At 71.2% G+C, this 57671-nt stretch carries 44 protein-coding genes (1 of these 44 running past the window's edge); 20 read left to right on the forward strand and 24 right to left on the reverse strand.

Translation table 11 applies throughout. The features are described from left to right. The first annotated feature begins 110 nt into the window (after positions 1 to 110). Positions 111 to 530 (forward strand): IS200/IS605 family transposase, encoded by a 420-nt coding sequence (tnpA, locus tag IEY87_RS31625; protein ID WP_189142503.1) that lies wholly within the window; start codon positions 111 to 113, stop codon positions 528 to 530. A gap of 264 nt (positions 531 to 794) precedes the next feature. On the opposite strand, the gene IEY87_RS31630 is transcribed toward tnpA, so the two are convergent. Then, a complete protein-coding gene (locus tag IEY87_RS31630; RefSeq protein WP_189142504.1) occupies positions 795 to 1382 on the reverse strand; it encodes a TetR/AcrR family transcriptional regulator in 588 nt (195 codons plus the stop codon). A gap of 89 nt (positions 1383 to 1471) precedes the next feature. Between IEY87_RS31630 and IEY87_RS31635 the strand changes: the two genes are divergently transcribed. After that, positions 1472 to 2509, forward strand: a complete 1038-nt coding sequence (locus IEY87_RS31635) for an NAD(P)-dependent alcohol dehydrogenase (RefSeq protein ID WP_189142505.1) — start codon at positions 1472 to 1474, stop codon at positions 2507 to 2509. Positions 2510 to 2513: 4 nt separating this feature from the next. On the opposite strand, the gene IEY87_RS31640 is transcribed toward IEY87_RS31635, so the two are convergent. The 7 genes from IEY87_RS31640 to IEY87_RS31670 all read right to left on the reverse strand — a co-directional run bounded on the left by IEY87_RS31640 (position 2514) and on the right by IEY87_RS31670 (position 9888). Beyond that, a complete protein-coding gene (locus tag IEY87_RS31640; protein ID WP_225277877.1) occupies positions 2514 to 3380 on the reverse strand; it encodes an AraC family transcriptional regulator in 867 nt (288 codons plus the stop codon). 61 nt (positions 3381 to 3441) lie between these two features. Next, positions 3442 to 5517, reverse strand: a complete 2076-nt coding sequence (locus tag IEY87_RS31645; protein ID WP_189142507.1) for a xanthine dehydrogenase family protein molybdopterin-binding subunit — start codon at positions 5515 to 5517, stop codon at positions 3442 to 3444. A gap of 79 nt (positions 5518 to 5596) precedes the next feature. Then, on the reverse strand, positions 5597 to 6580 hold the full coding sequence (locus tag IEY87_RS31650; protein WP_189142508.1) for an FAD binding domain-containing protein: 984 nt from the start codon (positions 6578 to 6580) through the stop codon (positions 5597 to 5599). Beyond that, complete coding sequence (locus IEY87_RS31655; protein ID WP_189142509.1) at positions 6577 to 7116, reverse strand: (2Fe-2S)-binding protein; 540 nt, start codon at positions 7114 to 7116, stop codon at positions 6577 to 6579. Before IEY87_RS31655 ends, IEY87_RS31650 begins: the two co-directional genes overlap by 4 nt. A gap of 238 nt (positions 7117 to 7354) precedes the next feature. Continuing rightward, on the reverse strand, positions 7355 to 7651 hold the full coding sequence (locus IEY87_RS31660) for a DUF3817 domain-containing protein (protein ID WP_189142510.1): 297 nt from the start codon (positions 7649 to 7651) through the stop codon (positions 7355 to 7357). A gap of 106 nt (positions 7652 to 7757) precedes the next feature. Continuing rightward, complete coding sequence (locus IEY87_RS31665; RefSeq protein ID WP_189142511.1) at positions 7758 to 8750, reverse strand: polysaccharide deacetylase family protein; 993 nt, start codon at positions 8748 to 8750, stop codon at positions 7758 to 7760. A 229-nt stretch (positions 8751 to 8979) separates the two neighbouring features. Continuing rightward, entirely contained in the window at positions 8980 to 9888 is a 909-nt protein-coding gene (locus IEY87_RS31670; RefSeq protein ID WP_225277881.1) for an AraC family transcriptional regulator, read from the reverse strand. A 94-nt stretch (positions 9889 to 9982) separates the two neighbouring features. Between IEY87_RS31670 and IEY87_RS31675 the strand changes: the two genes are divergently transcribed. After that, a complete protein-coding gene (locus IEY87_RS31675) occupies positions 9983 to 10915 on the forward strand; it encodes an NAD(P)/FAD-dependent oxidoreductase (RefSeq protein ID WP_189142513.1) in 933 nt (310 codons plus the stop codon). Positions 10916 to 10957: 42 nt separating this feature from the next. On the opposite strand, the gene IEY87_RS31680 is transcribed toward IEY87_RS31675, so the two are convergent. After that, positions 10958 to 12121, reverse strand: a complete 1164-nt coding sequence (locus IEY87_RS31680; protein WP_189142514.1) for an esterase-like activity of phytase family protein — start codon at positions 12119 to 12121, stop codon at positions 10958 to 10960. Positions 12122 to 12507: 386 nt separating this feature from the next. Between IEY87_RS31680 and IEY87_RS31685 the strand changes: the two genes are divergently transcribed. Beyond that, a complete protein-coding gene (locus IEY87_RS31685; RefSeq protein ID WP_229699413.1) occupies positions 12508 to 14199 on the forward strand; it encodes an ABC transporter ATP-binding protein in 1692 nt (563 codons plus the stop codon). A gap of 64 nt (positions 14200 to 14263) precedes the next feature. Next, positions 14264 to 15514, forward strand: a complete 1251-nt coding sequence (locus tag IEY87_RS31690; RefSeq protein ID WP_189142516.1) for an acyltransferase family protein — start codon at positions 14264 to 14266, stop codon at positions 15512 to 15514. Here the strand turns inward: IEY87_RS31690 and IEY87_RS31695 are convergent, their stop codons facing one another. The 3 genes from IEY87_RS31695 to IEY87_RS31705 are packed head-to-tail and all read right to left on the reverse strand — an operon-like array spanning position 15515 to position 18068. Further along, on the reverse strand, positions 15515 to 15988 hold the full coding sequence (locus IEY87_RS31695) for a hypothetical protein (protein WP_189142517.1): 474 nt from the start codon (positions 15986 to 15988) through the stop codon (positions 15515 to 15517). It abuts the gene before it with no gap. Beyond that, positions 15985 to 17397 carry an ATP-binding protein gene (locus IEY87_RS31700; protein ID WP_189142518.1) on the reverse strand — a complete coding sequence of 471 codons (1413 nt, stop codon included), beginning with the start codon at positions 17395 to 17397 and terminating at the stop codon, positions 15985 to 15987. The genes IEY87_RS31695 and IEY87_RS31700 overlap by 4 nt, the downstream gene beginning before the upstream one ends. After that, on the reverse strand, positions 17394 to 18068 hold the full coding sequence (locus IEY87_RS31705; protein ID WP_189142519.1) for a response regulator: 675 nt from the start codon (positions 18066 to 18068) through the stop codon (positions 17394 to 17396). The genes IEY87_RS31700 and IEY87_RS31705 overlap by 4 nt, the downstream gene beginning before the upstream one ends. Before the next feature lie 110 nt (positions 18069 to 18178). Between IEY87_RS31705 and IEY87_RS31710 the strand changes: the two genes are divergently transcribed. Next, positions 18179 to 18976, forward strand: coding sequence for an SGNH/GDSL hydrolase family protein (locus IEY87_RS31710; protein ID WP_189142520.1), 798 nt, complete (start codon positions 18179 to 18181; stop codon positions 18974 to 18976). Between the two features lie 14 nt (positions 18977 to 18990). Here IEY87_RS31710 and IEY87_RS31715 read toward each other — a convergent pair whose 3' ends face one another. From IEY87_RS31715 to IEY87_RS31740, 6 genes are all read right to left on the reverse strand, one after another. Beyond that, positions 18991 to 20871: an APC family permease gene (locus tag IEY87_RS31715; RefSeq protein ID WP_225277876.1), complete on the reverse strand. Its 1881-nt coding sequence runs from the start codon at positions 20869 to 20871 to the stop codon at positions 18991 to 18993. Positions 20872 to 20941: 70 nt separating this feature from the next. Next, positions 20942 to 21784 (reverse strand): ABC transporter ATP-binding protein, encoded by an 843-nt coding sequence (locus IEY87_RS31720; RefSeq protein WP_189142521.1) that lies wholly within the window; start codon positions 21782 to 21784, stop codon positions 20942 to 20944. After that, complete coding sequence (locus IEY87_RS31725) at positions 21781 to 22827, reverse strand: FecCD family ABC transporter permease (RefSeq protein WP_189142706.1); 1047 nt, start codon at positions 22825 to 22827, stop codon at positions 21781 to 21783. The genes IEY87_RS31720 and IEY87_RS31725 overlap by 4 nt, the downstream gene beginning before the upstream one ends. Positions 22828 to 22868: 41 nt before the next feature. Continuing rightward, on the reverse strand, positions 22869 to 23936 hold the full coding sequence (locus IEY87_RS31730) for a FecCD family ABC transporter permease (RefSeq protein ID WP_263652950.1): 1068 nt from the start codon (positions 23934 to 23936) through the stop codon (positions 22869 to 22871). A gap of 2 nt (positions 23937 to 23938) precedes the next feature. Then, entirely contained in the window at positions 23939 to 24988 is a 1050-nt protein-coding gene (locus IEY87_RS31735; protein ID WP_189142522.1) for an iron-siderophore ABC transporter substrate-binding protein, read from the reverse strand. 191 nt (positions 24989 to 25179) lie between these two features. Further along, on the reverse strand, positions 25180 to 25950 hold the full coding sequence (locus IEY87_RS31740; protein ID WP_189142523.1) for an AraC family transcriptional regulator: 771 nt from the start codon (positions 25948 to 25950) through the stop codon (positions 25180 to 25182). A 131-nt stretch (positions 25951 to 26081) separates the two neighbouring features. Here IEY87_RS31740 and IEY87_RS31745 point away from each other — a divergent pair, with 131 nt between their 5' ends. After that, positions 26082 to 26714 (forward strand): MSMEG_1061 family FMN-dependent PPOX-type flavoprotein, encoded by a 633-nt coding sequence (locus IEY87_RS31745; protein ID WP_225277873.1) that lies wholly within the window; start codon positions 26082 to 26084, stop codon positions 26712 to 26714. Positions 26715 to 26734: 20 nt separating this feature from the next. Here IEY87_RS31745 and IEY87_RS31750 read toward each other — a convergent pair whose 3' ends face one another. Further along, a complete protein-coding gene (locus IEY87_RS31750; protein WP_225277872.1) occupies positions 26735 to 27490 on the reverse strand; it encodes a FadR/GntR family transcriptional regulator in 756 nt (251 codons plus the stop codon). A 184-nt stretch (positions 27491 to 27674) separates the two neighbouring features. Between IEY87_RS31750 and IEY87_RS31755 the strand changes: the two genes are divergently transcribed. The 4 genes from IEY87_RS31755 to manD all read left to right on the forward strand — a co-directional run bounded on the left by IEY87_RS31755 (position 27675) and on the right by manD (position 31989). Continuing rightward, the gene (locus IEY87_RS31755) at positions 27675 to 28910 is read left to right on the forward strand and encodes an ABC transporter substrate-binding protein (RefSeq protein WP_189142526.1); all 1236 of its coding nucleotides are present in this window, start codon (positions 27675 to 27677) and stop codon (positions 28908 to 28910) included. A 76-nt stretch (positions 28911 to 28986) separates the two neighbouring features. Next, positions 28987 to 29925 (forward strand): carbohydrate ABC transporter permease, encoded by a 939-nt coding sequence (locus tag IEY87_RS31760; protein WP_225277871.1) that lies wholly within the window; start codon positions 28987 to 28989, stop codon positions 29923 to 29925. Next, entirely contained in the window at positions 29922 to 30737 is an 816-nt protein-coding gene (locus IEY87_RS31765; RefSeq protein WP_189142527.1) for a carbohydrate ABC transporter permease, read from the forward strand. Before IEY87_RS31760 ends, IEY87_RS31765 begins: the two co-directional genes overlap by 4 nt. Positions 30738 to 30759: 22 nt before the next feature. Further along, positions 30760 to 31989 carry a D-mannonate dehydratase ManD gene (manD, locus tag IEY87_RS31770; protein ID WP_189142528.1) on the forward strand — a complete coding sequence of 410 codons (1230 nt, stop codon included), beginning with the start codon at positions 30760 to 30762 and terminating at the stop codon, positions 31987 to 31989. 48 nt (positions 31990 to 32037) lie between these two features. On the opposite strand, the gene IEY87_RS31775 is transcribed toward manD, so the two are convergent. Beyond that, entirely contained in the window at positions 32038 to 33117 is a 1080-nt protein-coding gene (locus IEY87_RS31775; RefSeq protein WP_189142529.1) for an alpha/beta hydrolase-fold protein, read from the reverse strand. Positions 33118 to 33222: 105 nt separating this feature from the next. Here IEY87_RS31775 and IEY87_RS31780 point away from each other — a divergent pair, with 105 nt between their 5' ends. The 7 genes from IEY87_RS31780 to IEY87_RS31810 all read left to right on the forward strand — a co-directional run bounded on the left by IEY87_RS31780 (position 33223) and on the right by IEY87_RS31810 (position 51885). Then, the gene (locus IEY87_RS31780; protein WP_189142530.1) at positions 33223 to 34278 is read left to right on the forward strand and encodes a FecCD family ABC transporter permease; all 1056 of its coding nucleotides are present in this window, start codon (positions 33223 to 33225) and stop codon (positions 34276 to 34278) included. Beyond that, positions 34275 to 35333: a FecCD family ABC transporter permease gene (locus IEY87_RS31785; protein WP_189142531.1), complete on the forward strand. Its 1059-nt coding sequence runs from the start codon at positions 34275 to 34277 to the stop codon at positions 35331 to 35333. The genes IEY87_RS31780 and IEY87_RS31785 overlap by 4 nt, the downstream gene beginning before the upstream one ends. Before the next feature lie 30 nt (positions 35334 to 35363). After that, positions 35364 to 36182, forward strand: a complete 819-nt coding sequence (locus tag IEY87_RS31790) for an ABC transporter ATP-binding protein (RefSeq protein ID WP_225277870.1) — start codon at positions 35364 to 35366, stop codon at positions 36180 to 36182. A gap of 114 nt (positions 36183 to 36296) precedes the next feature. Further along, entirely contained in the window at positions 36297 to 37337 is a 1041-nt protein-coding gene (locus IEY87_RS31795) for an iron-siderophore ABC transporter substrate-binding protein (protein ID WP_225277869.1), read from the forward strand. Between the two features lie 45 nt (positions 37338 to 37382). Continuing rightward, positions 37383 to 39170, forward strand: a complete 1788-nt coding sequence (locus IEY87_RS31800) for an ABC transporter ATP-binding protein (RefSeq protein WP_189142533.1) — start codon at positions 37383 to 37385, stop codon at positions 39168 to 39170. A 39-nt stretch (positions 39171 to 39209) separates the two neighbouring features. Next, on the forward strand, positions 39210 to 50168 hold the full coding sequence (locus IEY87_RS31805) for a non-ribosomal peptide synthetase (RefSeq protein ID WP_225277868.1): 10959 nt from the start codon (positions 39210 to 39212) through the stop codon (positions 50166 to 50168). 16 nt (positions 50169 to 50184) lie between these two features. After that, complete coding sequence (locus IEY87_RS31810) at positions 50185 to 51885, forward strand: ABC transporter ATP-binding protein (RefSeq protein WP_189142534.1); 1701 nt, start codon at positions 50185 to 50187, stop codon at positions 51883 to 51885. On the opposite strand, the gene IEY87_RS31815 is transcribed toward IEY87_RS31810, so the two are convergent. The 4 genes from IEY87_RS31815 to IEY87_RS31830 all read right to left on the reverse strand — a co-directional run bounded on the left by IEY87_RS31815 (position 51861) and on the right by IEY87_RS31830 (position 55750). Continuing rightward, the gene (locus IEY87_RS31815; protein WP_189142535.1) at positions 51861 to 53087 is read right to left on the reverse strand and encodes an MFS transporter; all 1227 of its coding nucleotides are present in this window, start codon (positions 53085 to 53087) and stop codon (positions 51861 to 51863) included. The genes IEY87_RS31810 and IEY87_RS31815 overlap by 25 nt on opposite strands. 111 nt (positions 53088 to 53198) lie before the next feature. Further along, positions 53199 to 54302, reverse strand: a complete 1104-nt coding sequence (locus IEY87_RS31820) for an aldo/keto reductase (RefSeq protein WP_189142536.1) — start codon at positions 54300 to 54302, stop codon at positions 53199 to 53201. 89 nt (positions 54303 to 54391) lie between these two features. Then, positions 54392 to 55012, reverse strand: a complete 621-nt coding sequence (locus IEY87_RS31825) for a TetR/AcrR family transcriptional regulator (RefSeq protein WP_189142537.1) — start codon at positions 55010 to 55012, stop codon at positions 54392 to 54394. A gap of 66 nt (positions 55013 to 55078) precedes the next feature. After that, entirely contained in the window at positions 55079 to 55750 is a 672-nt protein-coding gene (locus IEY87_RS31830; protein ID WP_189142538.1) for a TetR/AcrR family transcriptional regulator, read from the reverse strand. Positions 55751 to 55869: 119 nt separating this feature from the next. Here IEY87_RS31830 and IEY87_RS31835 point away from each other — a divergent pair, with 119 nt between their 5' ends. Both IEY87_RS31835 and IEY87_RS31840 read left to right on the forward strand, forming a co-directional pair. Then, on the forward strand, positions 55870 to 56619 hold the full coding sequence (locus tag IEY87_RS31835; RefSeq protein ID WP_189142539.1) for an SDR family NAD(P)-dependent oxidoreductase: 750 nt from the start codon (positions 55870 to 55872) through the stop codon (positions 56617 to 56619). A 175-nt stretch (positions 56620 to 56794) separates the two neighbouring features. After that, positions 56795 to 57671 carry the start of a serine/threonine protein kinase gene (locus IEY87_RS31840; RefSeq protein WP_189142540.1) on the forward strand. The gene runs 1127 nt beyond the window's last position, so only the first 877 of its 2004 coding nucleotides appear in the window; it begins with the start codon at positions 56795 to 56797; the stop codon falls past the right edge of the window.

A 57671-nucleotide genomic window follows, 5' to 3' on the forward strand; every position in this document is an offset into this window, starting at 1 on the left:
GTGGGCTTGACCGTCCAGAACGGCCGCCTGGGCCGGACTGAGGTCGAGTCGCGCCACGTGCGCGCGAGTCCGCTTCGCCTCTCCCACACACTGATCATATCATTTGGTTTATGTCACCGCGATGGGATCTGAACCCCGAGGTGAGAACGGGGCGACATGTCATCCACAACCTCCACGCACACTTGGTTTTCGTGACAAAGTACCGGGGTGGGGTGTTCACCGACGAGATGCTGATCCGCTGCGAGGAACTCATGCGCGAGGTATGCGCCGACTTCGAGGTCGAACTACGCGAGTTCAACGGCGAGCACGACCACGTCCACCTGCTGGTCCACTACCCGCCCAAGGTCGCCCTGTCCAAACTCGTCAACTCGCTGAAAGGGGTCTCGGCTCGGATGCTTCGCAAGGAATACAGCGCACACGTACGCAGATGCCTCTGGGGCGGACATTTCTGGTCTGGTTCCTACTTCGCCGGGTCGGTCGGCGGTGCGAATCGCGCAGTGCGGCGGTGCCCGCCGGATCGGCGTCATTGACCAGAGCCACCACGTCGGCCCCCGTGCGGCCGTGCGCCAGCCGGTACAGCCGCAACGGGCTCACCTCGTGCGTGAGGGCGAGCACGTCGGCGATCTGATCCCAGGCGAAGCCCTTTCCTCGCAGACGCTGACTCCACGAGCGAGCCTGTAGAAGCACTCGGTAACCTTCACCGGACATCCGTGCCACCTCCACTTGGACATCGCACCGAGTGTAATGTAAAGGTCACTTTCTGTGCAGATGGAAGTAGGGATGGTAAGAGCGGTTCAGGGGGTCATTACGGCGCGTCTGACGCTTTCGCGGAGGAAGGTGCGGCGTCGGTCGTGCAGGTCCTGGGGTTCGTCGGCGGTTGCGGTGTAGACGTTGCTGACGGGGGACCAGGTCATGGACATGGCGATGACCAGGGCCATCACGTCGAAGGGGTCGCCCGGGATCACCAGGCCGGCGGCCTGGGCGTCGGCGATGGCGTGGAGTTTGTGGTCGTTGAGGTGGTCGGCCCTGGCGACGAGGTGGCCGGTCGGGCGCCGCTCCAGGCGGGTCCAGGTGGCCAGCCTGATGAGGTCGGGGCGGCGGAGGTATTCGTCGTAGAGGCGTACGGCCCAGTCCGACAGGTCGGTGGCGTCGATCGGGACGACGTTGACGATCCGCTCCAGTGAGGCGAGGAAGATGGCGTCGAACAGCCCTTCCTTGTTGCCGAAGTAGGCGTAGAGCTGCGCCTTGTTGGTGCGGGCGGCGGCGACGATCCGGTCGATGCGGGCCCCGGCGATCCCGTGCTCGGCGAACTCCTGGGTGGCCGCGTCGAGGATGCGACCGCGGGTCGCGGCGCCGCGGAAGGTCGAGGGCTGAGCGTCCATGTCGGCCAGCGTACCCAAACAGAACAGTTGGTCTGTTTGAGTGCTACGGTGAAACAGACTAACCGTTCTGTCTATAACAAGGAGCCAGCATGAGGACCACAGTGGGATGGGGCGCGGACGGCCCGGCGGCGGTGCTGCGGCGGGTGCCTGTCGAACGGCGTGACCTGCGCCCCGACGACCTCGCCGTACGGGTGGACTACTGCGGCGTCTGCCACACCGATCTGCATGCCGTCCACGCCCACAGCGGCGGGACGACCCTGGTGCCGGGCCACGAGTTCACCGGGGTGGTGACCGAGGTCGGGCCCGAGGTCACCCGGTTCGCCGTCGGCGACCCGGTCGGGGTCGGCAACATCGTCGACTCCTGCGGCGAGTGCGCCATGTGCCGGGCCGACCAGGAGAACTTCTGCCACACGTTCCCGACCCTGACCTACGGCGGCACCGACCGCCACGACGGCTCGGCCACCCTGGGCGGCTACTCCCGCGAGTACATCGTCCGCGACGGCTTCGCCTACCCGCTGCCCGCCGGGCTCGACCCCGCCGCCGCGGCCCCCCTGCTCTGCGCCGGGATCACCGTCTGGGAGCCGCTGCGCGCCCTCGGCGTGGGCCCGGGCAGCCGGGTCGCCGTGGCGGGACTGGGCGGCCTGGGCCATCTCGCCGTCAGGTTCGCCGTGGCGCTCGGCGCCGACACCACGGTCATCAGCCGATCAGCGGACAAGGCCGACGACGCCCGCCGGCTCGGCGCCCATGACCTCATCGACTCCACGGACCCGGATCGGCTGGCCGCCGCCCGGGACCGGTTCGACGTCGTCATCGACACCATCTCCGCCCCGCACGACCTCGGCCCGTACCTGCGGCTCGTCGCCATGGACGGGACGCTCAGCCAGGTCGGATACCTCGGCGAGGTCACCATCGAGACGATGGATCTGCTCGCCGGGCGTAAGAGGCTCAGCTCCGCGGGCAGCGGCGGCCGCGCCGCGACCGCCGCCATGCTGGACTTCTGCGCCGAGCACGGCGTCACCGCCGACATCGAGCTGCTCCCCTCGGCGCGCGTGAACGAAGCCTTCGACCGCCTCCAGCGCAACGACGTCCGCTACCGCTTTGTCCTTGACCTGTCCGATCTGTCGTGAGCGGCTATTCCGCGCGCAGCCGGGCCGCGTCCTGGCCGGGCGGAGCCCCGAACAGGCGGCGGTATTCGCGGTTGAACTGCGACGGGCTGTCGTAGCCGACCAGATGGGCGACGCCGACGACGTCGCCCGCACGGGCCACCAGCAACGAGCGGGCTTCCTGGAGGCGGATGCGTTTCTGGTACTGCAGCGGGCTCAGCGTCGTGATGGCGCGGAAGTGCCGGTGGAACGCGGACGCGCTCATCCCGGCCAGCCGGGCGAGCTCGGCGATCCGGATGGGCTCGGCGTAATTGTCCCGGATCCACTGGATCGCCCGGCTGACCTGGGACAGGTTGCTGTCGGCCAGGCCGATCTGGCGGATCATGGCGCCGTGCGGGCCGGTGAGCAGCCGCCAGAGGATCTCGCGCTCGATCAGCGGGGCGAGCACCGCCGCGTCCCCGGGGTGGTCCAGCAGCCGCAGCATCCGGCCCGCGGCGTCCAGCAGGTCGGCGTCGACCCGGCCGCTCGCGATCGCGGGCGGCCCGTCCGGCGTGCCGGACCAGTGTCGGTCCGGGACCTCCAGCAGCAGCGGGGCGATGGCGGCCGGGCGCAGCACCAGCGCCATGGCCAGCGACGGGGCGCTCGGGCCGATGTCCAGGAAGTGCCCGGTGACGGGCAGGTTCGCGGTGACGACCAGGCAGTCCCCGGCCCGGTACTCGAAGACCTGGTCGTCGAGCAGGATGCGCTTCCCGCCCTGGAACATGACGACCAGCAGCGGCTCGGTCAGCGAATGCTCCGGGGTCACCGTGTCGATGCTGGACACCGTCAGCCCGGCGATCGGCGTCGTGTAGTCCGGCCGGGCATGGGCCGCGACGATGCCACGGCACTCGTTCACCAAATCCGGGATAGTGCGCACACCATACGAAACCATCGCCGAACCGCGCCGGGCAAGCTGATCACTCCACTACGCGATCGAGCCGGATCGGCAGCCTTCGCTGCCGCTTCCCGGTGGCGTGCCAGACCGCGTTCGCGATCGCGGCCGCGGTCCCGACGTTCCCGATCTCGCCGGCGCCCTTGATCCCGAACGGAATCCCGGGCTCATAATCCGGTACGAAGTCCGCCTCGATGTCGGGCACATCGGCGTGCGCGGCGATGTGGTAGCCGGCGAAGTCCGCGTTCACGTGCCGGCCCGAGACCTGGTCGCGCACACCCTCCTCGTGCAGCGCCATGGACAGCCCGCCGATCATCCCGCCGATGACCTGGCTGCGCGCCGTCAGCGGGTTGACCACCTGGCCCACCGCGAACATCCCGAGCAGCCGCCGCACCCGCACCTCGCCGGTCGCCGGATCGACGGTCACCTCGGTGAACACCGCGCTGTAGGCGTGCCGTTCCATGGACGGCAGATCGTTGAGCAACTGGGTGGTGTCGACGGTGACGGTCACGCGTCGCGACGGATCGCGCGGCTGGTCCCGCAGCTGCGCGGCGGCCTCGGTGATCGCCCAGGCCCAGGAGGTCGTACCCCTGGAGCCGCCCGCGCTCCAGGCGGGGCCGAGCTCGCTGTCGGAGATGCGCAGCCGTACCCGCTCGGTGTCGATCGCGAGCGCGTCGGCCGCGATCGCGGTCAGCGCGGTGCGCGCACCCGTGCCGAGGTCGGTGGCGGCGATGATCACGGTGAAGGTCCCGTCCACCTCGGCGGTGATCGACGCCACTGAGGGGAACGCCCCGACGCTGAAGGACGTGGCGGCCATCCCGGTGCCGACGAGGAGGTGTCCTTCCCGCCGGGTCCGCGGCCGGTGATCACGCGTTGCCCAGCCGAACCTCTCCGCGCCCGTACGCAGGCATGCGACCAGGTTGCGGCTGCTGAACGGCAGGCCGGACACCGGGCCGACGGCGGGCTCGTTGCGCAGCCGGAGTTCGAGCGGGTCAAGGCCCAGCCGCTCCGCCAGCTCGTCCATGGCGGACTCGAGGGCGAACGACCCGGGCGCGGCGCCGGGGCCGCGCATCGAGTACGGCGGCAGGATGTCGAGGGGGACCGCGGTGTTCCGGGTGCGGATCGCGGGGGCCGCGTAGAGCGTCTTGGTGGGCTCGGTGCAGCCCTCGATGTACTCCGCGAGCGGGGAGAGCTCGAACGCGGGCTCGTGCTGGATCGCCCGCAGGCGGCCGTCCGCGTCGGCGCCGAGCCGGATCGGCTGCTCGGTCGCCGGCCGCATCGCGGTCATCAGGAACACCTGGTCGCGGGTCAGCGTGACGCGCACGGGCCGCCGGAACAGCGTCGCGCCCATCGTGGCCAGCACCAGCTGCGGCCCGCACATGCCCTTGGAGCCGAAACCGCCGCCGACGTGCTCGGTGCGGACCCGTACCTGCTCGAAACCCAGCGAGAACAGCGTGGCCAGGACGGTGGCGATGAAGAACGGTCCCTGGTTGGAGTCGATGGCCTGCAACCGCTCACCCTCCCACCACGCGGTCGCCGAGTGCGGCTCCATGGCGCTGCAGTGCTCCTCGGGCGTGTGGTAGCGCTCGTCGACCACCACCGCGGACGCGGCCAGCTCCGCCTCCAGGTCGCCGATGTCCTCCGGCCCGTCGAAGAGCGGCGCCGCCGGCCGGGCGTTCGGATGATCGGCGGTGAAGCCGGTGTCGTGCGGCTCCTGGTCGTAGGTCACCGGCAGCGTGTCGGCCGCCGCCTTGGCCTGCTCCAGAGTCTCCGCCACGACGAGCGCGACGGCCCGGCCGGCGAACGGGATCACGTCGTCCTGCAGCAGCTGCAGGCCGCCGTCGGGGCCGAAGAAGTGCCCTGCCTCCGGGTTGAGCCGGGGCGCGTTGCGGTAGTCGATCACGCCGAGCACACCGGGCATGCCCTTGACGGCCGCGACATCGATGTCGCGGATGCGTCCTCGTGCCACCGTGGACACCACGACCGAGCCGAAGGCCAGGTCCCGCATCGGCTTGTCGGCGGCGTACCGGGCGCGGCCGGTGACCTTGGCCTGCCCCTCGATCCGGGGTCGCGCGACCCCGATGCTGTTGACCGCGTTCATGGGTTGGATCTCCTCTCCTGCGCTCCGCCGGATCACGCCTGGGCCGGATCATGCTTGGGACTGATCACGCCTGGCTCGATCATGCTGGGGCCCGATCGGCGAGTTCGGTCAGGACGGCCACGATCAGGTTGCGCGCCAGCGTCACCTTGTAGCCGTTGCCGGGCAGCGGCTCGGCCGCCGACAGCTCCGCGTCGGCGGCGGCCCGGAACCGGTCGGCGGTGAGCGGACCTTCCCGTAGGACGGCCTCGGCGCGCCGGGCGCGCCACGGCCGCGACGCGACCCCGCCGAGCGCGATCCGCGCCGATCCGGTGCGTACGTCCAGGTCGGCCGCGATGGACACGGTGGCGAAGGCGTACGACGCCCGCTCGCGAACCTTCCGGTACCGCGACCGCGGGGAGACCGCGGACCCGGGGAGGGCGATCGCGGTGATCAGCGCTCCGGGCGGCAGCGCCGTCTCCCGGTCCGGCGTGTCGCCGACCGGCGGGTAGAACTCCGCCAGCGGCAGCTCGCCGGGGCCGTCGAGCGTCTCGTAGTGCACGACCGCGTCGAACGCGGCCATCGCCACCGCCATGTCCGAGGCGTGGGTGGCCGCGCAGTGCCGCGACCAGCCGAGGACGGCGTGGTTGTGGTGCTCCCCGGCGATCGCGGCGCACCCGCTGCCGGGAACCCGCTTGTTGCACGCCTGCGACGGGTCGGCGAAGTAGCCGCACCGGGTCCGTTGCAGCAGGTTGCCGCCCACCGTGGCCATGTTGCGCAGCTGGCCCGACGCGCCCGCCAGGATCGCCTCACTCAACGCCGGATAGCGCCGGCGCACCTCCGGATGGGCCGCCGCGTCGCTGTTGGTCGTCGTCGCGCCGATGACCAGCCCGCCGTCCGCCGCCTCACGCACCCCGTCGAGCGGCAGGAACCGTACGTCCACCAGCCGTGCGGGCGCCTCCACCCCGGTCTTCATCAGGTCGACGAGGTTCGTGCCGCCGCCGAGATAACGGGCGCCGTCGCCCGCGGCCACCAGGGTGAGCGCGTCCCGTACCTCTGTCGCGCGCCGATAGGCGAACTCCTTCACCCCGCCACCTCCTCGCGCGCGGCCGACAGGACCGCGCGCACGATCGACGGGTACGCGCCGCAGCGGCACAGGTTGCCGCTCATCCGCTCGCGCACCTCCGCCGCGTCCAGCTCCGGCGCCGGGGCGTCGGGGGAGACGTCGGCGGTGACGGCGCTCGGCCAGCCCGCCGCGTGCTCGGCCAGCATCCCGACGGCCGAGCAGAGCTGCCCGGACGTGCAGTAACCGCACTGGAAGCCATCGAGCCGGACGAACTCCCGCTGGATCGGCCGCAGCTCACCGTCACCGGCGAGGCCCTCGATGGTGGTGATCTCCGCGCCCTCGGCGGCGACCGCCAGGGTCAGGCAGGACACCACCCGCCTGCCGTCGCACAGCACGGTGCAGGCCCCGCACTGCCCACGGTCGCACCCCTTCTTCGAGCCGGTGTGGCCGATCCCCTCCCGCAACGCGTCGAGCAGCGTCGTGCGGTTGTCGACCAGCAGCCGGTGCGTCACGTCGTTGACGCGGAGCACGATCTCGCCATGGGTGTCATCGGTCAATGTCTCGCCTTTCTCACCACGCGACGGACCCGCGTGTGTACGGCCGGACGGCAGGGGGGCTTTGACAAGCCATGTAAGCAGTCCGACAAAGGAGAGAGTGAGCCCAAAACTCGCGGACTCTTGCCCGATCCTGCTCGGGTCAGAACGTACGCCTTTTCAGCACGCCTTTTCAGCACGCCTCTTCAGTACGCCGACTCCGGCGGTCCGGGTGCTCGCGTCGCGGGCGCCCGGACCGGTCTCAGGCGAGCTGCGCGGCCGTCGTGCGCGCCGCCATCCGCCGCTCGAACCAGAGCGAGGTGAACGGCGGCACCGCGCACGCCAGGCCCAGCACCACCGTGCCGCGGCTCCAGCCCGCCTCCCGCGCGGCGAGCACCACGCCCAGCCCGTACAGCACGAACAGGGCCCCGTGGAGCGGCCCGAAGATCTTCACCCCGAGTTCGCTGGTCTCGGTGATGTACTTGAAGAACATCCCGACCAGCAGCCCTGCCCACGAGCACGCCTCGGCCACCGCCACGACCCGAAACCAGCGCAGCATGCTCCACCCTTTCACCCGAATATCGGGCAAACTCTACAGGCTGTAGAGGACGGTGCCGGATGAGGGCCGGAGGTGAGGCGTTGCCCAGGGACAGGGCGTTCAGAGGTCAGCTCGTCCGGCAGGAGACCGATGGCCAGGTCCAGGTGCCGTTGTGCTTGATGGTGAGGCCGAAGGTGTTGCCGTTGCCGTTCGGGCGCATCGTCATCACGTTGGCACTCGGCCAGGACGGGGTGCCGTTCCAGGTGGCGAGGACCTGCTGCGGCGAGGTCAGGGTGACGGTGACGATCCAGGCGTTCACGCCCGAGACGGTGACCGACAGGTTGAAGCGGTCGCTCCACTGCTGGCCCTGGGAGATGGTGGCGGTGCAGGTGCCGCCGCCGGGCGGGTCGGTGGGGTCGGCGCCGCCGTCGGGAGCGACGGCCCTGCCGGTGGCCGGGGAGATCATCCCGGCGCACAGGTTACGGCTGCGCAGGTTCGCGGCGATCTGCGGGATGGCGTTCAGCGTCGTGGCGTACTGGTCGTGCATGAGGATGACCTGGCCGTTCTGCAGGCGGCCGGCCGCCTGGACGATCTGGGCGGTGCCGGCGCCGTTCCAGTCCTGCGAGTCGACGTCCCAGAGGATCTCCGTGAGGCCGAGCTGCTGCTCCACGGACCTCAAGGTCGCGTTGGTCTCGCCGTACGGCGGCCGGAACAGTCGTGGCGCGGTGCCTGTGGCCTGCTGGATGATCTGCTGGGTGCGCTGCAGCTCCGACGACATCTGGGCGCTGCTGAGCTGGGTGAGGTGCGGGTGGGACCAGCTGTGGTTCCCGATCCACATGCCCGCGTCGCGCTGTGCCCGGACGAGGGACTGGTTGTTCTGGGCGTTCTGGCCAGTGTTGAACATCGTGGCCCGCAGGCCGTTCGAGGTCAGCGCGTTGAGCAGGTTGGCGGTGTTGCCGCCGTTGGGCCCGTCGTCGAACGTCAGCCCGACATAGCCGGCGCCGCAGTCGGCGGCCTTGGGGCGGCTCATGGCCACGGCCGAGGTGGCGGCCAGGCAGACGGCGAGGATCGCGGCCAGGAGTGCGGCGGTGAGTGCGGAAGTGCGGTTCCGATCGATCATGCTGATCCCTTGATCGTAGGGGGGTGGCTTCGCCTGCGGTCAGTGTGAAGACCGCCCCGAAACCCGTCAACGAAGACCAGAAATCTTTCGACGAATGAAGCCACTTAACCGCCTGCCACGTGCCGTTATATGGTCCGAAATATTTCAGAACCAGGAAACTTTCAGACCTGTACGGGCTGCGGCGCCGGCGGCCTCCGCCGGCCCCGGTTCGTACGCGCCCGTACCCGCACTACGGACCCGACAGGACCCGCTGGTCAGGCTCGCCCGTGGCCTGCCGGAACCGGCCCGGTGATACGCCGTACTCGCGGCGGAACGCCCCGGCGAAGGCGAACTCCGTCGAGTAGCCGACCTGCCGGGCGATCGTGGCCAGCGACGCGTCGGTCTCCCGGAGCAGTCGCGCGGCGCAGTTGAGCCGCCAGGCGATCAGGTACGTCATGGGCGGCTTGCCGACCTGCGAGGTGAAGCGCCTGGTGAAGGCCGTCCGGGACATGCCCACCATCTCGCCGAGTCGCGACACGGTCCACTGCGTCCGCGGACTGTCATGGATCGCGTCCAGCGCGGTGATGATCGCCGGATCGGTGATCGCCGGCCAGGCCTCCGGGCGCCTCTCCCGCAGCCATTGGCGCAACACGCTGACGAGCATCAGATCGAGCAGCGCCGACCGCGTGACCTCGGTGCCCGGCTGCTCCTCCGCCGCACCTTCGACGAGCAGGCCGGTCAACGACCGCAACTCCGGATGCCGTTCATAGTCCGGAGACATCACGATCAGATCCGGCATCCCGGTGAGATACGGGTGCACCTGCCCGTGGTCCAACCGGTAAGAGCCGCAGAGAAACTCGAAGTCGGCGGGGCCGGGGACCGACAGGTCCGGATCCATGGCATTCAGCGGCATCTCGAGCAGAGCGCGCCGGGTGACGCTGAGCCCATGGTCCGCTCCGGAAGGGACCAGCACGACATCGCCGGGACGCAAGGCGACGGGCGGCGCGTCGGCGCTGATGAGCCAGGCACTGCCGTCGAGGACGAGGTGGAAGCCGCTGCCGGGCTGGCCGCCCAGGCGCAGTCCCCAAGAACCGCCTTGCCGGAACCGGCGGATGGCCCGCCGGCCAACCCGGAGGCTGGAGATCGCCTGGCTGACCATGTCCACCCGACGATGCTAACCGGCACAAACTCGTATGTACCTGCATCAACGGTGTATGGCCGCGTGGGCGGGGGGGCTGGTTCTGTAGGTGGACATGACGAGACGTACGACTGGACCGTGGGAGTGCATCGTGGTCGGCGCGGGCGCGGCGGGCATGAGCGCCGGGCTCACCCTCGCCCGAGCACGGCGCACCACGCTGATCATCGATGCCGGGCGGCAGAGCAACCTGGCCGCGCCGGACATCGGGGGCCTGCTCGGGCATGACCGGCGAGCTCCCGCGCGGTTCTACGCCGAAGGGCGGGTGGAGCTGGCGGCGTACCCGTGCGTCGAGTCACGGCCGGGCGAGGTCGTCCGAGGGGAGCGGGAGGAGGGCGGCGGCTTCGCCGTGACGTTGAGCGACGGCCGTCGCGAGCAGGCGCGGAGCATCGTGCTGGCGCCCGGCACGGACTACCGCTATCCGCGCCTGCCCGGCATGGACGAGCGATGGGGAAGCTCGGTCTTCCACTGCCCGTTCTGTCGCGGCTGGGAGGTCAGTGATCGCCCGTTGGGTGTGCTGGCGGACGGCGCGGTCGGCGTACACGGAGCTCTGAACCTGCGAGCCTGGAGCGATCGGATCACTCTGCTGACCAACGGCGGCGAGCTGACCGAGGAGCAGCGTGCGCGGCTGGCCGCCGGCGGGGTGGGGGTGGACGAGCGGCCGATCGCCGCCCTCGACGGTCCGGGCGCCGAGCTGCGGACCGTGGTCTTCGCCGGCGGCGGCGAGCTCGCCATCGGCGCCCTGCTGGTGAAGACGATTCTCCGCCAGCGCTCTTCGCTGGCAGGTGACCTCGGCGCGACCGTGATCGAACCGGACGAGATGCTCAGCGTCGAGGCGATCAAGGTGGACGCGATGCAGCGGACCGGCGTCCCCGGGCTGTACGCGGCGGGGGACGCGGCCACCTCGGTCCCGCCGTCCATGGCCGCCGCCGTCGCGTCGGGCTACCTGGCCGGCGCGAGCGCCGTGGTGGGTCTCGCCGCGGGCTACTGACCACCTCGTGCCACCGGCCCGCGGTGGCACGAGGTGTCGCCGTCATCGCGAGTCGGGGCACCCGCGTACGGCGTAGGCGAGGAACTGGGTCACTTCGCGGTCGTCGAAGTTGTCGTCGGAGCCGATCACCAGCGTGCATTCACCGGTGCGGAGCCGGGGGCCCCAGGCGAGGCTCTCCAGGTTCTGCGTGGGGGTGTGCCGTTCGCTCAGGTCGAGAACGAGCCGCTTCCTGACCGCCTGGTACGGCCGGCCGGACGACAGGCTGTCCCTGTTCAGCACGTTCGTGGCCGATCGCAGGTCGATCTCGTACAGCTTGACCCGGTAGTTCACGCCCTCGATCCAGGAACGTTCCACGGCGAGGTAGCGGGAGTCGTCGATGGCCAGGATCTCCGAGACCCCGGTGTCGGTGTGGCCGGTCGGCGGGACGGGGGCCGCGGGCAGGGGATCGATCGGGTACGCGTACTGGCCGCGGACGCGGCCGTCGCGGGACCAGACGGTGATGCGGGCGGGGGCGCCACGCTCGACCGTGGGCGGCCGGCCGTCCTCGAAGCGGGGGCCTTCGACGACGGCGGTGATGGATCGCCGGGTGAGGGTGACGCCCTCGAAGCCGAAGTTGCGGCGCGGTCCCCTGGCAGTGTCGGTCAGCCGGAGGTTGCGGGGGATCGGCAGCTCGCCGAGGTGACGGCCGTTCGTGGTGGTCCAGCGGACGAACAGGTCGGAGACCGGGATGTCGGGATTCCTGTCGTCGGGGCGGTCGCCCTCGTGCGCCCACAGGAGCCTGCGGCTCCAGGGGTCGTACCGGATGCTCTCGGGGTCGGCCGACTCGGGCTTCCCGTACGCGGGGTAGGGGGTGCCGTCGGCGCGCCGGAGCGTGGTGACCCCCTCGACGCGGACGCCGGTGAACGCGCCGGATCGGTTGAAGTCGAGGCGTCCGGTGTAGAAGCGGGCGGGCTGGTAGCGCCAGCGGTCATCGGAGATGAAGTACCAGGTGCCGGTGCGCGGGTCCCGGTCGATGCCGGACAGGCCGCCGAGGGTGGTTCCGTCGACCTGCGTCTTGTGCGGGAGTCGTTGCTCGCCGAGGAACCGGGTGATGCGCAGACCGGGCACCCCCGGATCCGCGGCGGCCGCACTTCCGCCTATTCCGCCGATTCCGACCACGGTGACGAAAGCGACGGCGATTCTGCCAAATTTTCGCGGAATGTGCATGCGAATCTCCTGTTCCCCTGAATGGCTTGCCGGGAATATGAGATCGCGTAATCGAGCGATTGTCACGCCGAATGGAAGTGGCGTTTTTAATGGGCGGGGGAATCTCCTGATATACCCGTTCTAAGTGCTCCACGCCCAGCGGACGCCCGCGCAGGTGCCCTCGCGAGCGCCCGGAAAATCGTTCGCTTCTCCCTGCCCCGCTGCGGCAACATGGCAGCGGCGATGTCGGCATTCGGGAGGGCGGACAGGCTATGCACGCACGACAAAAGGAAGCCGACGACGGTTCATCCGTCCGAAAGTCGGCCGTTATCCTGGCGCTGCGCTACTACTGTGGCGAGTTGCTTCGCCAGCGGTGGGTCGCGGCGCCCGCGATGATACTGCCGGCGATGGGGAACATCTCCCTGTTCTATCTGGCGCCGCTGATGGTGGCCGGGCTGGTGGGGCGACTGGCCGAGGGCGGGGACGCCCCCATGGCCGCGCTCCTGCCCTACGTGCTCGGCTTCGGCGCGCTGCTGCTGCTCGGCGAGGTGCTGTGGCGGGTGGGACTGCACTTCCTCAACCGTACGGACGCGCGGGGCATCGAGCGGCTCGGCGTGGTGGGCATGGACGCGTTGCTGACGAAGGACGCCGCGTTCTTCCATGACAATTTCGCCGGTTCGCTGACCAAACGGGTGCTGGGGTTCTCCTCCAGGTTCGAGGATTTCGTCGACACGCTCACCTTCTCGATCATGGCCAAGGTGGTGCCGCTGATCTTCGCTTCGGTGGTGCTGTGGCAGTACCACCCGCTGCTGGTCGTCGTGCTCGTGGGCCTCATCATGCTCACCGGACTCCTCATCGCGCCGCTCGTTCGCCGTCGCCAAGCGCTGGTCGACAAGCGTGAGGCCGCCAAGGTGCTGGTGTCGGGCCACGTCGCCGACGTGCTGACCAACATGGAGACGGTCCGCGCGTTCGCCGCCGAGGATCGCGAGGCCGCCGAGCATCGGACCAGGGTCGCCGAGCAGCGCAGGCTGTCGCTGCGTTCCTGGGACTACGGCAACCTCCGGGTGGACACCGTCGTGGCCCCGTTCTCGGTCCTCACCAGCACCGTGGGCCTGCTTCTCGCGGTGGGGCTGCGGGGCGGGCTGGGCGTGGAGGCCATCGTGGTGACGTTCACCTACTACGCCAACGCGATCAACATCATGTTCGAGTTCAACCAGATCTACCGGCGCATCGAGACCGTGCTCACCGAGGCCGCCCAGTTCACCGAACTGCTCCTGGTGCCGCCCACCGTGGTGGATCCGGCCGAGCCGCAGCCGCTGCGCCCGGCCGACGCGGGCGTCCGCTTCGAGCGGGTGAGATTCGCGCACGACCAGGGCGCGGCGCTGTTCGAGGACCTAAACCTGGACATCCCCAGCGGCACCAAGATCGGGCTGGTCGGCCAGTCCGGAGGGGGCAAGACCACGCTCACCCGGCTGTTGCTGCGCCTGATGGACATCGACGGCGGCCGGATCCTGATCGGCGGCCAGGACATCACCCGAATGCGCCAAGCCGACCTGCGGAGTCTCGTCGCCTATGTCCCCCAGGAACCGGCCATGTTCCACCGGTCGGTGCGGGACAACATCGCCTTCGCCCGGCCGGGCGCCACCGAGGCCGAGATCCTCCGGGCCGCGCGGGCGGCGCATGTCACGGAGTTCGTAGAATCGCTGCCGCACGGATTCGACACCCTGGTCGGCGAGCGTGGCATCAAGCTCTCCGGCGGCCAGCGGCAACGCCTCGCCCTCGCGCGGGCCATCATCCGCGACGCGCCGATCCTGCTGCTGGACGAGGCGACCAGCGCGCTGGACTCCGAGAGCGAGATCCTGGTCCAGGAAGCCCTGTGGCAGCTGATGCGGGACCGTACCGCGCTGGTGGTCGCGCACCGGCTGAGCACCGTCGTCCGCATGGACCGGCTGGTCGTGCTCAACCGGGGACGCATCGTGGAGCAGGGCACGCACAGCGACCTGATGCAGGCCGACGGTCCCTACGCCCGGCTCTGGCGGCACCAGTCGGGTGGCTTCCTGGTCGACGATGACGACACCTCGGACGTGCTCCAGCACTGACTTCGGGACGAATTTGCGACCTCGCTCGGACGCGACTCGGACACGGGGCGGTGATCGTCGTGGCATGAACGTTGTCGAGCGGAGCGGCGTGGCACGCGGTGCCGGGCCCAGGGTGCACCTGGCCGCGTTGGACGGGCTGCGCGGGGTGGCGATCCTCGGCGTCCTGCTGTTCCACACCGGCCACCTGTCCGGCGGGTTCCTCGGGGTGGACCTGTTCTTCGCCCTGTCCGGCTACCTGATCACCGATCTGCTGCTGCGGGAGATCGCCGTGACCGGCGCCGTGTCGCTGGTCGCCTTCTGGGGCCGGCGGATCCGCCGGCTGCTCCCGGCGTTGGTGATCATGCTGGTGGTCGTCACGCTGCTGGTCCGGCTGGTGGGGCCGCCGGACCTGGTGCGTACGACGCTGTCGGACGGCCCGTGGGTGCAGGTCAACCTGATCAACTGGCACCTGCTCGCCGAGTCGGCCGGCTACTGGGACCGGTTCGGTGCGGACCGGGTGTTCGGGCACCTGTGGAGCATCGCCGTCGAGGAGCAGTTCTACCTGGTGTGGCCGGTGCTGGTGCTGGTCGTCGCCCGGTGGGGGCGGCGGGTGGCGGGCCGGGTGGCGCTGGTCGCGATCCTGGTCTCGGCCGTCTCGCTGATCCTCATGGTCACGCTGGCCGACCCGGCGGACCCGACCCGCGTCTACACCGGCACCGACACGCGGGCGTTCTCACTGCTGCTGGGCGCCGCGATCGCCACCCGGCCGATCCGCGACGCACTGGCCCGTACGGTCGGCACCCGGCCGGTCCACGACGGACTGGCCCGTACGGTCGGCGGGTGGGCGGGTGGGGCGGCGGGGTTGGTCGTGGTCGGGATGGGGGTGGCGTGGGCGCTCGTGGACGGGGTGGACTCGGCGTGGTTGTTCACCGGTGGGCTCTTCCTGCACTCGCTGGCCGGCGCGCTGCTGGTCGGCCTGTGCGTGCAGGCGCCGCACACGGCGGTCGCCAGAGCCCTCGCCTGGCAGCCGCTGCGCCGGCTCGGCCTGATCTCCTACAGCGTGTACCTGTGGCACTGGCCGATCCTCGTCCTGCTCTCCCCCGAGCGGACGGGCCTCGACGGGTGGGCGCGCTCGCTGGCGGTGTACGCGGCGTCGATCGGCCTGGCCACGCTGTCGAAGTGGCTGGTCGAGGACCCGATCCGCTTCCGTGCCCGGTGGGCCAGGGGGCGGGGCGGGCTGGTGGCGTTCGTCGCGGTCATGGCCGGGCTGGCCGTGCTGTGGCTCGCCGTGCCCGGGCCGGCATCGGTGACCATCGACGTCACCCGGCTGGGCTGATCATTCGATCAGCGGGCAGGTCCGCAGCTTGGCCGACTCCGGCGTGGCCAAGGTGAAGCCCAGCCGCACCTTGGTGGTCCGCGAACCGCCGCTCTGCACCCACACGCCCAACGCCGTGCACACGATCTGGTCGATGCCCAGCGGGGTCACCTCGTAGGTCGCCAACGGCAGCCGCAGGTCTATCAGGTCGGGCGTGGTCTCCACGAAGACCCTGGTCACGCCTTCCGTCGTGGTGATCTGGGTGCGCAGATCCTCCCCGGGGCCGGTCAGCAGCCAGGCCAGCGCCTCGGCGATCGTGCCCAGGTGATCGGTCCGCCGGAGCTGCGGCCGCAGCCGGTCGTCCGCGTCGACGAAGTACAGCGTCGCCCCGGACGCCACACCCGTGGGGGCCTGACCCGCGTCGATGACCTCCGAGGGCTGGATGCCGCAGCCCGCCACCATCACGGCCAGCGCCGTCAACCAGATTCGGCTCATCCGTCCTCCAGGGTTCGTGGCAGTCGCAGGACGAAGCGTGCTCCGGCGCCGGGAGCGTTGCCGGCGGTGAGGTCGCCGCCGTGCAGGCGGGCGTTCTCCAGCGCGATCGCCAGCCCGAGTCCGCTGCCAGGGGTCCGGGTCCGGGCCGCGTCGTGCTTGTAGAAGCGGTCGAACACCTGGGGCAGCGCGGTCTCGGCCAGGCCGGGCCCGTGGTCGGTCACCACGATCCACACCTGGTCCCGGTCGGCCGAGACGTGCACGCGCACCGGGGGGTCGCCGTGTCGCAGGGCGTTGCCGACCAGGTTGGCCACGATGACGTCGAGTCTGCGCCGGTCCAGCCGCAGCCAGATCTCCTGCTGGACCACCAGGTCGACCTGCTCCGTCCAGCCCCGCGCCCGCAGGCAGTTCCACACGGCGGCGGCCAGGTCGACTTCCTCCGCGACCAGGCGGACGGTGCCGGCGTCGAAGCGGGACACCTCCAGCAGGTCCTCCACGAGCCGGACCATCCGGTGGATCTCGGTGATCGCCAGGTCCGCGGACTCCCGCGCGTCCGCCTCCATGCCGTCGGTCATGGTGCCCAGCACCTCCACCACCGCGGTCAGCGTGCTCAACGGGGTGCGCAGTTCGTGCGAGGCATCGGCGGCGAACCTTCTGGCATCGGCCCGCAGGCGCTCCTGCGTCGCCATCGACGACTGCACCGATTCGGCCATCTGGTTGATCGTGACGGTCAGGTCGGCCAGCTCGTCCGCACCCCGGGGCGGCGACCTCGCGTCCAGGTCGCCGGCGGCCAGCCGGCGCGCGGTGTCGCGGAGCCTGCGGACCGGGCGCAGCACACTGCCCGCGGCCAGCACGGCCAGCAGCACCGCCAGCGGCAGCGCCAGCGCGGCCGTGCCGACCGCGGATCGGGTGAGGTCGTCGATCTGCCGCTGCACGCCGGTGAGGTCGCGCACCGCGTACACCTCGATGCCGGACGGGGTGCGCTCGCCGTTCAGCGCGGTGATCGTGACGGGCGTGCCGATCAGCAGCCACGGCCGGTCATCGGCGGTGATCCGCTGCACGACGAGCCGGTTCCCGGTCCGTACGGCGGCGCGCAGCGCGTCGGTGACCAAGCCGGTGGCGGCCCCCTTCGCGGACCGGAGATCGCGATAGGTCACCGCCGTGTCCGGCCCGACGGCGGCGCGCAGCCGATCGAGTGCCGCCTGGTCCGGCGGGTAGGTGAGCTGGGGAGTGATCGCGCTGATCTGGTCGGAGAGGGTGTCGGTGAGCCCTTCCTGGGTCACGGTGACCAGCGCGGTGCTCGCCGACCCGGCGCTCGACCAGGCCGCCGCTGCCGCGCCGAGCAGGGTCACCAGTACGAACGCGACCAGCAGCCGGGGGCGAAGCCCGCGCGGCCACAGCCGCCAGGTCACAACGGCCCGAACCGATAACCGAACCCGCGCACCGTCTGCACATACTCCGGAGCCGCCGGATTGGTCTCGATCTTCGCCCGCAGCCGTTGCACACAGTTGTCGACCAGCCGGGAGTCCCCGAGGTAGTCGTGCTCCCACACCTCCTCCAGCAGCTGCTGCCGGCTGAACACCCGCTCGGGGGTGCGGGACAGGGTCAGCAGCAGCCGCAGCTCGGTGGGGGTCAGCGTCACCGGCTCGCCCTGGCGTGACACCGTCAGCGCCACGGTGTCGATGCGCAGGTCGCGATGGAGGCGTACCCCGTCGGGCGGGCCGGGACTGCGGCGCAGGACCGCGCGGATCCGCGCGTCGAGCACCGCGGGCTGTGCCGGTTTGATGACGTAGTCGTCGGCGCCCGCTTCCAGGCCGCCCACGACGTCGAATTCGTCACCGCGCGCGGTCAGCATGATCACCGGTATCTCGCCGATCGACCGGACCCGGCGGCACACCTCGTATCCGTCGATGCCGGGCAGCATCAGGTCGAGCACCACCAGGTCCGGCAGGGACGCCTGCAGCTCCCGCAGGCCGTCCTCGCCGGTCTCGGCCGTGCGCACGTCATGACCGTGCCTGCGTAACGCGAGCTGGAGCCCACGTCGTACCAGCGGATCGTCTTCGATGAGCAGAATTGCCACCACATGTCCAGTATGGAGAACCTGGGGCGGCCTGACGGGGGTGATGGTCGTTGCGACACACCTGGGACACGGCGGCGGAGATCCTGGGACATGCCGGCGGCACGGTTGAGGCCATGACCAAGACCTCAGGGACCAAGACCGCAAGGATCAAGGCGTCGAGTCTCGTACCCGGCCTGCTCGGGCTGCTTCTGCTGACCGGCGCGTGCGCCGCTCAGCCCGCCGCGACCGCCGGCGCCGAGTCCGCCGCGACGGCCGCCTCGGGCGGCCAGGGGCTGTCCAAGGTGCTGTTCATCGGCGACTCGATCGCCGTGGGCGAGGCGGTGCCGCTGACCGAGGCCTTCGCCGCCGCCGACGTCCGTTTCCAGTCCCTGGCCTCCGAGGGCGGCGGGAACGTCGTCGGACCGTTCTCCGACAAGAAATGGCAGAAGCTGCCCAAGGAGATCGCCGCCGCCGAGCCCTCCGTGGTCATCTACCAGATCACCACCTTCGACTGGGGCAGCGCCAAGGAGCAGCAGGCCGCCTACCGCAAGCTGCTGAGCACGGTCACCGGCGCCGGCGCGAAGCTGGTCTTCGTCACCATGCCGCCGATCAAGCCCGACGACTTCTACCGGCCGCACATGGCCGAACTGGAGCGAGCTCCCGCCGCCGCCCGCGCCGTGGCGAAGGCCTCCTCGGGGCAGGCCACCGTGCTCGACGCCAGTGCGGTGTGGGGCAGCGCCTACCAGCGGAACAAGGACGGCAAGCCCGACCGCAGCTCCGACGGCATCCACTCCTGCCCGCAGGGCGCCGCCCGCTTCACCGTCTGGCTGCTCGACGAGCTGGCCGAGCGGTTCCCCGGCTTCACCCCCGCCGACCCGAAAGCCTGGGCCAACACCGGCTGGGCCGACGACAAGCACTTCAAGGGCTGCTGACCCCCGGTGACCGCTCAGCCCGGGATCCGGAACGGCAGGAAGCACACCACCGCGTCCGTGTGGTCGCGCAGGGCGGCGGCCAGGAGCAGGTCCCGCTGCGTGTGCAGGAGCCGGTAGCGGGGATGGGGCGGCTGGATGCCGGGGATGACCGCGGCGATCCACCTGCCGTCCGCCTCCTGGCGCCGGACGTACTCGACGATCGGGCGGACCACCGTGTGGCTGGGACCGTCCAGCACCTTCAGCCGGACCTCCGGCGTCCACCGGTCCCACTCGGCGCGCAGGCCGTCGAGCTCATCGGGGGCGTCGGACACGATGACGGCGACGACCTCGCCGCCGATGGCCAGCGCCGCGCTGATCGCCCGTTCGGACAGGGCGCTGATCGCGGTGGCCGGGCTGAGCGGCACGATGACCAGCCGGGCGGCCGGATCGGGGCTGCGCGGCGTGGGCTGGCGCCGCCCCAGCCCGAGCGCGCCGCCGACCTTGGCGTAGTAACCCTCCACCCAGTGGAACAGCAGGATCAGCAGGGGGATCGCGATGAGGATCACCCACGCGCCCTCGGTGAACTTCGTGGTGAGCAGCACCAGCGTGGCCACCGTGGTGGCCACCGCGCCGACGCCGTTCAGCAGCGCCTTGCCGGCCCACCCCGGCGGGCGCAGGCGCACCCAGTGCCGGACGAGCCCGGTCTGGGCGATGGTGAACCCGGTGAACACCCCGATGGCGAACAGCGGGATCAGCCGGTGGGTCTGCGCGTCGACCGCGATCAGGAGCATGGCGGCCAGGACGGCCACCGCGACGACGCCGTAGCGGTGGACGGCCCGTTCGGAGCGCAGCGCGAACAGGTGCGGCAGCCGGTGGTCCTTGGCCAGCAGGCTCATCAGGACCGGCAGACCGCCGAAGCTGGTGTTCGCGGCCAGCCCGAGCGCGAAGGTGACGATGAGGTTGACCGCGTAATAGAGCCAGCCCGTGCCGTAGGCGCCCGCGGTGAGCTGGGCGAGGATGGTGACGTCCCCTCGGGGGATCACGTCGTCGCGCCGGATGAGCAGGGCTATCCCCACCAGCATCGCCCCCAGCAGCACACCCAGCATCAGCTCGGTTCGCTGGGCTCGGCGGACTCTCGGCTCGCGGAACATCGGCACGCCGTTGGCGATGGCCTCCACCCCGGTCAGCGCCGAGCAGCCGGAGGAGAACGCCTTGAGGATCAGCAGGACGCTGAGCGCCTCGTAGCCCAGCAGGGGCATGGCCGTTCCGACCACGGCCGCCGGGTGGCCACGGGCCAGCCCGACGACGACGATGCCGGCGATGCTCACGATGAACAGCAGGGTCGGCAGCGCCAGCACCCGCGCGCTGTCGGCGATGCCGTACAAATTCAGCGCGGTGAGCACGGCCAGTCCCACCAGGCAGGTGCCCAGCAGGTGCGGGCCGAGGGCGGGAAAGGCGGAGGCCAGGCTCGCCGCGCCCGCGGCGAGGCTGACCGCCACGGTGAGCACGTAGTCCACGATGAGCGCGGCGGCGGCCAGGAGGCTGACCTTCGGGCCGAGGCTCTGCTTGGCCACGGCGTAGGAGCCGCCGCCGTCCGGATAGGCGGCGATCACCTGGCGGTAGGAGATCACCAGCAGGATGAGCAGCGCGGTGATCGCGAGCGTGATCGGCAGGGTGTGGCCGACGGCGGCACTCCCGGCGGCGACCAGGACGAGGGCGATCGCCTCGGGCCCGTAGGCGACGGAGCTGAGCGCGTCGAGGGACAGCGCGACCAGTCCTTGCAGGCTGGTCAGGTGGTGCTTGTCGCCCTCGCCGTGCCGCAGCTGGATCTTCGGCGCCCGCCTGCCGGACAGGGGGCCGCCCGTGGTGGCGACCGCGCGGTCCGCCCGGAGGTGGCTCGGATCACCCCTCCGCAAAGGTCTGATCCGATCCGTGCGTCATGCGGAAGAGCTTGCCGGTGGGTCGGAGGGACAAACGCGAAGCTTCTCAGCTTTGCCCATCATTAACGTGGTGCCATTCGTGGCTCCCCGGCCGGATGTGGTGGCGGCCGATGGGGAGCATCAGGGGGCGGCCGGAGACCGGGTCCTCGATGATGCGGCTGTCGAGGCCGAAGACGGCGCGGACGCTCTCCTCGGTGAGGACCTCGGCCGGGGTGCCGGCGGTGTGCAGGCGGCCGTCGGCGATGGCGATGAGGTGGTCGGCGTAGCGGGCGGCCAGGTTGAGGTCGTGCAGGACCATCACGATGGTGGTGCCGCGGCTGTGGTTCAGGTCGGTCAGCAGGTCGAGGACCTCGATCTGGTGGGCGGCGTCGAGGAAAGTGGTCGGCTCGTCGAGGAAGAGCAGGTCGGTCTGCTGGGCCAGCGCCATGGCGATCCAGACCCGCTGGCGCTGGCCGCCGGACAGCTCGTCCACGGCGCGGTCGGCCAGGTCCGTCGTCCGGGTGGCCTCCAGGGCGGCCGCCACCGCGACGTCGTCCTCGCTGTTCCACCGGGAGAAGAGCTTCTGGTGCGGGTGGCGGCCCCGGCCGACGAGGTCGAGCACGGTGATGCCCTCCGGCGCGACCGGCGACTGGGGGAGCAGGCCGAGCGTGCGGGCCAGTTGCTTGGCGGGCATGCGGTGCACCTCCTTGCCGTCCAGGACCACCCGGCCCGCGCGGGGCGTGAGCAGCCGGGACAAGGAGCGCAGGAGCGTCGACTTCCCGCACGCGTTCGGGCCGACGATGACCGTGATCTCACCGGCCGGCACGACCAGGTCGAGCGACTCGACGACGACGCGGTCGCCGTAGCCGAGGGTGAGCGCCTCGGCCGCGAGGGAGTGAGCGGTGGTCATAGCGAGCCTCCGGCCCGATGCGTACGGACGATCAGATAGACGAGGTACGGCGCGCCTAGGACGCCGGTGACGACGCCGACCGGGAAACGGGTGTCGAACGCGAACTGGCCGGCGAAGTCGGCGGCGAGGACCAGCAGGGCGCCGACGAGCCCGGCGGGCACGAGCAGTGAGCCGCCGGCGCCGACGAGCCGGGCCGCGATGGGACCGGACAGGAACGCCACGAACGCGATCGGCCCGGCCGCCGCCGTGGCGAAGGCGATCAGGCCCACGGCGGCGACGATCACCGTGATGCGGGTGCGCTCGACGCGGACCCCGAGCGCCGAGGCGGTGTCGTCGCCGAGCTGCATCGCCGACAGGTCGCGCGCCCGCGACAGCAGGACGGGGGTGAGGACGACCAGCGCGACGAGGGCGGGCAGGACCTGTTCCCAGGCGGTGCCGTTGAGGCTGCCGGTGAGCCAGCGCATGGCCTCCTGCAGGTCCCATTCGGCGGCCCGGGACAGGACATAGGACGTGATGCTGTCCAGGATCGCGGCGATCCCGATGCCGATCAGGATGAGCCGGGTGCCGGCGACGCCGTCCCGGAACGCCAGGGTGTAGACCAGCAGGGCGATGACCAGGGCGGAGACGATGGCGAAGATCGACACCTGGGCCCCGCCGAGGGACAACGACACGATCGCGATGGCCGCCGCGGTGCTCGCCCCCGAGCTGATGCCGATGATGTCGGGGCTGGCCAGCGGGTTGCGGAGCATCGTCTGGAAGGTGACGCCGGCCAGGCCGAAGCTGAACCCCGCGACCACGGCGAGCACGGCCCGCGGCAGCCGGAGCCGCCCGACGGTGAAGGACGCCCCCGTGACCTGCTCGCCGAGGATGACACGGACCACGTCGCGCGGCGGGTAGAACGTCTGCCCGGCCATCAGCGTCACGGCGAACGCGGCGACGGCGAGCACCGCCAGCGTCGCGATGACGAGGCCGCGCCGGGAGGCGCGCCGGCGGCGGCTGCGGGCGACGGCCTGGACGAGAGCCGGCCGGACGGCGGCGCTCATCCGGTTCCCCTCCGCCGGTGCCGTGCGCAGGCTGTGCTCTCTCACAGGTCACGCACCTTCTGACGGCGGACGATGTGGATGAAGAACGGCGCGCCGATCAGCGCGGTCACGATGCCCACCTCGATGTCCTCGGGCCGGGCCACCACGCGGCCGACGACGTCGGCGGCGGTGAGCAGCGCCGCGCCGACCAGGGCGGAGAACGGCAGCAGCCAGCGGTGGTCCACGCCGACGAGCAGGCGGCACGCGTGCGGGACGACGAGTCCGACGAAGCCGATCGGCCCGGCCACGGCCGTCGCCGCGCCGCACAGCACCACGGCGCCGAGCGCGGCGGTGGCCCGGATGACGGCCACCCGCTCGCCGAGCCCGGCCGCGAGCTCGTCGCCCAGGGCGAGCGAGTTCAACGCGCGCGCCGACAGCAGGCACACGGCGAAGCCGACGGCGACGAACGGCAGGATCTGCCCGATGCGCTCGTACGACGCGCCGCCGACCCCGCCGATCTGCCAGAGGCGGAAGCTGCCGGAGATGTCGTTACGGGGCAGGATGACGGCGCTGACCAGGGACGCGAAGGCCGCCGAGGTGACGGCGCCGGCGAGCGCGAGCTTCAAAGGAGTGGCCCTGCCCCGCCCGAGTGACCCGATGGCGTACACGAACACGGCCGAGGCGGCGGCCCCCGCCATCGCGACCCAGACGTACCCGGTGGGTGAGGTGAGCCCGAAGAACGCGACGGCGGTGACGACGGAGAGCGACGCGCCCATGTTGACGCCCAGGATGCCCGGGTCGGCCAGCGGGTTGCGGGTCACGCCCTGCATGACGCCGCCGGCCAGGCCGAGTGCCGCGCCGACGACCACCGCGAGGAGGGTGCGCGGGATCCGCTTGGTGACCGCCGCCTGTTCGAGGGAGCCTTCCGCGCCGCCGAGGGCGACCCAGACGTCGCCCCAGGAGACACTGCGCGAGCCGAGGGCGACGGAGGCCACCATGAGCGCGGCCAGGACCACGACCACGACGAGCAGCCACAGGAGCCGGACCCGCGCCGGACGCCGCACGAGGGCGGCGTCCGGCAGGCGGTCGGTGACGGCCGCGGGTTCGGGCTGGGTCACGGGTTCGGGCAGGGTCACGTGACCTTGTCCGCGGCCTCGGCGAGCGCCTTGACGTAGTCCTCCAGCACCCACGAGATCGACAGCGGGGTCGGGTTCGCGGCGGTGCCGAGCGGCTTGCTGTCGGGCAGCAGGTACACCGAGCCGCGCTTGACGGCGGGGATCTTCGACAGCAGCGGGTCCTTGCGGATCTTGGCGAGCAGTTCGCCCTTCTCGTCGCCGTAGCCGGTGATGATGTCGACGTCGTCGAACACGTCGATCTGCTCCGCGCTCCGGGTCAGGGCGAACTTGTCCGTGTCCTTGGACGCCTCGGCGATGCTGCCGGGGATCGTCAGCCCGAGGTCCTCGAAGAACAGGGTGCGGGTGTCATGCGTGGTGTAGAAGCCGACCTGGCTCACGTCGTTGGGGTCGACGTGCGTCATGAACATGATCGACTTGCCCTTGAGCTGCGGGTATTTCGCGACGGCCGCGCTGATGTCGCCCTCGATCTCGGCGATGAGCTGGTCGCCCTCGGCGGCGAGGCCGATGGCCTTGCTGTTCATCCGCAGGATCTCGCGCCACGGGGTGGCCCAGGCGGCGTCGGGGTAGGCCACCACGGGCGCGATGTCGCTCAGGGTGTCGTAGTCCTGCTGGGTCAGGCCCGAGTAGGCGGCCAGGATCACGTCCGGCTTGGTGTCGGCGACGGCCTCGAAGTCGATGCCGTCGGTCTCGTCGAACAGCACGGGCGTCTCGGCCTTGAGTTCCTCCAGCCGCTCCTTCACCCAGGGCAGCAGCCCGTCGCCGTCGTCGTCGCCGAAGTTCGCGGCGGCCATGCCGACCGGGACGACGCCGAGGGCCAGCGGCGCTTCGTGGTTGGCCCAGTTGACCGTGGCCACCCGCTCCGGCTTCGCCGGGATGGTGGTGGTGCCCAGCGCGTGCTTGATCGTCATGGGGAAGGCGCCCGTGGCACTGGCCGTGGCGCTCGGGCCCGGGCTCTCGCTCGTGGTCGCGGTCGGGCTGCCGCAGCTCGCGAGGGCCAGCAGGGCGGCCGCCACGGTGAGGATGCGAAGGCTACGTGGACGCTTCATCCGTACTCCACTGTCGAATTTCCGGCCGGCCCTCGCGCGTCCGGATCGCGGGACGCGTCCATGGAGCGATGCACCGTACCTTCAAACTTAGGTAAGGCTTGCCTTCGCTGCACTGTAGGAGAAACGGTCGTCTTGTCGCAATCAACCCTTTGAGACAGGCTGTATAGAGATCAGGACATAAGGGACGCGTATCAGCGCGCCCGGAATGCTCCTGGGGTGAGCCCGGTCGTCCGCCGGAAGGCCGCGCCGAACGCGCTCGCCGATCGGTAGCCGACCTCCTCGGCCACGGCGTCGACCTCCCACCCCCGGGTGAGCAGCGCCACCGCGTGCTGGGCGCGGACCGCCGCGACCCAGCGCGCGAAGCTGGTGCCGGTCTCGGCGTTGAAGGCCCGCGTGATCGTACGGGTGCTCACGCCCAGGTGGGACGCCCAGTCCGCCAGCCCCCGCTGATCACCCGGATCGTCCCGGACCGCGTCGGCGATCGGGCGCAGCAGGTCGGAGGTGGGCATGTGCAGGAGCAGTTCGCGCGCGGACGGGGTGAGCACGTCGAGCACCATCGCCTCGGTCACCGCGCGCGAATAGGCGGACAGCTCGCCGCCGAGCCGCTCCAGCAGCAGCCGCAGCAGCGGGGTGATCTCGACGCCGACGGGCGTGGCGGAGATCGAGGTCGTGGTGCCGAAGCCGAAGAAGCCGGCCCGGCACCAGGTGCCGGCGATCGCCGAGCCGGAGTGCGGCGTGCCCGCGGGCATCCACAGCCCCAAGGTGGGAGTGACCGTCCAGACCCGCGCCCCGGCCACGGCCGTGGACGCGCCGCGCTCGTTCCAGAGCAGCTCGTGGAAGGGGTGGGAGTGCTCGTTCCACGTGGTGTCGCGGGCGATGATCTCGCTCCAGTTGAGGATCGCGTACGGCATCTCGACCGGCCCCGCCGCGAGGGCGGGCAGCGTGCGGGCCTCCCTGGTCATGCGGCGGGACGACGGGTACGGCACGGCACGAGGAGCATGCCCAGACCCTAATGCCGCGACGCCGGCCACCCGACGGTGCGGCGCTGGTCCGGCCATGTCCGATGGTGGGCAATGCCTATAGCTTGGGGGACGTGAGTCATTCTGAGATCCGTACGGTGGGGACCGAGGCCGAGCTCCGCGAGATCGTGCGCGAGCCGTCGCAGGCCATCTGGGACAAGGACATCGCCCGGATCGACGAGCACGCGCGCACGATCATCGCGCACTCGCCGCTCATGCTGCTGGCGACCGCCAACGAGGACGGGACCTGCGACCTCTCCCCCCGAGGGGACCCGGCCGGCTCGGTGCTGGTCCTCGACGACCACCGGCTGGTGTTCGCCGACCGGCCCGGCAACCACCGGCTCGACAGCTTCCGCAACGTGCTGCGCAACCCCCGCGTCGGCCTGCTGTTCATCGTGCCGGGGATGAACGAGACGCTGCGGGTGAACGGCCGCGCGACCCTCGTGTCGGACGCGCCGTTCTTCGACGACCTCGTGATCCAGGGCAAGCGGCCCCGGCTGGCGGTCCTCATCGACGTCGAAGAGCTCTACATGCACTGCTCGAAGGCGTTCCTGCGCTCGTCGGTGTGGCGGCCCGAGACCTGGCCGGACCGCGCGAGCCTGCCGACGCTCGGCCGGATCGCCAAGGACCACCTGGGCATCAAGGAGGTCTCCGCCGAGACGATCGACGCGGACCTCGCCCGCGACGCCGAGCACAACCGCTACTGACGACCCGGCCGAAGCCGGGCTCAGCTCGGCTCGGTGGTCTGCTCCCACATCGACTTGATCTCGGCGAACCCCTGCTCCATGATCCCCACCATGGCCTTGCGGGCCCGCTCGCCGTCGCGCCGCTGGATCGCCTGGGCCACGTCGGTGTGCAGCTGTAATGCCTGCTCGTCCGGGTAGTGCGGCATCAGGTGGTAGTGGTGCCGGCCGGCCAGCACCTCGGCGACGATCACGTGCAGCTTGGCGAACATCTCGTTGCCGGAGGCGGCCAGCATCCGCCGGTGGAACTCGATGTCCAGGGTGAGGAAGCGCGCCTCGTCGCCGACCTTCCCGGCGGCCCACATCTTGGCCGCTATCCCGACCAGCTCGCTCGCCTCGTCGTCGCTGATCCGCTCGGCGGCCAGCCAGGCGGCGTGTGGCTCGATCGCGGTCCGCAGCTCGGTGATCGAGCGCATCTGCGCCATCCGCCCCTCCGAGGCGAGCCGCCAGCGGATCACCTGCGGATCGAAGACGCTCCACACCTCGGCGGGCTGGATCATGATCCCGACCCGGCGCCGGGTCTCCAGCAGCCCCATGGAGGCGAGCACCCGCAGCACCTCGCGGATCACCGAGCGGGAGACCTGATAGCGGTCGACCAGGTCGTCGATGCTCAGGACGGCGGCAGCGGCCATCTCGCCGCTGCAGATGGCGGTGCCGAGGTGGTCGAGAACCCGCGCGTGCAGCCCAGTCTCGACAGGGGCGTGCTGGGAGGGCGCGGCCCCTGGGGAGGACTGACTCACGGTAAAGAGCATATCAGTGTGACCTCTACCTTGAACAAGTCCGCTTTTTTGCTCTAGCATCCACACATTAAGCAGATGTTAAGAGAGCGTGGCGCTCTTCCGGGGGGCGGCGGCCATGACATAGAGGAGAGATGACGTGCGACGTCAATCGATAATCGGTGCGTCTCTGGCGGTGGCGGTCGCCATGAGTTTGTCCGCCTGTGGCGGTGACAGCGGTGGCGAGTCCAATACGGTCCGGGTCACCCTGGCCAACCACGTGTGGACGGAGAACGTCAAGCAGGCCCTGCCCGCGTTCGAGAAGGAGACCGGGCTCAAGGTCGAGATCACCCAGCTCGGCGAGGACCAGCTCTCCGACCAGTACAACGTCAAGCTCAACGCCGGCTCGTCCGACATCGACGTGATGATGTACCGCCCCTTGCAGGAGGGGAAGCTCTTCGCCAAGAACAAGTATCTGACGGACCTGACCGACCAAGTGGCGGCCAACAAGGACTGGGACTTCAGCGACTTCCAGTCCGGCCCGGCGGAGGCCACCACGTACGAGGGCAAGCCCGTCGGCGTCCCCATCATCACCGAGCAGGAGGTCCTCTACTACCGCAAGGACCTGCTCGAGAAGGCCGGCCTGAGCGGCCCGCCGAAGACCCTCGACGAGCTGAAGGCCGCCGCCACCAAGATCAAGGAAGCCGAGCCGGGCGTCGCCGGCTTCGTCGCCCGCACCGGCAAGTCGGCCGCGGTCACCCAGTTCTCCAGCTTCCTCTACAGCTTCGGCGGCGACTTCGTCGACAGCGCCGGCAAGGCCACGGTCAACAGCGACGCGGCCAAGCAGGCGTACGCCTACTACGGTGGGCTGATCAAGGACACCGGCCCGGCGAACGTCAGCACCGACATGGGCTGGCCCGAGGCGATGGCCATCTTCACCCAGGGCCAGGCCGCCTTCTACACCGAGGCCAACTCGCTCTACAAGAACGCCACCGACCCCGCCAAGTCCAAGGTCTCCGACCAGGTCGGCTTCGCGCCGTTCCCGGCGGGCCCCGCCGGGTCGAAGCCGTACAGCATCCCGTCGTGGGCGCTGGGGATCAACGACAACTCGGAGAACAAGGCCAACGCCTGGAAGTTCATCGAGTGGGCCACCGGCAAGGACCAGACGCTCGTCCAGCAGAAGTCCGGTGTGCCGGGCGCCCGCAGCTCCGTCTGGGCCAACCCGGAGGGCACCTCGACCTTCCCGAAGGACATGGTGGCGGCCATCGAGGCCAGCACCCAGGGCGGCGTGGGGCATGACCGGCCGGTCGTGGTGAAGGTTCCCGAGTCCCGCGAGATCGTCGGCCAGCCGATCGTGGACGCGATCACCGGCAAGGACGCCGCGGCCTCCGCCGACACGGCCAACACCGCTTTCCAGAAGTTCCTGGACGACGAGGCCAAGTAGGCGGCGCACGCGGGTGGCGCGGCGGGAGCCCACCACCCGCGTACCTCCGCAGGCTCGCCCACCCCTGGAGAACGTCATGGCAACGATCACCCCCACCAAGGCGCCGCGCGACGCCTCCCTTGCGACACCCGGCTGGGTGCGCTGGGCCAATGACCACCGCAAATGGCTGCTCGCCGCGCCGGCGATGATTTTCGTTGCCGCGCTCATCGTGATCCCCCTTGTCTGGACCGGCTACCTGAGCCTGACCGACACCGAAGGATCCGTCCGCGCGGACAGCGAGTTCGTGGGCATCCAGAACTACCTCGACGTCCTGTCGGACTTCGACCGGTTCTGGCCCGCCGTCGGGCGGACCGCCGCGTTCACCATCGTCGCGCTGCTGTTCGAAGTGGTCCTCGGGATGGCGATCGCGCTGCTGCTCTGGCGGCCGTTCAAAGGGCAGAAGTGGGTCCGGGTCGCCATCCTGATGCCGCTCGTCGCCACCCCGGTCGCGGTCGGCATGATGTGGCGGCTCATCTTCGACCCGAACATCGGCCTGGCCAACCAGGCTCTCGGCTGGGTCGGCATCGCGCCGCAGCCGTGGCTGTCCGGTCAGTACACCGCCCTGCCGACCACGATCTTCATCGACGTGTGGCAGTGGACGCCGATGGTGGTGCTGATCCTGCTCGCCGGGCTCACCTCGCTGTCGGACGAGCCACAGGAGGCGGCGCGGATCGACGGCGCCAGCACCTGGCAGCGCTTCCGGCACGTCACCCTGCCGCTGCTGATGCCCACGGTGATCGTGGCCGTCCTGCTGCGCGGCATCGACGCCCTGAAGACCTTCGACATCCTGTACGCCACCAAGGGGCGCGGCGGCGGCTCGTTCCACGAGGTGGAGACCCTCAACGTCTACGCCTACGGCCTCAGCTTCGACTACAACGAGTACGGCGTCTCCTCCACCGTCCTCATCCTCTTCTTCCTGATCATCATCGGGTCGATGTGGGCCCTGACCGCCCGGCGCAAGGAGGCAAAGCGATGAAGCCCCGTCGCGCGTACCAGGTGTTCCGGGTCGCGGCGCTCACCTTCGTGGTGCTCTCGCTGCTCGCGCCCCTGATCTGGATGATCAGCGCGTCGTTCAAGACCAACGTCGACATCTACGACACGAGCAAGGCGCTGGTCTTCTCGCCCACCGCGGACAACTACTTCAAGGTGCTCCAGCAGGCGAACTACGTCCAGTTCATCGTCAACAGCCTGTGGGTGGCGTTCGCCGCCACCGTGGCGTCGCTGATCCTCGGCGTGCCGGCGGCTTACTCGATGAGCCGGTTCAACATGAAGAAGTCCGCGCTGGTGGTGCTGATGGCCCGGGTCATTCCCGGCGTCTCGCTGCTGGTGCCGTGGTATTACGTCTTCGCCAACCTGAAGATGGTCGGCGGCTCCGGGGTGCTGATCCTCAGCCACATGTTCGTCTCGCTGCCGCTGGTGGTCTACATCATGATGGGCTACTTCGACAGCGTGCCGGCCGAGCTGGAGGAGGCGGCGCTGGTCGACGGGATGACCCACCTCGGCGCGTTCCGCCGCATCATGCTGCCGCTGTCCGTGCCGGGCATCGCCACCGCGGGCATCCTGTCGGTCATCTTCTCCTGGAACAACTTCATGTTCGCCCTGGTGCTCTCCGACGCCGACACCAAGACCCTGCCCGTGGCGATCTTCGACTTCGTCGGCTACGCCAGCATCGACTGGGGCGGCCTGATGGCGGCGGCCACCGTGGTCACCGTACCGATCATGCTGATCGCCCTGTTCGTGCAGAAGTACGTGGTCTCCGGTCTCACCGCCGGCGCGACCAAGGGCTGAGAACCGTAAGAAAGGCACCTGCGTGCAGATCATCGCGGCGGACGTCATCGTCACCAGCCCCGACCGTAACTTCGTCACCCTCAAGATCACGACGGAGGAGGGGATCACCGGGCTGGGGGACGCCACCCTCAACGGGCGGGAGCTGTCGGTCGCGTCCTACCTGGCCGACCACGTGGTCCCCCTGCTGATCGGGCGGGACGCGCACCGCATCGAGGACACCTGGCAGTTCCTCTACCGCTCGGCCTACTGGCGGCGCGGGCCCGTCACCATGGCCGCCATCGCGGCCGTGGACGTGGCGCTGTGGGACATCAAGGCCAAGGCCGCCGGACTGCCGCTCTACCAGCTGCTCGGCGGCGCCTCCCGCAACGGCATCATGGCGTACGGGCACGCCTCGGGCCGGGACCTGCCGGAGCTGTTCGACTCGATCCGCAAGCACCTGGCGCTGGGATACCGGTCGATCCGGGTGCAGACCTCCGTGCCGGGCATCAACGCCGTGTACGGCGTGGCCGCGCAGCCCGGCGTCGACGGCAAACGGTACGACTACGAGCCGGCTCAGCGCACCGCGCTGCCCGCCGAAGAGGACTGGGACACCCGCGCTTACCTGCGCCACCTGCCCGGCGTCTTCGAGGCGGTGCGGGGCGAGTTCGGGCCCGAGCTGCCGCTGCTGCACGACGGGCACCATCGGATGACCCCGATCCAGGCGGCCAAGCTGGGCAAGGCGCTGGAGCCGTACGACCTGTTCTGGCTGGAGGACTGCACGCCGGCGGAGAACCAGGAGGCGCTGCGCCTGGTCCGTCAGCACACCACCACGCCGCTGGCCATCGGCGAGGTCTTCAACACCGTGTGGGACTACCAGAGCCTGATCCGCGAGCAGCTCATCGACTACGTCCGGTCCGCGGTCACCCACACCGGGGGGATCACGGCCATGCGGAAGCTGCTCGACTACGCCGCCCAGTATCAGATCAAGTCCGGGATCCACGGGCCTACGGACATCTCGCCGGTCGGGATGGCCGCCGCACTGCACCTGGACCTGGCGATCCACAACTTCGGCATCCAGGAGTACATGCAGCACGGCCCGGCGACCGACGAGGTGTTCCGGCAGTCGTTCACCTTCGAGGACGGCTACCTGCACCCGGGTGAGCAGCCGGGGCTCGGGGTGGAGCTCGACGAGGAGGCGGCGGCGCGGTTCCCGTACCAGCCCGCGTACCTGCCGTTCAACCGCCTCAAGGACGGCACCGTCCACGACTGGTGAGGCCGCCCGCGCGAGCGGCCGGTGAGGCGTCGCTCGTGCGGGTGGGCGTTATGGCCGGGCGAGCACCCAGGCGACGTCCCGGAGCAGGGCGTGCCGCCAGCTTGCCCGATCATGGTCGGCGGCCGACCGGGAGACCCGCACGGTCGCGCCGGCCCGCTCGGTCAGGGTCTCGACCAGCGCGCAGTGCGGCAGCATCCGCGTCTCGTGTTCGCCCACGTCGAAGGCGACCCGCAGCCCGGACAGGTCGGGGCGCTCGCGCAGGCGCGCGGCGATGACGCCGCCGACCGGGCCGCCCATGGGGTCCGCCCGGTGCGCGGCGTCGGGCGTCCACCAGAACGACCCCGACTGGCAGGCGATGCCGGAGACGAGATCCGGGAACTCCAGCGCCGCGTACATGGCGCTCAGCCCGCCGAGGCTCTGCCCGGCCACCACCAGCCGGTCCGGGTCGGCGGGCACGCCGCTCCCGGCCACCAGCGGCAGCAGCTCCTCCCGGATCGCCTCCCACAGCTCGGCCCGGCACCCGAACTCCGCCTCCCTGTCCTGGGCGGGCAGGAAGACGAGCGTGACGGGAGGCAGCTCGCCCTGTGCGACGGCCGAGTCGAACGCGGTCATGGCCGGATGCAGGTAGAGCCAGTCGTCGCCGTCGAGCAGCAGGACGATCGGCCCGCCGCCGCCCGCCGGGTGCACCCGCACGGTACGCCGGCCGCCGAGCCGCCCGGCCCAGCGCAGGCGGGTGGCCGGGAGGGGCAGGACGTCGTCGGCGCCGACGTCGGGCCAGTGCGGCTGGGCGGGGCAGTCCGGGGTCGCGGCGATCGACCGGTCACCGCCCGCGCCGGCCGGGTTGAGCGGGTCGGCGTACGCCGCGTCGTCCGTGCGGAACCGGTAGGTCACCCGCAGTCGCGCGGGCATGGCCACCTCGGCGTACCAGCAGTCCGTGTCCGCCCACCGGCGCAGCGGCACCGGCTCCGACCAGCTCTCGAAGTCGACGCTCGCCGGGGATCCGCGCCACAGGAACAGCGTCACCCAGCCGGAGCCCGCGGGCATCGACGCGGGCGCCCCCGCCGCCGCCCAGAACGCGTCGCTGCCGGGCTCGCCGGGCAGCCCGTACGCGGCGAAGGTCTTCTCCATGTCCCCACTCCCTCGGCCAGGGGGACTAAGGATAGCTTTGCCTAAGTGCGAGCGACCGCCCGCGCCCTGCCACGCGGGTGAAGCAGAGAGATAACGTACGACGACATGGGCACGACTGTGGAAGATCCTCCCGCGCCCGGGGTCACGGAGACCCGCTTACGGCGGGTCACGGGTCTGGGGGCGCTGGTCGTGCTCCTCGTGGTGGCGGCGGTGGTGTCGCTGGCCGTCGGCGCGCGCGCGTTGAGTCCCGTCGAGGTGTGGCACGGGTTGTTCACGGCACCGGGCGCCGACCAGCGGCTCACCGAGATCACCCTCATCGTGCAGACCGTGCGGGTGCCCCGGACCGTGCTCGCCATCGTCGCGGGCGTCGCCCTGGGCATCGGCGGGGCGCTGATCCAGGGCTACACCCGCAACCCGATCGCCGACACGGGGCTGCTGGGGCTGAACGCCGGCGCCTCGTTCGCCGTGGTGTCGGTGATCCTCGTGTTCGGGCTCGCCAATCCGTACCAGTACGTCTGGTTCGCCTTTCTGGGGGCGGCGGTCGCCGGGGTCGTCGTGTTCGGGCTGGCCAGCATCGGCAGGGGGGCGGGCAGTCCGTTGACGCTCGCGCTGGCCGGGCAGGGGATCGCGGTGTTCCTGGCGGCGATGACCACGGCGGTGGCGCTGACGGACCAGGCGTCGCTGAACGCGCTGCGGTTCTGGAACGCGGGCTCCGTGGCCGGGGTCGGCTTCGACGTCATCTGGCCGGTGGTGGCGTTCATCGTGGTCGGGTTGCTGCTGGCGCTGACCACCCTGCCCGCCGTCAACCTGCTCAACCTGGGTGACGATGTGGCCCGTGGCCTGGGGGTGAACATCGCGCTGACCAGGACCGTCGGGGTCGTCGCCATCACCCTGCTGGCGGGCGCCACCACGGCGGCGTGCGGCCCGATCGCGTTCCTCGGGCTCATGGTGGCCCACGTGGCCCGGTATCTCACCGGGCCGGACTATCGCTGGCTGGTGCCGTACGCGGGGCTGCTCGGCGCGGTCATCCTGCTGGGCTGTGACATGGTGGGGCGCGTGGTGGTGCGGCCGGGCGAGCTGGCGGCGGGCATCGTCGTCGCCCTCGTCGGCGCCCCGTTCTTCGCGGCGCTGGTGTGGCGCGGAAAGTTCAACGCCGCATGAACGAGCGAACGGTGGCGCCAGGCGTGCGGCTCGGCCGTGCGTCGTTCGTGTGGCGGCCCTGGATGATGGTCGTCACGTTGCTGCTGACGGCCGCGGCCTTCGTGGTGTTCTGCTGGTCCATCGCCGTCGGGGACTTCCCCCTCGGCCTGCCCCAGGTGATCGCCACGATCTTCGGCCAGGGGGAGCGGGTCGACGAGTTCGTGGTCATGGACCTGCGGATGCCGCGTGCCCTGGCCGGGCTCATCGTGGGGATCGCGCTGGGGGTGTCCGGCGCGATCACGCAGTCCATCGCGCGCAACCCGCTGGCCAGCCCGGACATCCTGGGGATCACCGGGGGCGCGAGCGCGGTCGCGGTGTTCCTGGTGACGGTGTCGGGCGGGGCCGCCGCGACGATCGTCAGCTCCGTGGGCCTGTCCGCGGCGGCGCTCGCGGGCGGTCTCGGCACGGGGCTCCTGGTGTACTTCCTGGCCTGGCGGCGCGGGATCGACGGCCTGCGGCTCATCCTCATCGGCATCTCGGTGAGCGCCGTGATGGAGGCGATCACGGCCTGGCTGCTGGTCTCGGCCGATATCCGGGACGTCGCCCGGGCGCAGGCGTGGCTGGTCGGCTCGCTGGACAGCCGGTCGTGGAGCGAGATCTGGGTGGCCCTGTGGTGCATGCTCGCCCTCATGGCGGTCGTGGCGTACATCGCGTTCCACCTCAAGCCGATGCACTTCGGCGACGAGGTCGCGGCGGGACTGGGCGTCCGCTACTCGATGGTGCGGGCGGTCCTGCTGCTGTGCGCGGTGCTGCTGGCCGGGGTGGCGGTGAGCGCGGCGGGCCCGGTCCCGTTCGTGGCGCTGGTGGCGCCGCAGGTGGCGATGCGGCTGACGCGCCACCCGACGCCGCCGCTGGTGGCCTCCGGGCTGGTGGGCGCGCTGCTGTTGATCGGCGCGGACCTGGTGGCGCGGACGGCGCTGCCGGTCAGCCTCCCGGTCGGCGTGGTCACCGCCGCGATCGGCGGCCCCTTCCTCATCTATCTGTTGGTACGGGCTAATCTCAGGAGGGGGATGTAAAGCAAGGCTAGCCTAATTAAAGTGGGTCCTGTGATCACTGAACACGCCACCCAGGTGGTCTCGCGGCTGGCAGCCGAGGGCGTCACCGTCGGATACGGCGGCCGGGCCGTCATCGACAACCTCGACGTGGTGATCCCGCCAGGGGTGATCACCACGATCATCGGCCCCAACGGCTGCGGCAAGTCCACCCTGCTGCGGGCGCTGTCCCGGCTGCTCAAGCCGTCCAAGGGCACGGTCGTGCTGGACGGTGAGGACATCGCCAAGCTCAAGACCCGGGACGTGGCCAAGAAGCTCGGGCTGCTCCCGCAGGCCCCCATCGCGCCGGAAGGGCTGACGGTGGCCGACCTGGTGGCCAGGGGCCGCCATCCGCACCAGAGCTGGCTGCGGCAGTGGTCGTCGGACGACGCCGCCGTGGTGACGCGCGCGCTGGCCATGACCGGGGTGTCCGACCTGGCCGGCCGCCCGGTCGACGCGCTGTCCGGTGGGCAGCGTCAGCGTGTCTGGATCTCGATGACCCTGGCCCAGGGCACCGACCTGCTGTTACTGGACGAGCCGATCACCTATCTGGACCTGGCGCACGCGATCGACGTGATCGACCTGGTGGACGACCTGCACGAGTCGGGCTGCACCGTGGTCATGGTCCTGCACGACCTCAACCTGGCCACGCGCTACAGCGACAACCTGATCGTGATGCGGGAAGGGGCGATCCTGGCGCAGGGGCACCCCCGTGACGTGATCACCCCTGAGCTGCTGCACGAGGCGTTCGGCCTGAGCGCCCGGGTGATCGACGATCCGGTGAGCGACCGGCCGCTCATCGTGCCGATCGGCCGCACCCACGTGCAGCTCTGAGGCAAGGTTAGCCTTGCCTAACCTCATCGTGTTACGGTTTGCCTGCCTGTATTGAGGGTTTGCAGCGGATAGCGCGAAAGCAAGGGATTCCGGATGTTTCTCCACCGAACGACAGTGACGAAGACCTTGCGGCGGTTAGGGGCGGCAGCCTCCGTCGCGACCCTCAGCCTCGGCCTCATCGCGGGCTGCGGGACCAGTGCGCCGGAGACACCGGGCGCCACCACCGCGGCCACTACCGCTGCGACCACGGGTGGCCCGTTCCCGGTCACCGTGGAGCACGCGTTCGGCTCCACGGAGATCACCAAGGCCCCCGAGCGGGTCGTCTCCGTCGGCTACACCGACGACCAGGCCATCCTGGCCTTCGGCATCAAGCCCGTCGGCATGGTCGACCAATACCCGAACCCGGCGGGCAAGACCCCGGACATCAACACCCAGTGGCCCTGGGTGAAGGACAAGTGGGGCGACACCCGCCCCGAGGTCATCATGAACAACGGGGACCCCGGTCCCAACTACGAGAAGATCGCCGCCCTGCGGCCGGACCTGATCATCGCGGTCTACTCCGAGATCGACCAGGCCGCCTACGACAAGCTCTCCCAGATCGCCCCGACGGTGGGCCGTACCAAGACCGAGAAGGAGCCGTTCAGCGCGCCGTGGCAGGACAACGCCGCGCATATCGCCAAGGCGCTCGGCAAGGCCGACGAGGGCGCGGCGATGGTGAAGGGCATCCAGGACAAGCTGGACGCGGCCAAGGCGGCGCATCCGGAGTTCGCGGAGCAGAGCGCCGTCGCGGTGTCCTGGTACAAGAACTCGGTCGCCCCGTTCACCACCACCGACGTGCGCGGACGCATGGTGACGGGCATCGGCTTCAAGGGCGTGACGGCGATCGACGACATCGCGGACGGCAGTTTCTACACCGTGCTGTCCCCCGAGCGCATGGACCTGGTCGACGTCGATCGCATCTTCGTCATCGCCGACCAGGCGGACCAGGACGCGCTGAAGAAGTTCAAGCTGTTCGCCAATCTGCGGGCGGTCAAGGACGGCAAGGTGTCCTACCTGCTGGACAGTGAGGGCCCGGCGATCGGCGCGGCCATGTCGCAGGGCACCCTGCTGTCGCTGCCGTACGCGATCGACGAGCTCGTCAAGTCGGCGGGTTAGGCCGCCGGTGAACGCCTCCCATTCCCGGCCCGCCGTGGTCCGGGTGTGAGCACCGCGGACACCCGCGTCGCCTCGACCATCCTGCGCACGGCGACCGGACGTGAGGCCACCCGCTGGGTGGTCGCGCACTGCCGCGAGGTCCCAGGGCTGACCCTCGCCACCGTGCTGACCACGGTGGCGGGGGCGGCGCTCCAGGTGCTGCCGGTGATCCTGCTCGGCCAGGTGGTCGACGGGGTGGTCGAGGGCGGACCGCGGTCGATCCTGGTCACGATCGGGGTGCTGCTGGTGGCCGCCGCGCTGCTCGGCGCGGCCGCCGCCGCGGCGTCGACGTACCTGATCGGGCGGCTGGGCGCGGACCTGCTCGCGCGGCTGCGGGAGGGGGCCGTGCGGGCGGTGCTGGGCCTGCCGAGCGCGCGGATCGAGCAGGTCGGCCGGGGGGACGTGCTGTCCCGGGTCGGTGACGACGTGGCCGTGGTGTCCAAGGGCATCAGGACCGCCATCCCCACGGTGTTCTCCGCCGGGGTGCTGGTCGTCATCGCCACGGCCGGCATGTTCGGGCTGGACTGGCGGCTCGGCCTGGCGGGCGCCGCCGCGCTGCCCGCGTACGCGCTGGCCCTGCGCTGGTATCTCCCGCGCTCCGCGCCGCTCTACCAGCGGCAGCGGGAGGCCCAGGCCGATCGCGCGCAGGCGTTGATCAGCGGCCTGAACGGCATCGACACCGTCCGGGCCTACCGCCTTGAGGGCGCCTTTCGAGAGAAGGTCAGCACCGAGTCGTGGCGGGTGCGCGATCTGGGCGTCGAGGTGTTCCGGTTCTTCGGCCGGTTCGTCGGCAGGGAGAACCGCGCCGAGTTCATCGGCCTGGTCGTGATCATCGTGGTGGGGTACGTCCTGCTGGAGGCCGGCCTGGTCACCCTGGGCGAGGCGTCGGTGGCCCCGCTGCTGTTCCACCGGCTGTTCACCCCGCTGGGCGCCATCATGTTCACCTTCGACGAGGCGCAGAAGTCGGGCGCCAGCATCACCCGGCTGGTCGGGGTGCTGAGCGAGGCTCCCGACGAACGGCTGGTGGGGGATGTGGCCGTCGCGCCGGCGGACGCCGGGGCCTATCCGGTGACGGTGGCGGGGCTGACGTTCAGCTATCCCGAGTCCGAGCGGCCGGTGCTGCTGGACGTGGACCTCATGATCCCGGCGGGCGGGTCGCTCGCGCTGGTGGGGGCGACGGGCGCGGGCAAGACGACGCTGGCGGCGCTGATCGCGGGCATCGGGACCCCGCAGGCCGGGTCGGTGCGCATCGGATCGACCGATCTGGCCGGTCTGGACGAGGCCGAGGCGCGGGCGCTGGTGAGCATCCTGACGCAGGAGACGCACGTCTTCTCCGGTCCGCTCGCCGACGACCTGCGGCTGGCCGCGCCGGCGGCGACCGACGCCGAGCTGATGGACGCGCTGCGTACGGTCGGCGCCGACGCGTGGGTCACGGCGCTGCCCGACGGGCCGGCGACCGTGGTCGGCGAGGGCGGTGAGCGCCTGGACGGCACCAAGGTCGCGCAGATCGCGCTGGCCCGGCTGGTGCTGGGCCGGGCGCCGGTGGTGGTGCTGGACGAGTCGACCGCGGAGGCGGGCAGCCAGGGCGCCGCCGAGCTCGATCGCGCCGTGGCGGCCGCGTGCCAGGGCCGGACCACGCTGTTCGTGGCGCACCGGCTGACCCAGGCGATGACGGCGGACCGGATCGCCGTGCTGGACGCGGGACGCGTGGTGGAGCAGGGCACGCACCAGGAGCTGGTGGCTCTGGGCGGCCGGTACGCGCGGCTGTGGCGTGCCTGGCGAGAAGGCAGTTAGAAGACCGACTTATCTCTTGGAAGGGACGGCTGAGCCTTCATGATGGAACCGAGTGACGCGCAGCTCGCACTGGACGACCAGCCCATCGGCGCCATCGGCCCGTCCAGCATGGCGGCGCGGCTCGCGGACCTGGCCCGGTGGAACGACACCGACGTCGACCGGGTCCGCCCGGCCATCGTGGAGATGTTCCACGAGCAGGCGCGGGCCAGGCCGGACGCCGTCGCCATCATCGACGAGCATCGGTCGCTGACCTACCGGGAAGCGGCGGAGCTGTCCAACCAGCTGGCCCACCATCTGATCGAGCGCGGCCTCACCGCGGAGCAGGTCGTCGGCATCTCGCTCGACCGCTCCGCCGAGATGGTGATCGGCCTGCTGGGCGTGCTCCAGGCGGGGGGCGCGTTCGTGCCGCTCGACCCGCGCTGGCCCGCCGCGCGCCGGGCGGTCGTCATCGACGACGCCCGCGTCGTGGTGCAGCTCAACGACTCCGGCGAGCGTGCCACGGGCGAGCCGGAGGCCGTGGCCGTCGACCTCGGCGACTGGCGGTTCGGCGCTTACTCCACCGGGCCGACCGGGGTCGCCATCCTCGGCCCCGCGCTGGCGTACGTGATCTTCACGTCCGGTTCGACCGGGCGGCCCAAGGGCGCGATGATCCGGCACGAGGCGATCAGCGAGCGCCTGCTGTGGCAGGCGCACGAGATCCTGGGCTTCGGCCACGACGACGCGTCGCTGTTCAAGGCGCCGCTGTCGTTCGACATCTCCATCAACGAGATCTTCCTGCCGCTGGTGACCGGCGGCCGGCTGGTGGTGCTGCGGCCCGGCGGCGAACGCGACCCGCACCACCTGCTGAGCGTGATCGCCGAGCAGCGCGTCACCTTCACCTACCTGGTGTCGTCCATGCTGGACGTGCTGCTGGAGATCGCCGGCGACTCCGGGCGGCTGGACAGCCTGCGGCACGTGTGGTGCGGCGGCGAGGTGCTCACCCCGGAGCTGTACGAGCGGTTCCGCACCCGGCTCGACATCCCCATGTACCACGGCTACGGCCCGGCCGAGACGACGATCGGCGTCTCGCACGTCATCTACCGGGGGGCGGCCGAGCGCCTGTCCACGTCGATCGGCAAGGCCAACCCCAACACCCAGTTGTACGTGCTGGACGAGCATCTGCGCCCGGTCCCGGTCGGCGTCGGCGGCGAGCTGTACGCGGGCGGGTTCCTGCTGGGCCGTGGGTACGTCAACGCGCCCGGCCTGACGGCGTCCCAGTTCGTCGCGAACCCCTTCGCCGACGACGGGTCCCGGCTGTACCGGACCGGTGACCTCGCCCGGTTCGCCCCGGACGGGTCGCTGGACTTCCTCGGCCGGGCCGACAACCAGATCAAGATTCGCGGCATGCGGCTGGAGATCGAGGACGTCGAGATCGGCCTCGCGGAGCACCCCCGGGTACGGCACACCTGCGTCGTCGCCAAGAAGAACGCCGCGGGCGGCACCTACCTGGTGGGGTACGTGATCCCGGCGGCCGGGAGCGAGGACCTGCGGGCCGACGAGGTCAAGGCGTGGGCCACCCGGCACCTGGTCGAGTACATGGTGCCCGCGCACCTCGTCGTGATGAAGGAGTTCCCCCTCACCGCGAACGGCAAGCTGGACCGGCGCGCCCTGCCCGAGCCGGTGATCCACGCCAAGACGTTCGTCCCGCCTGCCACCGAGAACGAGCGCCTGGTGTGCGCGGCGGTCGCCTCGGTGTTACGGCTGGACGAGGTCGGCGTCGACCAGGACTTCTTCGCGCTCGGCGGTGACAGCATCCTGGCGATCTCACTGCTCGGCGCGCTGCGCGACGCGGGCCTGTACGTCACGACGCGGCAGATCTTCACCGACAGCACCGTGGGCGCGCTGGCCGCGGTGGCGAGCCGGGACGACGTCTCCACCGTGGACCACGGGGACGTCGCCACCGGCTCCGTCATCGGGTCGCCCATCGTGCGGTGGCTCGGCGAGACCACCGACGCGATCGACGGCTTCGTGCAGTCGGTGGTGCTGAACACCCCGGCGGACCTGACCGCCGACGCCCTCGACGAGATCCTCGCCGCCCTGGTCAGCCGGCATGACATGCTCCGCGCCAAGCTGGTGCGCGGCGACCACTGGAGCTTCGAGATCCCGATGGCGGATCAGAATGCGGCGGCGAACCAGGCGGCGGGCCAGGCTGCGGGCCAGGCTGCGGCGGCGGGCCAGGCCGTCGTGGGATGGCAGGAGAGCGACGGGCCGCTCGACGAGTGCGTCGCGCTCGCCACCGACGGGCTGGACCCGGACGGCGGCGTGCAGCTGCGTGCCGTCTGGCGACGCCAGGCGCGGCAGCTCGTCCTGGTCGCCCATCACGTGGTGATCGACGGCGTGTCCTGGCGGGTCCTGATGGAGGACCTGGCCACCGCGTGGCGGCAGCTCACCTCGGGCACGCCGATCGCGCTGCCCCCGGTGGGCACGTCGTTCCGGCGCTGGACGCAGCTGCTGGAACGCGCGGCGTTCGACGCGGACCGCGCCTACTTCCAGCGCCCCCTGCCGGGACCGGACCGGCCGGTGGGCAGACGCCCGCTGTCCGAAACCGACACCGTCGCGGACGAGCGGGTGCGGACCGTCTCCGTGAGCCCCGAGGTCACGGCCGCGCTGCTGGGCGAGGTTCCCGCCCGGTTCCACGCGGGCGTCAATGACGTGCTGCTGACCGCGCTCGCCGTCACCCTCGCCCGATGGCGCCGCGACCTCGGGCAGGATCAGACGTACGCGCACATCGAGCTTGAGGGGCACGGCCGCGAAGGCCGGTTCGTGGCGGGCGCCGCCGGCTTCGAGCCGGAGCTGTCGCGGACCGTGGGCTGGTTCACCACCCTGTTCCCGGTGACCGTGGACCCCGGCGCGGCGGCCGATCCCACCGCCCCCGACCACCTGTCCGCCGCGCTCAAGGCGGTCAAGGAAGACCTCGCCCGGGTGCCGGGCAACGGTGTCTCCTACGGCGCGCTGCGCTACCTGGCCGGCGTCGAGTTCGACGCGTCCGCGCCGCAGGTCCTCTTCAACTACCTGGGCCGCTACGACGCGGGCGCGGCCGAGGACTGGCAGCTCGCGGGCACGACGGGACAGCTGGGCGAGAAGCGCGACGCGCGGATGCGGCTGCCGCGCGCCCTGGAGTTCAACGCCATCGCCGAACCCGGCGCGACCGGCGCGTACGAGCTGGTCACCAGCATCTCGTGGCCGGCCGGGATGTTCACCGACGAGGACATCGCGACGATCGGCGCGTACTTCCGGGAGGCCCTTATGGGGCTGGCCGCGCTCGACCAGGGCGGCCACTCGCCCAGCGACTTCGGCGCGGTGTCCCTCACCCAGGCCGACGTCGACGCCCTGGACGGCCCGGCGCTGGTGGACATCCTGCCGCTGACCCCGCTGCAGGAGGGCCTGTACTTCCACTCGGTCTTCGACGACGACTCGGCGGGCAGCTACGTCGAGCAGCAACTGCTGACGCTGGACGGCGAGGTGGACGCCGACCGGCTCGCGGCGGCGGCCACCCGGCTGCTCACGCTCTACCCGAACCTGGCCGCGCGGTTCGTCGCCCTCGCCGACGGCCGCGTGGTCTCGGTGCTGGAGAGCGGGGTGGCAGCGCCGTTCAGCACGCTGGACCTGCCCGGCGGCACCGAGGACGAGATCCGCGAGCACGCCGAGCGGGACCGGCGTGCCGGGTTCGACCTGGCCACCGGCCCGCTGATGAGATACACGCTCATCCGCGCGGACGGCCGGCACGTCCTGGTGCAGACCGTGCACCACATCGTCGCCGACGGCTGGTCGGTGCCGCCGATGCTGCGCGCGCTGCTGACCGAGTATCACGCGCCCGGGACCGCGTACCCGCGCGGCGGCTTCCCCGACCATGTGCGCCGGCTCGCCGGACTCGACGACGCCGAGAGCGATCGGGTCTGGCGGGAACAGCTCGCCGGGCTGCCCGGCCCCTCGCTGGTCGCCGAGGGGCACACCCCGTCCGACCGGTTCGCCGACACCGCCGTGCGGCCGGGTGCCGACCTCGACGCGGCCGTCCGGGCGGTGGGCGTGCCGCTGAGCGTCGCGGTGCACAGCGCGTGGGCGGTGACGCTGGGCGGGCTCCTGCACCGCGACGACGTGGTGTTCGGGTCCACGGTGTCCGGGCGGGACGCGGACGTGCCCGGCATCGAGGACATGGTGGGGCTGCTCATCAACACGATCCCCGTACGGGCTCGATGGGCCGCGACCACGACGGCGGGCGAGCTGCTCGCCTCGGTGCGGGAGCACCAGAGCGCGGTGCTGCCGCATCAGCACGTCTCGCTCACCCGGATCGGCCGTCAGGTGGGCAGCGGTCCGCTGTTCGACACGCTCGTGGTGTTCGACGTGGCGACCGAGGTGGACGGTCTGCGGCGGCCCGGCGACGAGCTCGTCATCACCGGCATCGTGAACGAGGGGGCCCCGCACTACCCGTTGACGCTGGTGGTGGAGCGGGCGTCCGACGGTCGCCCCCGGTTCAACCTGATCTACGACAGTGAGCTGCTGCGGGAGGGAAGTGCGCGGGCGATCCTGCGTACGTTCGACCGGATTCTGACCGGTCTGCTCGGCCGGCCGGACGCGCTGGTCGGCGACCTGGCGCCCGACGCCGGGCGGCGGCCCGCGCCGATCACGCCGACGACCCTCGGCGGGCTGTTCGACGCCGCCGCGCGGCGGGACCCGGCCGCCACCGCCGTCACCCGATGCGGTCTCGACGGCGGCACCCGGTCGCTGACGTACGGCGAGCTGGCGGCGGCGAAGGACGAGCTGGCCGCGGCGCTGCGCGCGGCCGGGGTCAGGCCGGGCAAGCGGGTCGCCGTCGCCGTCCCGCGCTCCCTTGAGCAGGTCGTCGCCCTGGTCGCGATCGTCTCCGCCGGCGGCGCGTACGTGCCGCTGGATCTGGCGTACCCGGACGAACGGCTGGCGTACATCCTCGCCGACGCCGCCCCGCAGGTCGTGCTCGTGGACCCGGAACAGCGGGACCGCTTCACCGAGCTGTCGGCCAGGGCGGGCGTGACCGCGCGGGTGCTCGTGCAGGGGGATGGGGCCGCGGGGGAGGCGCCGGTGGACGTTGCTGGGGTCGCGGGGGTGCAGGCGCAGGTGGACGGTGCTGGGGCCGAAGTCAGCTGGCATGATCCGGCGTACGTGATCTACACGTCCGGCTCGACCGGCAGGCCCAAGGGGGTCGTCGTGCCGCACTCCAGCGTGGTGACGCTGCTCGCCAACACCCAGCCCGACATGGGCTTCGGACCGCACGACGTGTGGGTCCAGTTCCACTCCTACTCCTTCGACTTCGCCGTGTGGGAGCTGTGGGGGGCGCTGGCGCACGGCGGTGAGCTGCTGGTGCCGGAGTACGGGCTGACCCGCTCCCCGGTCGACTTCCACCGGCTGGTCCGCGAGCGCGGGGTCACCGTGCTCAACCAGACACCGTCGGCGTTCTACCAGTTCATCGAGGCCGACCTGCAGGCCGGCGAGCCCGTCACCGCGCTCCGCCGGATCATCTTCGGCGGCGAGGCGCTGGATCTCGGGCGGCTGCGCGGCTGGGTCGAGCGGCACGGCACCGGCTCGCCCGAGCTGGTCAACATGTACGGCATCACCGAGACCACCGTCCACGTCACCCACCGGGTGCTGACCGACGACGACTTCGCCGCCGACGTCAGCCCGATCGGCGGCCCGATCCCCGGCCTGGCCACCTACCTGCTCGACGACCGGCTCCGGCCGGTGCCGCCGGGCCGGGTGGGCGCCATCTACGTCGCCGGTGCCCAGGTGGCGCTCGGCTACCTGGGCAGGGCGGGGCTCACCGCGAGCCGGTTCGTGGCGAACCCGTTCGCGGGCGACGGGTCCCGCATGTACCACACGGGCGACCTGGCCCGCCTGACGCTGGACGGCGAGCTGGAGTTCGCCGGGCGCGCCGACGACCAGGTGCAGCTCAAGGGATTCCGGATCGAGCTCGGCGAGGTGGAGACCGCGATCAGGGACCTCGACGGCGTGGTGGACGCGGCCGTCACCGTGGCTGACGCTGGGGTCGGCAGCGGCGATCACCTGGTCGCGCACGTCGTGGGCCGGGTGCCAGGCGACTTCGCCGCTCTGCTGTCGGCGAAGCTGCCCGCGTACATGGTGCCGGGCCGGGTGCTGCCGGTCGACGCCCTGCCGCTGACGGTCAACGGCAAGCTCGACCGCCAGGCCCTGACCGAGCGCGCCGCACGGGACGACACCCCGGTGGCCGCCACGCTCGCCGCCCAAGACGTCGCCACGGGTGCTTCCACCCCGGCGACCAGGGATGCCACGCTCGCAGACAGCACCCCGGTGGTCGCGGGTGATGCCGTGCTCGCCGCGCTGGTCGGCATCTTCGCCGAGGTGTTGCCCGGTTCCGAGGCGGACGGCGATACCGACTTCTTCAGGGCCGGGGGCGACAGCATCGTTGCCATCACCGTGGTCAACCGGGCCAGGGCGCTCGGCCTGCCGATCGCGCCACGGGAGGTGTTCCTGCTCAGGACGCCGCGCGCACTCGCCGAGCACCTGGGGACGCGCGTGCCGCAGGCCCCGGCGACCACGCCCGCCGGGCGCGAGGACGGCCCGCTGACGCCGACGCCGATCATCCTGCGCCAGCGCGAACTGGGCGGCTCCCTCGCCCGGTTCGCCCAGGCCAGGACGCTGGTGGCGGCCGAGGGCGTCGGGTTCGCCGACGTCGAGCGCGCCGCGAACGCCGTCGTGGCCGCGCACCCCGTCCTGCGGTTGCGGCTGCGCGTCGAGCACGGGGTGTGGGCGCTGCGCACCGAGCCCGCCCGCCAGATCACCGTCATCCCCACGGACGCGCCCGACGCGACCACCGCCGCGAACGAAGCCGCCGGGCGGCTCGACCCCGAGGCCGGGGAGATGATCGCGTTCTCCTGGCTGGCGGCGAGCCGGACCCTGGTGGTCACCGCGCACCACCTCGCCGTCGACTCGGTGTCCTGGCTGGTCCTGCTGGACGACCTGGCCGCCGCCATGCGCGGCGCGCCCCTGGCGCCGCCGACCACCTCTTACGCCGAGTACGCCGACGCGCTGGTCACCCAGTCCGCCCAGGAGATCGACGACCTGGAGCACTGGATCACCACCCTCGCCGCCCCCGCACTGCTGCCCGCAATGGAAGAGCCACCCGAGCCCACGCCGCGCCGAACGACGCCGCGCGACTCCACGGGGAGCGACTCCACGCCGCGCGACTCCACAGGGCGCGACTCCGCGCTGCGCGAACCCGCGCTGCGCGACTCCACGGGACGGGAAACGGTGGTGCGTGAGATCACTGTGGAGGTCGCGGCTGACGTGACCACGCACGTGACCCGTACCGCGCCGACGGCGCTAGGCGTCGGTCTCACCGAGTTGCTGTGCGGCGCGCTGCGGACCGCGCTGACGCGCATCCAGCCGTCGCCCACCGATCTCGCCATCGAGCTGGAGCGGCACGGCCGGGTCCCGGTGCTCGGCCGGCACGACTACACCCGTACCGTCGGCTGGTTCACCGCCATCGCCCCCGTACGGCTCAGCGCGCACACCGATCCCGTCGCGGCGGCGCGGGAGGTCGCGGCGCGTCAGCCGGACGAGCGCGGGCACGTCGCCTACGGCCGGCTCAGGTACCTCAACCCGCAGACGGCCCCACTCCTGAAGGCGCGGCCGCAGGTGCTGTTCAACTACCTCGGCCGGGGCAGCGAGGCGCAGGCGGTGCACATCACCGGCGGCGACCAGGGCAGCCCGTACGCCGTCGAGGTCAACGCGTGGCTCGACGCCGGACGTCTGCGGGCGACGTTCACCCTGGCCGAGGGCGTCCCCTACGAGCTGGCCGAGCACTGGCGGCATGCCCTGGAGCGCATCGCGGACGCCGCCGCGACCGCCGAGCGGACGGCGCCGGTGACCCCGCTGCAGAAGGGCCTGTTCTTCCAGGCTCAGCTGGCAGGCTCGGCCGGCCGGTACGTCGCCCAGAACTACTTCACCTTCGACCGCCGCCTGGACACCGACGCCCTGGCCGAGGCGATGGCGTACGTGATCGGGCGGCACCCGGTCGTGGGCGCCGGATTCGCCACCGACGCCGACGGCAACCCGGTCCAGATGCTCGCGGCGGGCCGGCGGGCCGAGGTCCGTACGATCGTCCTGGAGACGGACGCGGAGGTCGAGGCGTTGCGCGCCCGGGACCGCGACACCGGCTTCGACCTGGATGAGCCGCCGCTGATCCGGCTGACCGTGGTGCGCCGGCCCGGCGACCGCGACGGCCTGCTGCTCAGCTACCACCTGCTGCTGTGGGACGGCTGGTCACGGGAGATCGTGCTGCGGGACCTGTTCGACGCCTACGAGGCCGTCGTGGCGGGGGAGCCGCTGGATCCGGCCCCGGCCACGCCGAGCTTCGAGGACCACGCCCGCGCGCTCGACGCCAGAGACCTCGCCGTCTCCGAGCGCTTCTGGGCCGAGCACCTGGCCGGACTCCCGGGCCCGACGCTGCTCGCCGGACCGTCGCCGTCGCTCACGGACGAGCTCCCGCGCACCCTCGTGCACACGCTCTCCGCCGAAGGCTCGCAGCTGCTGCGGGAAGCGGCCAAGGCGCACGGCGTCACCCTGAACTCGGTGCTGACCGGCGCGTTCGGCCTGCTGCTCGGCGCGCGCACCGGCCGGGGCGACGCGGTGTTCGGCGTGACCGTCTCCGGCCGCGAGGGCGAGGGCCTGTCCGACATCGTCGGCGTGCTGCTCAACACCGTGCCCATGTGGACGCGGGCACGGCCGGACGACACCGTACGGGATTATCTGTCGGCCGTGCAGGCGGCCCGAGTCGCGGCGATGGAGCACGAGCACCTGGGGCTCGGCGAGATTCAGCGGGCCGGCGGGCACGACACCCTGTTCGACAACCTGTTCGTGCTGCAGAACTTCCTGGACATGGACGCGTTCGCCGCGATGAACGCCCGGCACGGCATCACCGGGGTGCGGGCCGACGACTCCACGCACTACCCGTTCACCTGGGTCGTCACGCCCGGCGACCGGCTCACGGTCAAGCTGGAGTACCGCGACGACGACCCGGCGGGCGCCCGCCGGCTCCTGGACGACTACCTGCGCGTGCTCGACGACCTGGCCCGATCGTCCGGGCCGGTGGGCGCGCTGCGCGGGCTGGGGCCGGAGCCCGAGCCGGGCGAGCGTACGGACGTCGGCACGGACACCGTGGTGGACCGGTTCGACCGGGCGGCCGAGCGCAGTCCGCAGCGGGTCGCGCTCGTCGCGCACGGCAGGACCATGACGTTCGCCCAGCTCCGGGAGCGTAGTCGCGCGGTCGCGGGGGTGCTCGCCCAGCGCGGCATCGGCCCCGAGACGACCGTGGGGCTGGCGATCCCGCGCTCGCTCGACTCGATCGTGGCGCTGTTCGCCGTGCTGCGCGCCGGCGCGGCGTACGTGCCGCTGGAGCTGGACCACCCGGACGAGCGGATCGCCGCGATCGTCGCGGACGCCCGCCCGGACGTGATCCTCACCGTGAGCGCCGTCTCCCCCCGGCTGACCGGCGAACTGATCGAGTTGGACCGCCCGCTGCCGGCGGCCGAGCCGTTCGTGACGTTCGCGCCGGACGACCCGCACCGCCTGCGCCACCCCGCGTACACGATCTACACCTCCGGCTCGACCGGGAAGCCCAAGGGCGTGGTGACCGAGTACGCCGGGCTCACCAACATGCTGATCAACCACCAGCGCCGGATCTTCGAGCCGGTGCTGGCCGAGCACGACCACCGGGTCTTCCGGATCGCGCACACCGTGTCGTTCGCGTTCGACATGTCGTGGGAGGAGCTGCTGTGGCTCGCCGACGGCCACGAGGTGCACATCTGCGACGAGGAGCTGCGCCGCGACGCGCCCCGGCTGGTCGACTACTGCCTGGAGCACGGGATCGACGTCATCAACGTGACCCCCACGTACGCGCAGCAACTGGTCGCCGAAGGGCTGCTCGACGATCCCGCGCGGCGGCCCGCGCTGGTGCTGCTGGGCGGTGAGGCGGTCACCCCGGCGCTGTGGCGGCGACTCACCGAGACGGAGGGGACGGTCGGCTACAACCTGTACGGACCCACCGAATACACCATCAACACCCTCGGCGTCGGCACCTTCGAGTGCGCGGACCCGGTGGTGGGCGTGGCGATCGACAACACCGACGTGTACGTGCTGGACCCGTGGCTGCGGCCGGTGCCGGACGGGGTGCCCGGCGAGCTGTACGTGTCGGGCATCGGCATCGCGCGCGGCTACCTCGGGCAGCCCGCTCAGACCGCGCACCGCTTCGTGGCGAACCCGTACGGCGAGGCGGGCGAGCGCATGTACCGCACCGGGGACCTGGTGATCCGGCGGCCCGACGCCAACCTGATGTACCTGGGCCGCACCGACCAGCAGGTCAAGATCCGCGGGCATCGGGTCGAGCTGGGCGAGGTCGAGGCCGCCTTCGCGGCGCACCCGGCGGTACGGTTCGCCGCCGCGGTCGCCCAGCCGGACCCGCAGGTCGACGGAGCGTACCGGCTGGCCGCCTACCTGGTGCTGGGCGCCGGGGACCTGGCCACGGTAGCCGAGGAGGCGGGCGCCGGGGACCTGGCGGCGGTGGCCGCGGAGGTGGGCGCCGGGCTGCCGGACTACCTGCGGCCCACGCACTACGCCCAGGTCGACGCCATCCCGCTGACCGTCAACGGGAAGGCGGACACCGAGGCGCTGCCGGAGGCCAAGCCCCTGGGCGCGCTGACCACGGCGGGCGAGCGCGGCCCGGCGACCGAGACCGAGACCGTGGTGTGCGAGTTCTTCGCCGAAGCCCTGGACCTGGACGATGACGAGGTGAGCGCGGTGAGCGACTTCATGTCCCTCGGGGGACACTCCATGCTGGCGGTGCGGCTGATCGGGCTGCTCCGCCGCGCGTACGGTCCGAAGGTCACCGTCCGCGACCTGTTCACCCTGCGCACCCCGGAAGCGATCGCCCGGCACCTCGATGACAACTCCTGACGAGCCCGGCACCTCGATGACTACTCCTGACGAGCAGCGGCCCCGCACGGGGTCCGACATCCTCTGGACCGCGCTGCGCCGCAACGCGGGCCCCATGGCCGGCGGCACCGTCCTCATGGGCATGTACCAGGCGGGCGAGACCGCCTTCCCCATCGCGCTCGGCCTGATCGTCGAGCACACGCTGGCGAACCGCAGCCTGGGCTCGCTCGGCCTGTCGATCGCCGCGCTGGCCGTGATCATCACGACCGTGTCGCTGTCGTGGCGGTTCGGGATGCGCGTGCTGCAGAAGGCCAACACGACCGAGGCACACCGCTGGCGGGTACAGGTCGCGGCCTGCGGCCTCCAGCCGGTGGCGAGGAACGTCGACCTCAAGTCCGGCGAGGTCCTGACCATCGCCACCGAGGACGCCGACCAGACCGCCGACATTGTCGAGGTGGTGCCCCTGCTGATCAGCTCGCTCGTCGCGGTGCTGATCACGGCGGTCGCGCTGGGCATGGCCAGTGTCCAGCTCGGCCTGCTGGTGATCGTCGGCACCACGGCGATCCTGACCGTCCTGAGCGTGATGTCCCGGCGGATCGGCGCCGGCACCGGCGAACAGCAGGCCCGCGTGGCACGGGCCGGGGCCAAGGTCGCCGACCTGATCAGTGGCCTGCGCCCGCTGCACGGCTTCGGCGGCAATCACGCGGCGTTCCTGTCCTACCGGAAGGTCAGCACGGAGGCGAAAACCCAGGCGATCACCGTCGCCAGGGTGAACGGCGCGTACGCCGGCACCGCGCTGGCCCTCAACGCGATCCTCGCCGCCGCCGTGACCCTGACGGCGGGCTGGCAGGCGTTCAACGGCCAGATCGGCATCGGGGAGCTCGTCATGGCCGTGGGGCTGGCGCAGTTCATCATGGAACCGCTCAGGATGTTCTCGGAGATGCCCAAGTACGTGATGATCGCGCGCGCGTCGGCCGAGCGGATGGCGCTGGTGCTGGCCGCGCCGCCGGTGATGACCCCGGGCCCGGAGCGCCCGTCCAGGGGCGGCGACCTTGAGGTGGACGGCGTCCGCTACGGGACGCTGCGCGAGCTGAAGTTCCACGTGTCCGCCGGCGAGTTCGTGGCCATCGCCGCCTATCAGCCGCGCGCCGCGGCCGACCTCGCCTCGATCCTCGCGGTCCATGTGCCGCCCGACGCCTACGACGGTGTGGTGCGGGTCAGCGGGCGGGACCTGGCGGACCTGGCCGTCGAGGCGGTTCGCGAGCACCTGCTGGTGAACCCGTACGACGCGGAGATCTTCGCCGGCACCTTGCGCACGAACATCGACCCGGCGGGGACCGGCCGGACGGTCCCCGAGGCCGTCGAGGCGTCCATGCTGACCGACGTCGTCGCCCTGCACCGCGAAGGGCTCGACCACGCCGTCCGCGACCGGGGCGCGAACCTGTCCGGCGGCCAGCGCCAGCGGCTGTCGCTGGCCCGCGCCCTCGCCGCCGACACCGACATCCTGGTCCTGCACGACCCGACGACGGCCGTCGACGCGGTCACCGAGCAGCTCATCGCGCGCAACCTCGCCGAGCTGCGCCGGGACCGCACCACGGTGGTGCTCACCAGCAGCCCGGCCCTCCTGGACGCCGCCGACCGGGTCCTCGTCCTGGACGACGGCGTCATCACCGCCGAGGACACCCACCGCAACCTCCTGTCCACCGACGAGAACTACCGCCTGGCGGTGGCCCGGTGACCTGACAGTCGCCGGCCGACCAGCGATAACGCGCCGACGGCCACCACGGTCCCGACGGCGATGACCGGCACCAGCGCCGGGAAGCCCCACCCGGTGGCCACCAGGCCGAACAGCGGCGGGCCGAGCAACGAGCCGAGGCTGCCCGCCTGGGCGATCACGCCGTTGCCGACGTCGGCGTGGTCGAGCCGTTCCAGCACCATCGGGAGGGTGGCGAAGACGAGGGCGCCCAGGAACCCGTTCGTGATCCAGATGACCGCCGCGCCACCTTCCACGGCCGCCGGCGACCCCGAGGCGCCGAACATGAGCCAGGCCGCGGGCACGATGACCAGCCCGGCCAGCGCGAGCACGCCCACCGGCGTGCCCCGGCGCAGCAGGATCCCCACGGCCAGCCCGCCCAGGACGCTCAGCAGCGAGATCCCCGAGGTGACCGCACCGGCGGTGGAAGCCGAGTGCCCGTGCTGCTCGATGAGCAGCGTGGGCAGCAGCACGATCACCGGAATGGTCACCAGCGCGGCCAGGCTGAAGGCCGCGGCCAGCGTCACCGGCCACACCAGCGCCCCGGCCCGGGGCATTGCGCGGGCCGGCGCCTGCCGCCCCGCTCCGCGTGGCAACCTCACCCACACCACCAGAGCCATCACGAACGTCAACGCGGCGATCACGCCGATCCAGCCGCGCCAGCCCAGCGCGGAGCCGATCATGCCTCCGGCGAGCGTGCTCACGCCGATGCCCATCGGGACGAACGTCGCCCAGAGCGACAGGGCCGTGCCGCGGTCCCGCTCGGTGGCCAGCCGCAGGATCAGCGCCGGGCAGGCGATGGTGGCCAGGAGGTATCCGATGCCCTCCACGCCGCGGGCGGCCAGCAGCGAGGCGAAGTCGCCGGTGACCATGCTCGCCGCGCTCGCCGCCGCGATCAGGATCAGGCCGGTGACCAGCGACCGCTCGGCGCCGAACCGGTGCACCAGGTATCCGGCGGGCAGGCCGACGGCCGCGCCGACCCCGACGACCGCCGAGATCACCCAGCCCAGTTGCGACAGCGACAGCCCGATCTGGGCCGCCACCTCGGGCCCGACCGAGGCGAACTTGCCGAGCCCCATCGCCGCGACGACGCCGCCCAGGTAGACGACGGCGATCGTCAGCCAGGGGGAGCGCTGCGGGGGTTCCGCGTCCTGCGGTGGTGTGCCTGACATCGGCTGGGGCTTCATGGGTCTCCTTCGCGAGCCGTCCCAGATCCGATCATCGCTGTGCCCGCGCGCCGTTTCAATCCGCCGATTACGTGGTGCTCAGCTGGTACGGACACGCGCCGGCCGGGGCCGTCAGCTTTCGGGGACCCAGTTGCGCACGGGCGGGGCGTATTCGGCCGGCTTGTCCGCCACCTTGGTGCCAGTGCTGATCAGCCAGGCCTGATAGTCGGGCGTGAACATCTGGTAGACCGACGGGGGCGGCGTCGAGCTCGCCTCGTCGAGCCGGGCGCGCAGGTCGGCCGGCAGGTCGAAGTCGAGGGCGGTCAAGTTGGCGTCGAGCTGGCCGACGCTGCTGGCCCCGACGATCGCGGAGGCGACTCCGGGCTGGGTGGCGACCCAGTTGACCGCGACCTGGGCCATCGTCACGCCGAGGCTGTCGGCGACGCTCTCCAGCGTCGCCAGAAGCCGCCACTGCCGGTCCGTCCACGAGCGGCCGGACGAGCCTCCGCCGCCGAGCCGGCCTTCCCCGACCAGGCCTTGGTCGGCCTGCCGGTACTTGCCGGTGAGGAAACCGCCGCCGAGCGGGCTCCATGCGGTGATGCCGAGTCCCAGGCTCTGCCCCATCGCGACGTGCTCCAGCTCGATCGCCCGCTCGATGAGGGAGTAGGGCAGTTGCAGGCTGACCGCCGGCACGAGGGAGTGGGCCTCGGCGTAGGTCTGGGCCCGCGCCGCGTACCAGCTGGGCACGTCGGACAGGCCGGCGTAGCGGATCTTCCCGGCCTTGGTGAGGTCGTCGAAGGTCCGCATGACCTCTTCGACGGGGGTGATCCGGTCCCAGGTGTGCAGCATGAACAGGTCGATGTAGTCGGTGCGCAGGCGGCGCAGCGATGCCTCGACCGCTCTGATCATGTGCTTACGGCCGTTGCCTCCGGCGTTCGGATCTCCGGGGTCGACACTGTTGGTGAACTTGGTGGTGAGGACGACCCGGTCGCGCACGTTGGCTTCCGCGATGAGGTTGCCGAGGATGGTCTCGCTCTCGCCGTCGGTGTAGAAGTCCGCGGTGTCGATGAAGTTTCCGCCCGCTTCGAGGTAGCGGCGGAAGATGGGACGGGCTTCCTCTTCGGTCTTGCCGTACGCGGCGTGGAAACCGCCGGTGCCGAAGTTCATGGTGCCCAGCGCCAGTCGGCTGACGCGCAGCCCGGAACGTCCGAGCAGATAGTAGTGGTTCAGAGACATGAGGGTGTTACTCCGTTCGGATGTGCGGTCCCCTCAGCCTGCGCATCCAAAAATGGACTGTCAAGTCCAAAACGCTGTGACCGGCTAATTCAGGCGAGCCTGCCGCCGCGCAGGTGGGCGATGCCCAGGTCCAGCGCCGCCTCCAGATGTGTGGTCTGCCCGGTGGACAACTGGATCAGCACGCCGCCCTGGATGCCGGCGAGCAGGGCGGCGGCCGTACGGTCGGGGTCGAGGCCGGAGTCGATCTCGCCGATGCCCTGCATGTGCCGTACGCCGGTGGCGATCTCGGCCTGCCAGACGCGCATCAGCTCGGTGACCACGGCTTGGGCGCCGGGCGTGGTGTGGCCCAGCTGCGACATGACGGAGTTGAGCGGGCACAGGCGGCCCTGCCGGCGATAGCGGTCGACGACCTTGTCGCGCCACAGCTGCCAGGCGGGCCAGGAGGTGAGCTCGCCGAGCTGAGGTCGCTGGTCCTCCAGCACGCGATCGGCTTCGAGGCGGGCGACGGCCAGCAGCAACTCCTCCCGCCCGCCCGGAAAGTAGTGGAACAACTGGCTCTTGCTCGTCGCCGTACTGGCCAGCACGTCGTCGAGGGTGGTGGCGGCCACGCCGTGCTCGCGGATGTGCGCGGCCGCGCCCTCGAGAATACGCCGCCGCGTCGCGGCTCCCTTGCGGGTCAGCGCACGAGTAGACCCTCCTATTGGACTCATAAGTCCATTTTACCCGAGCGCAAGCGGCCGGTCTGCGCAGGTGGAACGCTCTGGTCGCATCGCGCGCTATTCGGCGCAGGGGGTGGAGGAGCCGAGTTCGGTCATCGCGCGGCGTAGTTCGTCTTCGGTCAGTGCGGGTGTGGGGAGTGGGTGGGCGCGTTCGGCGCGGAAGGCGTCGAGCATGAGGTGGAGGTGACGTCGCCAGGTTCGGGGTGCCACGTTCGAGGTGGCCGCGGTGATGCGGCTGTGGGACCAGACGACGAAGACCAGGTCCTCCGGCGTCAGGTCGGGCCGCAGCGTGCCTTGGTCCTGAGCGCGTCGCATGGCCTGCCGGGCCAGCTCGCGGATGCGCGTGAGCCGGTCCTGGATGCAGTCGGACAGCGGTAGCCGCATCGAGGCCAGGTCGTTCATGCCCTGGTCGTCGGCTTGCAGTTCGCACATCGCTTCGAGGTAGCGGCAGAACCCCTCCCAGGGGTCCTCGGCCACCACCGCCTCCTCCGCGGCGGCGAGCCAGGCTTCGAACTTCTTCTCGAAGACGGTCTGGACGAGGTCGAGCCGGGTGGGGAAGTGGCGGTAGAGGGTGCCGATGGCGACGCCGGCTTCCTTGGCCACGTGCTCCAGCGGTGCTTGGAGGCCTTTCCTCGCGAAGGCGTCCGCGGCTGCGGTGAGCAGGGCGTCGCGATTGCGTTGGGCGTCGCGTCGCAGTGGCTGTGGCGAGTTCGCCCGGGTCGGTCCCATGCGGCCAGTCTACCAAGTGGAGGGTTCCCTCATCTTGTTGTACTGTGAAACATGAGGGTGCCCTCGACTAAGGCTCGACCCGAGGGCAACGAGAAGCGTCGTACGCAAGGGGTTGTGAAATGGGACGGATTTCCGGCAAGACGGCCATCGTGACCGGCGGTGCCATGGGCATGGGAGCCGCCACCGTCGCGCGGTTCGCCGCCGAGGGCGCCAACGTCGTGATCGCCGATGTGCACGCCGAGGCGGCTCGCGCCTTGGCTGAGGAGCTCGGCGGAAACGTCGTGTTCCTGGCACTCGACGTCGCCGATCCGGCGGCCTGGGCCGACGTCGTCAAGCGGACGGAGAAGAGGTTCGGCGGGGTCGACATCCTGGTGAACAACGCCGGCATCGCCGACACCGGTCCGTTCGAGGAGTGGAGCGCCGCACGCCTGCAGCGGGTGCTGGACGTGAACTTGTTCGGGGTGTTCCACGGCATCCAGGCGGTCACGCCGGTGATGAAGAAGGCCGGTGGCGGGGCGATCGTGAACGTCGGCTCGGTCGGAGCGCTCCAGGGCTTCCCGATGATGTCCGGTTACGTGGCTTCCAAGTGGGCGGTGCGCGGGCTCACCAAGACCGTCGCGCTGGAACTGGGCAAGCACGGAATCAGGCTGAACGCGGTCCATCCAGGCCAGATCGATACGCCCATGACGAGCAACGTGACGTTCGAGACCGACCACGTCGCCCTCGGACGGATGGGCCAGGCAGCGGAGATCGCCGACATCATCCTCTTCCTCGCCGGTGATGACGCGCGCTTCGTCACCGGTGCCGAGATCACCGGTGACGGCGGGCAGAGCGCCGGCCAGGCGGACTACCAGGGCGTGCCCAAGTAGGGCACGGAGGCGGACCACTGACCGCGACGTCGGGTGCCTGGGGGTTTGATCGCCGGTCGGCTCCGCCGTAGCACCTGCGGCTGATATGGGGGATATAGGCAAGTCGTCCCGCGCTGACCAGCGTTCTGGGATACTGCCACGCGATCGTGTCAACGAGTCGAAGTGGGACGACCTCGTGCGTATCGCCCCTCGCCCCAACCCCCAGTGGACCTTCAACCCTCCCCCGGGCTGGACCGTCACGGAGGGGTGGGAGCCGCCCGCCGACTGGGCCGGCCCCGAGCCGCACTGGCCGGCGCCGCCACCGTCCTGGCCGTGGTGGGTCGAGCCCGCCCACATCCCGGACGTCTCCGCGCCGCGGCAGGGGGATCCGGCGGAGGTGGGGCCGTACCGGATCGTCGGACGGCTCGGGGCCGGCGGGATGGGGATCGTCTACGCGGGCGTCGACGCCGCGGGCCGGCGGGCCGCGGTCAAGCTGATCCACGACATGCACGCCACGAACCAGGAGTTCAGGGTACGGTTCCGGCGCGAAGTGGCGATGCTGCGCCGGGTCCAAGGCTCCTGCTGTGTACGGATGCTCGCGGCCGACGCCGATGCCCGGCAGCCGTGGCTGGCGACGGAGTACATCGCCGGGCGCACGCTGAGCGAGCACGTCCGCGTCGAAGGGCCGCTCAGCGGCGACGGGCTGTACGGGCTGGCCGCCGGGCTCGCGGAGGCGCTGGTCGCCGTCCATGCGGTGGGCGTGGTGCACCGGGACCTCAAGCCCTCCAACGTGATGGTCTCCCCGCAGGGCCCGCGCCTGGTGGACTTCGGCATCGCCCGCGCGCTCGACGGCACCTCCCTCACGGCGACCGGCCACGTGATCGGCTCTCCGGGATGGGTCAGCCCCGAGGACTACACCGGCGCACCGGCCGGACCGGCGGCCGACGTCTACGGCTGGGCGCTCGTCGTCGTGTACGCGGCGACGGGGAAACAACCGTACGGAGCCAGCCGCCCTGAAGCGCTCGCCTACCGGGTCCTGACCGCGACGGTCGACACCGCCAAGGTGCCCGAGG

The sequence above is a fragment of the Nonomuraea glycinis genome (assembly GCF_014646515.1).
In the GTDB taxonomy this organism is placed as follows: Bacteria; Actinomycetota; Actinomycetes; order Streptosporangiales; family Streptosporangiaceae; genus Nonomuraea; species Nonomuraea glycinis.

Bases quoted from the DNA above. Each gene is read 5' to 3' on its own strand.
- tnpA (WP_189142503.1), top strand. From the start codon at position 111: ATGTCACCGCGATGGGATCTGAACCCCGAGGTGAGAACGGGGCGACAT.
- IEY87_RS31630 (WP_189142504.1), bottom strand. From the start codon at position 1,382: ATGGACGCTCAGCCCTCGACCTTCCGCGGCGCCGCGACCCGCGGTCGC.
- IEY87_RS31635 (WP_189142505.1), top strand. From the start codon at position 1,472: ATGAGGACCACAGTGGGATGGGGCGCGGACGGCCCGGCGGCGGTGCTG.
- IEY87_RS31645 (WP_189142507.1), bottom strand. From the start codon at position 5,517: ATGAACGCGGTCAACAGCATCGGGGTCGCGCGACCCCGGATCGAGGGG.
- IEY87_RS31660 (WP_189142510.1), bottom strand. From the start codon at position 7,651: ATGCTGCGCTGGTTTCGGGTCGTGGCGGTGGCCGAGGCGTGCTCGTGG.
- IEY87_RS31665 (WP_189142511.1), bottom strand. From the start codon at position 8,750: ATGATCGATCGGAACCGCACTTCCGCACTCACCGCCGCACTCCTGGCC.
- IEY87_RS31670 (WP_225277881.1), bottom strand. From the start codon at position 9,888: ATGGTCAGCCAGGCGATCTCCAGCCTCCGGGTTGGCCGGCGGGCCATC.
- IEY87_RS31675 (WP_189142513.1), top strand. From the start codon at position 9,983: ATGACGAGACGTACGACTGGACCGTGGGAGTGCATCGTGGTCGGCGCG.
- IEY87_RS31680 (WP_189142514.1), bottom strand. From the start codon at position 12,121: ATGCACATTCCGCGAAAATTTGGCAGAATCGCCGTCGCTTTCGTCACC.
- IEY87_RS31685 (WP_229699413.1), top strand. From the start codon at position 12,508: ATGGGGAACATCTCCCTGTTCTATCTGGCGCCGCTGATGGTGGCCGGG.
- IEY87_RS31690 (WP_189142516.1), top strand. From the start codon at position 14,264: ATGAACGTTGTCGAGCGGAGCGGCGTGGCACGCGGTGCCGGGCCCAGG.
- IEY87_RS31695 (WP_189142517.1), bottom strand. From the start codon at position 15,988: ATGAGCCGAATCTGGTTGACGGCGCTGGCCGTGATGGTGGCGGGCTGC.
- IEY87_RS31710 (WP_189142520.1), top strand. From the start codon at position 18,179: ATGACCAAGACCTCAGGGACCAAGACCGCAAGGATCAAGGCGTCGAGT.
- IEY87_RS31720 (WP_189142521.1), bottom strand. From the start codon at position 21,784: ATGACCACCGCTCACTCCCTCGCGGCCGAGGCGCTCACCCTCGGCTAC.
- IEY87_RS31725 (WP_189142706.1), bottom strand. From the start codon at position 22,827: ATGAGCGCCGCCGTCCGGCCGGCTCTCGTCCAGGCCGTCGCCCGCAGC.
- IEY87_RS31735 (WP_189142522.1), bottom strand. From the start codon at position 24,988: ATGAAGCGTCCACGTAGCCTTCGCATCCTCACCGTGGCGGCCGCCCTG.
- IEY87_RS31740 (WP_189142523.1), bottom strand. From the start codon at position 25,950: ATGACCAGGGAGGCCCGCACGCTGCCCGCCCTCGCGGCGGGGCCGGTC.
- IEY87_RS31755 (WP_189142526.1), top strand. From the start codon at position 27,675: ATGAGTTTGTCCGCCTGTGGCGGTGACAGCGGTGGCGAGTCCAATACG.
- IEY87_RS31760 (WP_225277871.1), top strand. From the start codon at position 28,987: ATGGCAACGATCACCCCCACCAAGGCGCCGCGCGACGCCTCCCTTGCG.
- IEY87_RS31765 (WP_189142527.1), top strand. From the start codon at position 29,922: ATGAAGCCCCGTCGCGCGTACCAGGTGTTCCGGGTCGCGGCGCTCACC.
- IEY87_RS31775 (WP_189142529.1), bottom strand. From the start codon at position 33,117: ATGGAGAAGACCTTCGCCGCGTACGGGCTGCCCGGCGAGCCCGGCAGC.
- IEY87_RS31780 (WP_189142530.1), top strand. From the start codon at position 33,223: ATGGGCACGACTGTGGAAGATCCTCCCGCGCCCGGGGTCACGGAGACC.
- IEY87_RS31785 (WP_189142531.1), top strand. From the start codon at position 34,275: ATGAACGAGCGAACGGTGGCGCCAGGCGTGCGGCTCGGCCGTGCGTCG.
- IEY87_RS31805 (WP_225277868.1), top strand. From the start codon at position 39,210: ATGATGGAACCGAGTGACGCGCAGCTCGCACTGGACGACCAGCCCATC.
- IEY87_RS31810 (WP_189142534.1), top strand. From the start codon at position 50,185: ATGACTACTCCTGACGAGCAGCGGCCCCGCACGGGGTCCGACATCCTC.
- IEY87_RS31815 (WP_189142535.1), bottom strand. From the start codon at position 53,087: ATGAAGCCCCAGCCGATGTCAGGCACACCACCGCAGGACGCGGAACCC.
- IEY87_RS31820 (WP_189142536.1), bottom strand. From the start codon at position 54,302: ATGTCTCTGAACCACTACTATCTGCTCGGACGTTCCGGGCTGCGCGTC.
- IEY87_RS31825 (WP_189142537.1), bottom strand. From the start codon at position 55,012: ATGAGTCCAATAGGAGGGTCTACTCGTGCGCTGACCCGCAAGGGAGCC.
- IEY87_RS31830 (WP_189142538.1), bottom strand. From the start codon at position 55,750: ATGGGACCGACCCGGGCGAACTCGCCACAGCCACTGCGACGCGACGCC.
- IEY87_RS31835 (WP_189142539.1), top strand. From the start codon at position 55,870: ATGGGACGGATTTCCGGCAAGACGGCCATCGTGACCGGCGGTGCCATG.